This window comes from Methylobacterium sp. ME121 (assembly GCF_000974725.1).
Taxonomy (GTDB): Bacteria; Pseudomonadota; Alphaproteobacteria; order Rhizobiales; family Beijerinckiaceae; genus Methylobacterium; species Methylobacterium radiotolerans.
On record NZ_BBUX01000021.1, the window covers coordinates 1 to 56,490 of the forward strand.

Here is a 56,490-nt window from a genome sequence, read left to right on the forward strand (position 1 = left end):
CGGAGACCGAGACCATGTCGCCGATGCCGATGACCGGCTCGGAGGAGGGGCGGTGGTCGCCGAAGGAGGCGAGCAGGCTGTCCAGCGGCCGGCCGCGCAGGGCCTCGACCACGGAGGGAGTGACGTCGATGATCTCGTAGCGGGCGAGCAGGCCTCCGTCGGCCGTGGCGACCTCGGATCCGGCCTGGATCGCGCTCGCCGTCGGACCCGCCGCGGGCAGGTACGTGCAACCGCCGGCAGATCCAGCCGCCAGGGCGGCCATCAGGGCGGTGCACGCCGTCTTACGCAGCATCACAAAGATTTCTCCTCGCCGAGCCCGCGCCATCGCTGGCCCGGGCCGGGACACCCAGTTTGACCGCCAAACGCTGCGATCGCTTTAACGGCCGCGCCGGAGCGGCGGCCGTCGCGTGGCCGGTCGCGCTATCCGCGGGCAATGCGTCACCAGCGTGGCACGGCCACGCTGGTGACGCGCAAGCTTAACCTTATCATGTCCCCGCGGCGATGTCCGCGGGCGCGGTCGCGAGACTCGCACGCAGCGCCCGCCCGAGCTCGTCGGCGGCGATGTCGGCGCGCTGCGGGGCCTCGTGCGGGCGGCCGAACCGGAACAGGGCGTACTCGGTGGTCCGCCCGCCGAAACCGGGTTTGCAACTCGGCAGCGACGGTGCGTGGTCGCCGAACACGCAGAGCGTGATGGTCTGGCCCCGCTCGCGGGCGATGGCGTCCAGGCCGGCGACGAGATCCTCGACCATCTGCCCGGTATGGGCGACGTGATGGAGATACTGCGCCTGCGGGTCGTCGATCCCCGGCAGCCGCCCCGGCTTCCAGGGACCGTGGTTCTCCATGGTCACGCAGAACAGGAACAGGGGCGCGCGGCGGGCCCGCACTTCCGCGAGGAGGCGCGAGCCGAGGGCGACGTCCCCGACATAGGGCCCGACGCGCGGCGCCTCCGCGAAGGCCTCCCCCATCACGAGATCGGCGAAGCCGAAGGCCTCCATCACGCGCGCCCGCCGGAAGAAGTCGCGGTGGAACGGGTGCAGGAACAGGGTCCCGTAGCCCCGTCCCCCGGCCAACCGGGCGAGGCTCGTCGGCTCGTCGCCGCTGCGGGACGTGTAGGGGTCGAAGCGGCCGAAGCCGAGGCTCTCGGACGGTCGGCCGGTGAGCACCGCGTGCTCGCTGCGCATCGTGTAGGCGCCGTGCGCCGGCACCCGCAGGCGCCCGTACTGCGCGGCCCGGGTGCGGAACAGGTCCATCGCCGGCAGTTTCGGGCCGCCGAGCCGCTCCGGATCTACGAAGGATTCGAGCTGGATCACCACGACGACGTCGTCGCCCGGGCCCTCCGGCAGCGCCGGCGCCGCCGGCACCGGCACGCCGCCGGCCATCGCCCGGGCGGTGTAGCCCAGGAGGCTCGCCGGGAGGCCGACCCGGGTGACATCCGCCTCCAGATCGGGCTCGGGGAACCAGCGGGCGATCAGCCGGGCGAGCGGCGGGCGCGGGGCCGCCCGGACCAGCAGCCAGAGCGCGAGCGGGAGGCCGAGCAGGCACAGCACCCGCGGCAGGGTCGCGACGGGCAGCACGCTCGGCTCGATCCAGTACCACAGCGCGGTGACCGCCAGGGTGAGCAGGACCGGCACGGAGATGCGCGGGTCCCACAGGGGCGGGATGTAGTAGAGCTGCGGATGCCGCGGCACCTGGGGCAGCAGGGCGAAATCGCTGAACAGCAGCGGCTCGCCGATCACCGAGCGCTTCGCGCGGCTGACGACGATCAGGATCGCCACGGTGATCACGCAGGTCAGCCCGGCGAGCCAGGGCCGCCAGGAGAACTCGAACCAGAACAGCAGGATCAGCAGGTAGCCGAGCAACCGCAGGCCGAGATCCCGCGGCGCGAGGCTCGCCCGCGCGATCGAGTCGCCCGCGAACACCTCCAGGGCGAGGCACGCGGCGAGCGCGAGACCGGTGGCGATGAGGAACGTCGTCAAGACACGGACACTCGGCGTGGGGCGGGCCTGCTCGCCGCCGGGATCCGGTCCGGCGGGAAACAGCGCGCGGGAGCAAGGCGTTACGGGCCGTTCCTGATCCAGAACGATCGGAATCGGCCCCGGGGACGGGCGGCTGCGGGCGGACTCTAGCAGCGCGCGCTATCGCTTTGGTGTCACATCAGGGTCTCGCGGAACGGGATTCGCGCCGCGCGCGCCGCCCTAGCGCCGCCCTAGCGCGGCCCGCCGCCGGCCTCGCGGCCGACGCCGCGCCGGCTGCGCAGGGCCCGCACGACGGGATTGAGGAGGCCGTAGCGGGCGCGCATCACCAGATGGGCCGTCCGGCCGAGGGAGAGGGCGTTGCGCGGCGCCGCCGCCCGGGCCGCGCTGAGGCGGTCGAGGAGCTGCTCCGGGGTGCACGGCTTCATCGCCACCGGGTCGAGGTAGCGCGCGTAGAGGATCATGGCGCCGGCCACCAGCTCGTCGAGGCTCAGCCGGCGGCCGCGGTCGGCCCCCGGCGCGAGATCCTCCGACAGGCCCCAGCCGGAGTAGAACGGCCGGCCGTGGGTCGCCACGGTGAGGCCGCGGATCAGGGCCTCGAACCCGGCCAGCGACGTCATGGTCTCGACGTGATGCACCCGGTCGAGGAGGTCGACGATGCTGATGCCGCCCACGATCCGGTCGGCAAGAGTCAGGGCCTCCGCCTCCGGGATGATGCCGGGACGGAACCCGGCCTCCACGTCGGGATGCGGTTTGTAGAGCAGGAACGCGTCCGGGTTGCGCCGCCGCGCCGCTTCCAGCAGCGCCCGGTTCGAGCGGACCAGCGGCGAGCCGTGGCGCACCGAGGCGTCGTCCTCGACCTGGCCGGGCACGAGCACGATCCGCCGGCCCGGCGGCCAGTCGAGCGCGGCGGCGTCGAGGCCGACATTGTACTTGCTGAGCCGACGCGCCACGACCTCCTCGCGCAGGCGCCGCGCCCGGGCGACGAGGTCCGGGGTGAAGTCGGCCTCGGCGAGCAGCCGCTGCAGGCGGCTCTCCCGCCGCGGGTCGTAGTAGATGCCGAGGTCGTCCACCACGATGGAGGCGCCGGGCTGCAGGCTGGCGCCGAGCCCCACGGAGCGCAGGAACCCGTCCTCGACCCGGGCCAGCGGCAGGCCGGCCCGCGTGCAGGCCTCCTCGAGCTGGCCCGGTGCCCGCGTCGCCCAGGCCAGGATGCGGCCGCCGTGGCGCTGCCCCGCGGCGATCGCGGCCTCGGTGGTCATGGTGTGGATCGGCCGGCCGGCGGGCCCGGCGCCCAGGACGTCGAGGGCGGGCCGCTTCCAGCGCGACATCCCGACATAGATCACCCGCCGGTCGTTCTCGGCGAAGCGCGCGGCGAGCCACGCCACCCGCTCGGCGCAGGCCGCGCGGTCGATCGGCGCCCGGCTCCAGGGATCGAGGTAGTGGACGCCGCCCTCCCCGCCCAGGGGCGCGCCGTCGAGGCTGATCCGGAGGGACGCGAAGCCGGTCTCCGGCGAGTCGTAGGGGCTCAGGACCGGCCCGGGCGCGACCACGAGCCGGCGCCGCCCCGTCAGCGCCAGCAGGCGCCCCGCGAGGCTGCCCGCGCCCCAGGCCGCGCCGACGGCGCCGGGGCGTGCCGGACCGAAGGCGAGGCCCGTCGCGGCCTCGATCTCCGCCCGCAGGCGGCGGATCGTGCGGCCGGTCGCGTAGAGCGACGGGGTCGGGTCAGCGGGCATGGTCGGTGCGTCCGGCTCCGGTCGGGTCGAGGTGCGGAAGCTGCCTGTAGCGCATTTTCGTCGGCATGGGATGGTGATGCAACGCGGAGACAACCTGAGCGCGCGTCGCCGTCGCCACGTCCTGGAAAGGATTTGGACATATCGTCGCCGCGATTGCCCGCCTAATCCGGAGGCTGAGCCGCAGGCGCGGGACCGTTGCAGACGGGCCACGCTGGCGCGGAAATGCCATGCCGCGGCGTGGCTTCGGATTGCGGGGCCGCCGGGCACCGTGCCACCTCAAGAGTCTCTCGCCGGTGCGGTTCATCCGGCCCAGGGTCAAGGACAGAAGCGCCGCGGAATGCAACAGCCCGCCCCCGACGCCCTCCGCGACCGCCCCGCGACCTTCCTCTTCCTGCAGGGCATCGCGACGCCGTTCTTCTCCGATCTCGGAAAGGCGCTGCGCGCGCGGGGACACAGCGTCCGGCGCATCAATCTCTGCCCCGGCGACTGGCTGTTCTGGAGCGGCGAGGCCGACAATTACCGCGGCCGCCGCGAGGCCTGGGGCGAGTATCTCGAGGCCTATCTGGACCGCGAGAGCGTGACCGACATCGTGCTGTTCGGCGATTGCCGGCCGTTCCACAAGGCGGCCCGCATGATCGCCGAGTACCGCGGCCTGCGGGTGCACGTGTTCGAGGAGGGCTATATCCGCCCGAACTGGATCACCTGCGAGCTGGGCGGCGTGAACGGCTTCTCGTCGCTTCCCCGGACGGCCGCCGAGATCCGGGCCCTGGCGCGGCGCCTGCCGCAGCCCGGCCGGGCGATGCCCTCCACGGGCGACATGGCCCGCCGCAGCGTCTGGGACGTCGGCTACAACCTCGCCAACGTGCTGTTCCCCTACCTCTTCCCGCATTTCCGCAGCCACCGGCCGACCCATATCGCGGCCGAGTATGCCGGCTGGATCAAGAAGTTCGCGCGCCGCGCCCATACCCGCCGCGAGGCGGCCCGCTGCGACGAGATCTACCGCGCGGTCGGCTGCGACTACTTCCTGCTGCCGCTGCAGCTCGACAGCGACTACCAGATCCGGGTCCACTCGCCGTTCCTCGGCGTCGAGGGCTTCATGGACCGGGTGATCAAGTCCTTCGCGGACGGCTCGTCGGCACCGACCCGGCTGCTGGTGAAGCTGCACCCGCTCGACAGCGGCCTGATCAACTGGCGCAAGTTCGCCCGCGCCTCGGCCCGGCGCCACGGCGTCAGCGACCGGCTCGACTTTATCGACGGCGGCGACCTCCCGGCCCTGATCAAGGGCGCCCGCGGCGTGGTGATCGTCAACTCCACGGTGGGGATGCTGTCCCTCGAGATGGGCTGCCCGACCCACGCGGTCGGCACCGCGATCTACAACATGGCCGGCCTGACCCATCAGGGCGATCTCGACAGCTTCTGGAAGAATCCGACGCCGCCGGAGATGGACCTGATGGCGGATTTCCGCCGCGTGGTCCTGCACCGGACCCAGGTCAACGGCGGCTTCTTCTCCAAGGAGGCGATCGACCGCGCGGTGGCCGGCTCGGTGCCGCGGATGGAGGCGGCCCTGCCCGACGCGATGCTGGCGGCGGCGCGGGCGGTCAGCGAGGTGGCCGAGCGCGACGGCGAGCTCGCGCCGGTCTACTGACCGGACTCGCCGGACTCCGGGACCGTCGCCGTTCGGCGGCCTTTGAAGCGCGTTTCACCGCCGGTGAGCCTTTCCCGGCCTTGATCTTTCCCCGCGCGGCGGCGTAACCCGCCCCATGCCCCGTATCCTGATCACCGGCGCGTCGAGCGGCATCGGCGCCGCGCTGGCGCGCCACTACGCGCAATCCGGCACCAGCCTCATCCTGGTCGGCCGCAACGCCGAGCGGCTGGAGATCGTCGCCCGCGACTGCCGCGCCGGCGGCGCGACCGTCGAGACCGCCCGCCTCGACACCCGCGACCGGGCCGCCACCGTGGCGCTGGTGCACCGGTCGGATGCCGAGGCCCCCCTCGACCTCGTCATCGCCAACGCGGCGGTGAACGGCGGCAATCAGGAGGGGCAGGTGGAGGCCGAGGACGTGGCCTTCGAGACCGCCGACATCAACTACACCGGCACGCTCAACGTGATGCTGCCCACCCTGACGCTGATGCTCCAGCGCGGGCGCGGTCAGATCGTGCTGCTGTCGTCGCTCGCGGCCTACGCGCCGCTCCAGGACGCGCCGGCCTACAGCGGCGCCAAGGCGGCCCTGGTCGCCCACGGCCTCGCCCTGCGCCAGAAGGTCGCGCCCCGGGGCGTGAAGGTCAACGTCGTCACCCCGGGCTACGTGAAGACGCCGATGGGCGGCGAGCTCAAGGGCTGGCGGCCGCTGGAGATCAGCGCCGAGGAGGCGGCCGTGCGGATCGCCAAGGGCATCGCGGCCAACCGCGACGTGATCGCCTTCCCGTTCATCCTCACGGCGCTCGCCCGCACCGTGCTGCTCCTGCCCGAGAACGTCCGCAAGGCCGGCCTCTACGCCTTCCGGTTCCAGCGGCGGAAGCGGCGCTGATGGCGCGGCCCCGGATCGCGCTGTTCGTCCTGGAGGCGCTGCCGAACGCCCGCGCGGTGCGCCGGCTCGTCGCCGATCTGCGGGCCGACATCGCGCTGGTGGGGCTCTCCAACGCCGAGCGGCCGTCGAGCGGCGGTCTGACGGGGCAGATCCGGCGGCACCTCGCGCGCTCGGGCACCGGGATCCTGCCCTACCTCGCGGTCAATTTCGGCCTGCCGGACCTGCTGCGGCCCCTGGCGCCCCTGACCCAGGCGGCGTCCGGAAGCGGCGACGCGCCGGAGGCGACGCCGCTCAGGACCCTGTGCCGCCGCCTGGGCATCCCGACCCTGACGGTCGACGACGTCAACGGCCCGGACGTCGCGCGGGCATTGCGGGACGCGGCACCGGACCTGATCCTCACCTACCATTTCGATCAGATCCTGAAGCCCGAGATCATCGGCCTGGCGCGGCTCGGCGGCGTCAACGGGCATCCCGGCCTGCTGCCGCGCCACCGGGGCCCTGTGCCGACGATCCATGCCCTGGCCGACGGGCCCGGGCAGTTCGGCATGACCCTGCACCGGCTGGCCGCCACGATCGACACCGGCGCGATCCTCGCCCAGGAGGCCGTACCGCTGCCCGAGGGCACGACCGCGACCCGGGCCTCGGTGGCGCTCCACGCCCACGGGCGCGCGATGCTCGACCGGCTCCTCGACGAGGTCGCCCGGACCGGGGCGCTGCCGGAGGGGCGGACCGCGCCGGTTCTGCCGTACTGTCCGTTCCCCGACCGCGCGCTGCTCTCCGCGCTCCGCCGCCGCGGCCTGCGCCTCACCGATGGCCAGGATCTCCGGGACGCGCTGAGCCTGTCCGCGCGGCCCTCTTAACCCCCGGTTAAGGCTGTTCGGCGAGGACTCGGTCAGATCGTCGCCGTCGACAGGGCCCGCGCATGCCGGACACCAGCGCCCTCCACTCGGCCTCCGCCGCCCTGGCCGCCGGCCGGCAGGTGCAGAGCGGACGGATCCGCGCGATCTCCGAGAACCTCGCCAACGCCGATTCGGTCCCGACCACCCCGGGTGGGGCCCCCTACGCCCGCAAGATCGCGGTGTTCGCCCCCGTGGCGGCGGACAGCCCCCGCGACCCGGTCGGTCGGATCGCCCGCGACACCACCGGCTTCCGCACCCGCTACGACCCGACCAGTCCCGGGGCCGACCCGAGCGGCTATGTCCGCCTGCCGAACGTGAACAGCGCGGTCGAATCGGCCGACCTGCAGCGGGTGGTCCGGAACTACGAGCTGAGCCTGAGCGCCTCGGCCTCGATCAAGACGCTCGCGCAGGCCACCATCAACCTGATCAGCTGAGCCGACCGTGCCGCCGGCCGTAGCCGGCGTAGATCGCGAGGCCGATCGCCAGCCAGACCGCGAGGCGGATCCAGGTGTCGGCCGGGAGCGACGCCATCAGCGCGAGGCAGGACAGGATCCCGAACCCCGCCGTGAGCGTCACCGCCGGCACGCGGAACGGGCGCGCCCGGTCCGGATCGGTCCGGCGCAGGATCAGCACCGTCGCGCAGACGAGGCAGAACGCCAGGAGCGTGCCGATGCTGACGATCTCGCCCAGGACGTCGATGGGCACGAGCCCCGCCACGGCCGCCGTGAACAGCCCGATCACCAGCTGGCTCGCCACGGGCACCCGCGTCACCGGATGGACCCGGCAGAAGATCCCCGGGAGGAGCCCGTCGCGGGCGATGGCGAAGAAGATCCGGCTCTGCCCGTAGAGGGCTGTCAGCGCCGAGGTGGTCAGGCCGATCAGGGCGCCGGCCTTGATGATCGTCGAGAAGCCCGGCAGGCCGATCACGTCGACCGCCTTGGCCACCGGGTCGGCGACGTCGAGGTCGCGGTAGGGCACGAGGCCGGTGAGGACGGCCGCCACGGCGACGTACAGGATCGTGGTGATCAGCAGGGACCCGATCAGGCCCACCGGCGCGTCGCGCTGCGGTGCCCGGCACTCGCCCGCGGCCGTCGCCACGGTCTCGAAGCCCACGAAGGCGAAGAACACCACCGCGGCGCCGCGGAACACGCCGCTCCAGCCGTAGGCGCCGAAGGTCCCGGCATTCTCCGGCACGAACGGGTGCCAGAGGTCCGGCCGGAGATGGGCCACGCCGACGCCCACGAAGGCCAGGATGATCGCGACCTTGCAGGCGACCAGCAGCCCGTTGACCAGGGAGGCCTCCTCGGTGGCGCGCATCAGCAGGGCGCTGAGCAGCAGCACGATCCCGGCCGCCGGGAGGTTGACGAGGCCGCCGTCGCCGGGCGCCCCGGCCAGGGCCCGCGGCAGATGCAGGCCGAACTCCGCCGCGAGGGACTGCGCGTAGCCCGACCAGCCCACCGCCACGGTCGCCGCCGCCACGGCGAATTCGAGGACGAGGTCCCAGCCGATGATCCAGGCGGGAAACCGCCCGAGGCTCGCGCGGGTGTAGGTGTAGGTGGATCCCGGCTCCGGGATCATGGCGGCCAGCTCGGCGTAGCACAGGCCCACGAGGCCGCAGGCGATGCCGCCGATCACGAAGGAGAGGTTGAGCGCCGGGCCCGCGTACTGCGCCGCCGCCGTTCCGGTGAGCACGAAGATGCCGGCGCCGATCGTGGCGCCGAGGCCGATGGCGACGAGGCCCGGCGCGGTGAGGCTCCGGGCGAGGTCGCGCCCTGCCCCCGCACCCGCCCGCTCACCCGTGGTCACCGCGGACTCCGCCATCGCGTCCGTTCCCCTCGCCCGGATCGTCACCCGGCATATTCCATGCCCGGACGGCGGCCTCCGGGAAACCGTCCCGGCCGCTGCCGCACCGCTCGGCGCCCGAAACGGTACCGCCTACCGCCGCACCGCACCGCCCCCGTCGGGCGCTCCCGGATCGACCGCGCCCGGCGGGGGCGGTGCGGCGGCCGCGCCGATCATCCGGGTGTCGGTCCGGAACGCCCGGGCGACGAGGCTGCAGAAGCGGATGAAGGCGCTGCCCTGCGGGGTGATGACGTAGCCGTCACCCGCCCGCGCGACGTTGCCGGAGGCCTGCTGCTCGGTCAGGCGCCGCTCCATCTGCCGGAACTCGCCGAGATAGACCCGCTCGAACACCGCCCGCGCCCGCTCCGGGGTGAAGCGCTCCCCGGGATGGGCGGCCATCTGGCCGAGCAGGAACACGCTGATCGAGCGGTCGACCGTCACCGGCAGGATCACGAAGGCGCTCAGGTTCAGGGACAGCGACAGGACGCAGGCGCCGAGGGCGTCCCGCCGGCGCAGCCCCCAGGACCGGCCGAGCCCGGCCAGGGCCGCCGTGACCGACAGCGTCAGCAGGAAGGCGACCGCGAGCAGGATCAGGCCGCGGTAGAACAGGATCGTCACCCCGGACCAGAGATCCGTCTGGAACAGCAGCACGAAGCAGCCGAAGCCGAGGAGGACGGCGCCGGCCTGCAGCAGCGCCTGGGCGCAGAGCCAGCGCAGGGCCTGCGCGGCGCGCGGGTGGGCGGGTGCCCTAGGACCGGCTTCAGTCATGGAGATCCTCGACCCGCAGGATCCGGACGAGCGGATCGGCGTAGACCGCTTGGCTGCGCCAGACCCAGGAATCCGGGCCGCTCCAGGGCGCGTCCTGCGCGGTGACGACCAGGGCGCCGATCCCGGCCGCCTCGGCGCGCCGCCGCACCTCCGCGCCGTCCAGGCGGTCGCGGAAGATCGGCGCGACGTCGGCGAGCCGCGACGCCACGGCCTCCGGCGGGGCGCCGAACAGCCGGGCCTCCGCGTCGGCCACCCCCGTCGGCTGGAGGCCGTAGAGCCCGAAATCGAACACCCGCCGCGGCACGGGCGATTGCTGCAGCACCAAGTCCCGGGGCAGGTGCGTGCCGGCCCAGGCGTAGGCCGCGCGCAGCGCCCGGTCGATGTCGGGACGGCCGGCGAGGCGGGCGAAGGCGGGCCGGTCGGAGGCCGTATAGGCGCGCATGCCGACGAAGCCGTAGAGGGTCGTCGCGTAACCGAGGGCGAGCAGCGCGGCGAGGAGGCTGGGGAACCGGAGCCGCCGCGCCTCGCTGAGGCGGGTCAGGGCCACCACGGTCCAGACCAGGGTCGCGACCTGCGCGAGCAGGACCACGCGCGCGCCGAGGTCGTTGTTGAGGATCGCCGAGCGCAGGACGCCGCCGAGGAGCAGGCTGGCCGCCGCGCAGAGGGTGAGCAGCCGCCCGGCCTCGCGGCCGTGGGCCTCGCGGCGGGGCACGAGGCGCCAGAACAGCAGCGCACCGGCGGCGCAGACGCCCAGGGCCGCGTAGTAGTTCAGCGGCAGGAGGACCAGGCGGAGCGCGCTCAGGGCCGGCTCGTCGACGAGGCCGTCGAGCGGCCCGAATCGCCGGATCGAGAACCGGATCGGCGCGCCGCCGTCGGTCCGGTTGGCCAGCACGCTGAGGAGGTAGGGGGCGGCCAGCGCGGCGCTGAGCAGGCCGGCAGCCGCCAGCCGGGCCGCGGCGCGCCAGCGGCGCTCCAGGCCGAGCAGCGTCAGCCAGATCCCCGCGGCGCCCGCCGTGCCGAGGCAGACCCAGACGGACAGGCCCGCACAGGCCGCGAAGGCCAGTCCCGCGACGCCGACCGCCGCCGCCTCCGCGCGCCGGTCCGGTCGCGTCCGGTCCGCGACCTCCGCCAGGGCCAGGAGACCGAGCCACCCGGCCAGGGCGCCGGCGACGTGGTGCGGCACCCAGACCAGCGAGGCGGGCCAGTTGAGGACCTGCTCGTTCAGCCATTCCGGGATCGGCAGCCACGTCCCGGAGGTGGCCCGGTCCGCGACGACCAGCAGGATGTCGAGGCTTCCGGCCGGCAGCAGCAGGAGCACCGCGCGGCGCACGAGCCGGGGGGCGGCGTCCGCGACGAGGCCGGTCGCGGCGAGGAGCCGGTCGAGCAGGCCGAGGAGCGCGAGGCCGGTCCAGAAGGCCAGGCCCGCGAAGGCGGTCCGGCCGTCGACCAGCCGGCCGCCCGCCCAGTCGACCAGGGCAGTGAGGGTGTAGAAGCCGTAATAGTAGCCCGCCCGCTCGGGCCGGGCGAAGAACGGGTCCACCGGCGGCAATCCGTGCTCGACGATCGCGCGCGTGAGGGCGGCGTGCTTGACGAGGTCGATGACCGTCACGGGCCGGTAGAGGGCGGTGCCGGTGTCGACGTCGATCAGCGCGTAGGCCACGACGCCGAGCCAGAGCAGCGCGAGGGCCAGCGCCGCCCGGTCGCGGGAATCCCGCAGGTCGCGCAGGGCCGGACGCAGCGCGACGAGCCCCGCGGCGCCGGCGGCGAGCGCCGCGGCCGGGACGCCGGCCGCCTCGATCAGAAGGCTGTCGAGGGCCGGCAGGAGCCCGACTCCGAGGAGCGCCCCGCACAGGAGGCGGTCGCCGGACACGAGCGCGCGGAATCCGAGGATGCCGGTCAGCCTGCCCAGGGCGTAGCCCGGGAGGAGAACGAGGGGGACGCCGAGCAGCGTCGCGACGACGACGCCGCACGCATCCGAGAAGGTGCCGTTCATCGCCGGGCCGCGTCGCGTGAGCGGCTCCGGGTAGCACGGGGGCGTTAACCGTTCTTTCGGGCGACTCGGGGCGAGGCCGGACCGCCGCGACGCGCAGCCGCCGCGGCTCGCCCGGCTCGGGACTGGCATAACCGTCGGTTTCGTGTATGGATCGCGCGGCCTCGACCCGGGTTTCCGGGCGGGGCTTGAGCCGCTTGGCGCTGTGACCGTGCTGGACGACATCCCGGCACCGGCCGAACGCCGAGCCCGCGCGCGCCCGTTGGGGGCGCCGCATCCGACCAGCACAACCCGAGAGGCACGCGATGTCGATCACGGCAGAGCGCAAGACCGCGCTCATCAAGGAACACCGCAAGGACGCCAAGGACACCGGCTCCCCCGAGGTCCAGGTGGCGATCCTCACCGAGCGGATCACCAACCTGACCGGCCACTTCAAGACCCACGGCAAGGACAACCATTCCCGCCGCGGCCTCCTGAAGCTGGTCTCGCAGCGCCGCTCGCTGCTCGACTACGTCAAGCGCAAGGACGAGGCCCGCTACCGCGCCCTCATCGAGCGTCTCGGCATCCGCCGCTAAGGCGCACTCCGCGCGGTTCCGGGCCCGGCCCGGGGCCGCGTTTCACCATCGCGGGCTGTCGGAATGGGTCCGGCCTCCCGGCAAACGGGCCGCTTCGAGGCGCCAGCGTCGGGGCAGGATCGCGAGACACTTCGCCGAGAGTTCTCAGGCGCAGTGTCTCGCCGTCTTGCCCCCGGGCGGCGCCGGGCTTGGGCCCGCCGCAGGCAAGGAAGAGATTGAGAATGTTCGACGTTCAACGCGAAGAGCTGATGTGGGGCGACCGCAAGCTCGTCCTGGAGACCGGCAAGGTCGCCCGCCAGGCCGACGGCGCCGTCATCGCCACCTACGGTGAGACCTCGGTGCTCGCGACCGTGGTCGCCGCCAAGGAGCCGAAGCCCGGCATCGACTTCATGCCGCTCACCGTGAACTACCAGGAGCGCGCCTACGCCGCCGGCCGCATCCCGGGCGGCTACTTCAAGCGCGAGGGCCGTCCCTCCGAGAAGGAGACCCTGGTCTCCCGCCTGATCGACCGCCCGATCCGCCCGCTCTTCATCGAGGGCTGGCGCAACGACACGCAGGTCGTCGTCACCGTTCTGACCCACGATCTCGAGAACGATCCCGACATCGTCGCGATGGTCGCGGCCTCCGCGGCCCTGACCCTCTCGGGCGTGCCGTTCATGGGCCCGATCGGCGGCGCCCGCGTCGGCTACATCAACGGCGGCTACCGGCTGAACCCGCTGGTCACCGAGACCAAGGAAGAGTCCAGCCTCGACCTCGTCGTCGCCGGCACGCAGGACGCGGTGCTGATGGTCGAGTCGGAGGCCAAGGAGCTCTCCGAGGACGTGATGCTCGGCGCCGTGATGTTCGGCCACAAGCACTTCCAGCCGGTGATCGAGGCGATCATCCGCCTCGCCGAGAAGGCCGCCAAGGAGCCGCGCGACTTCAAGGCCCCCGAGAACGCCGACGTCGAGAAGGCGGTGCTGGAGGTCTGCGAAGCCGAGCTCCGCGCCGCCTACACCAAGACCGTCAAGCAGGAGCGCTACGCCGCCGTCGACGCCGTGAAGGCGAAGGTGATGGCCGCCCTCTGCCCCGAGGGTGCCGAGAAGTTCCCGGCCGAGAAGGTCAAGGCCGCCTTCAAGGAGGCCCAGTCGAAGGTGGTCCGCTGGAACATCCTCGACAGCGGCGCCCGCATCGACGGCCGCGACGTGAAGACGGTCCGCTCGATCCTCTCCGAGGTCGGCGTTCTGCCCCGCGCCCACGGCTCGGCCCTGTTCACCCGCGGCGAGACCCAGGCGCTGGTCGTGGCGACGCTGGGCACCGGCGAGGACGAGCAGTTCATCGACGCGCTGGAAGGCACCTACAAGGAGCGCTTCCTGCTTCACTACAACTTCCCTCCCTACAGCGTCGGTGAGACCGGCCGGATGGGCTCGCCGGGCCGTCGCGAGATCGGCCACGGCAAGCTCGCCTGGCGGGCGATCCGTCCGGTCCTGCCGCCGGCCCACGAGTTCCCCTACACGATCCGCGTCGTGTCGGAGATCACCGAGTCCAACGGCTCGTCCTCGATGGCCTCGGTCTGCGGCGGCTCGCTGTCGCTGATGGATGCCGGCGTGCCGCTGCGCCGTCCGGTGGCGGGCATCGCCATGGGCCTCATCCTCGAGGGTGAGCGCTTCGCGGTCCTGTCCGACATCCTCGGCGACGAGGATCACCTCGGCGACATGGACTTCAAGGTGGCCGGCACGGACGAGGGCGTGACCTCGCTCCAGATGGACATCAAGATCGCCGGCATCACCGAGGAGATCATGAAGATCGCCCTCGCCCAGGCGAAGGACGGCCGCGCCCACATCCTGGCCGAGATGGCCAAGGCCCTGACGGCGGCCCGTCCGGAGCTCGGCGAGTACGCGCCGCGCATCGAGACGATGCAGATCCCGACGGACAAGATCCGCGACGTGATCGGCACCGGCGGCAAGGTGATCCGCGAGATCGTCGAGAAGACCGGCGCCAAGATCAACATCGAGGATACCGGCGTCGTGAAGATCGCCTCGGCCGACGGCAAGGCGATCAAGGCGGCCTACAACTGGATCCGCTCGATCGTGGCGGAGCCGGAGGTCGGCGTGATCTACGACGGCACGATCGTGAAGTGCATGGAGTTCGGCGCCTTCGTGAACTTCTTCGGCGCGAAGGACGGCCTGGTCCACATCTCGGAGCTCGCCGCCCAGCGGGTCGCCAAGGTTCAGGACGTCGTCAAGGAAGGCGACAAGGTCAAGGTGAAGTTCCTCGGTCAGGACGACCGCGGCAAGATCCGCCTGTCCATGAAGGTCGTCGACCAGCAGACGGGCGAGGACATCACCGACAAGATCAAGGCGCAGCGCGACGCCGAGCGGGCCGAGCGCGGCGACGAGCCGCGCGAGCCCCGCGAGGGCGGCCGCCACCGCGGCGAGCGCCGCCGCGAGGCCGGCGAGTAAGCAGGGGAGCACCCGCGCCGGCTGCGGTCGGCGCGGGGTGACTCATACGGGCGCGGTCCTCCGGGGCCGCGCCCTTTTTCGTTCCGTCGCGGGAAGGGGCCCGCGCCGGCCGCCGGCCGGGAACGGGGCGCCCGATGCCGCGTTCCCCCGCGACTTCCCAACCGGAGACCCTCATGGCCAACGACATGATGCACGACATCTTCAGCGGGCAACCGAACCTGTCGACGACGGAGCGCGCCGTCTCGGTCGCGCTGGGCCTCGGCATCGCCGCCGCGGCCGCGCAGCCCCGGCCGAACAAGCTCCTGAGCCTGCTGGCCCTCGTGGTCGGAGTCGGCCTCGCGGTGCGCGGCGCCACCGGTCACTGCGCCGTGAAGGCCGCGTCGGAGCATTTCTGAGATCCACGGCCGGTCGCGGCCACGAAAAAGGGGCGCCCCTCGGGGCGCCCCTCGTCGTTTCCGGACCGGCCGGAGAGGTCAGTAGGTCGTGGTGCGGCGGCCGGCGATCAGGCCGTAGATGAACAGCACGACCACGGCGCCCACGATGGCGCCGATGAAGCCCGCGCCCTGGTTCGGCCCGTACCAGCCGATGGCTTGGCCCAGGAAGGTCGCCACGAAGGCGCCGACGATGCCGAGGATCGTGGTCAGGATGAAGCCGGCGGGCTCGTTCGGGCCCGGCATGAGGAACTTGGCGATGACGCCGGCGAGAAACCCGATGATGATGGTCCAGAGAATACCCATGACTGACCCCAAGGCGTGATTGTCGATGGCGGCAGAACGCTTCGAGACCCGCGACGGTTGCCCGCACCCTGGCCGCCGATGACGATTTTCCTCGGGTTCAAGCCTCGCGTGCGCGCGCGGCCCTTTACGGCCAGGCCGGTGCGGCGGCAGATACGCCGGTTCTCGAGGATGTGGAGACGGGTATGGACATTCAGCGTATCGAGCCGGGCAAGCGGATGTCGCAGGCCGTCACCTTCGGCGACATGGTCTACCTCGCCGGGCAGGTCGCGTCCGACACGGTCGGCACCGGGGTCACGATCCAGACCCAGCAGATCCTGTCGGAGATCGACCGGCTCCTGGCCGCGGCCGGCAGCGACAAGGCGCGGATCCTCTCGGCCACCGTCTATCTCGCCGATATCGCGACCTTCGCGGAGATGAACGCCGCCTGGGACGCGTGGGTCTCCCCGGAGAACCCGCCGGCCCGCGCCACGGTCGAGGCCAAGCTCGCCGCGCCCGAGTACCTGGTCGAGATCGTGGTCGTGGCCGCGAGGAGCCGGTGAACGGCGCGCGCCGGACCGTCCTGGCGGCCGCTGCAGCCGTTCTCGCGGGAGGGCTCCTGGCGGCCCTGCCCCTCGTGCGGCCGGCACCGGCCGCCGAGGAGCGGGTCGTCAACATCTACAACTGGTCGGACTATATCGACCCCACGGTGCTCGAGGCCTTCACCCGCGAGACCGGGATCAAGGTCGTCTACGACACCTACGACAACAACGAGATCTTGGAGACCAAGCTGCTCGCCGGCCGGTCGGGCTACGACATCGTCGTGCCGTCAGGGCCCTACCTGCAGCGCCTGATCCGGGCCGGCGCCTTCCTGCCCCTCGACAAGTCCAGGCTGAAGAACCTCGGCAATCTCTGGCCCGAGGTGACCAGCCGGCTGGCGGCCTACGATCCCGGCAACACCTACGCCGTCGACTACATGTGGGGCACGACCGGCATCGGCTACAACGTCGCCGCCGTCCGCGAGCGCCTGGGCGCCAACGCGACGGTGAACTCGTGGTCTGTCGTCCTCAACCCCGCCTCGGCGAACAAGCTGAAGGAGTGCGGGATCATGATGCTCGACAGCCCCGAGGACCTGATCCCCAGCATGCTCCCGGCCTTCGGCGCGAAGGCGGATTCCAAGCGCTGGGACGACATGACCCTGGTGACCGACGCCCTCTACAAGGTGCGCGGCGCCGTGCGGAAGTTCCACTCGTCGGAGTACATCCAGGCGCTGGCGAACGGCGATATCTGCCTGGCCGTCGGCTACTCGGGCGACATCATGCAGGCGAAGCGCCGCGCCGAGGAGGCCAAGAACGGGATCGACATCGCCTACGTCGTGCCGAAGGAGGGCGCGCTGATGTGGTTCGACACCTTCGCGATCCCGAAGGATGCCGCCCACCCGGCCGAGGCGCTGGCCTTCATCGACTACATGATGCGGCCCGAGGTGGCGGCGGCCAACACCAACTTCGTCTCCTACGCCAGCGGCAACCTCGCGGCGAAGAAGTTCGTGAAGCCCGAGATCCTGAGCAATCCCGGCATCTACCCGGACGAGGCGACGATGCAGCGCCTGTCCATCAACACCGCCTGGGACGACCGCACCCAGCGCTTCGTCACCCGCCTCTGGACTCGGGTCCGCACCGGGCGCTGACGCGGAGCCCGGCCGGGTCTCGTCAGCGCCCCGCCTCCGCGGGGACGCCGTGCCGGACGAGCCACGCGCGGACCGCCGCGCGGGTCTCGCGCGCTTCGTCGTTGAGCAGGCGGTCCGGCGTCGCGAAGAAGTACGGCTGGAAGGTCTTTCGCTGCGCATTGCGCAGGGTCGGGTCGATCCCGGCCTCGAGCAGCCGCAGCACCCAGGGATTGGCCGCGCCGACCTGGGCGGCCACGTGCAGCAGCGAGTTGCCGGTAGCGTCGACCCGGCTCAAATCCGCGCCGGCTCGCAGCAGCAGCACGATCTGCGCCTCGCGGCGGTTCTGGACGGCGCGGAACAGCGGCGTCCACCGAGCGCGCGGGCTCACCGGGTCGACCGGCGCGCCGTGCCGCAGCAGGATCTCCAGGTAGGTCGGCTCCTCGACCATCGCCGCCATGTGCAGCGCGGATTCCTGATCGAGCCCCGGCACGGACGGGTCCGCGCCCGCGTCGAGCAGGGCCGACACCGCGCGCGGCCGCGCGTTCCAGATCGCCCATTCGAGCAGCGTGAGGTTCCGGTCGCCGCGGAGGGAGAGATCCAGGCCGGGCGCCAGCGCGGCGATGCGTGCCACGTCACCGCGGGCGACCGCCGCGGCGATCGCGGCGAGAGGGGACGCCTCGAAGGCGCCGCTGCGGTCCCCGGTCGGGCTGTCCATGACCGTTCGCTCCTCGGCGCCGCCTGATTCGGCGCTGCGTGACGCGGGCCATGTGACCGAGAAAGACCGGGGCGCTGCAAGGGCTCGTCTGCAGGTGTCGCCGTCGGCGTGAACCGCCGGCGCCCGACGGGCCCGAGAAGCGACATCGCCGCGGCGACGGTCGAGACCGTCCGCGGCGATGCCCGTCGATCGCGGGGTCGGCGCTCTAGTGCTTGAGATCGTCCGGAACCTTGCCGCCGTTCTCGGCGAGCTTCTGCATGACCTGCTTGTGCAGCCAGATGTTCATGCTCGCCGAATCGTCCTTGTCGCCGGTGTAGTGGAGCTCGTCGGCGAGCTGCTTGCGCGAGGCGAGGCCGGAATCGAGGCCCAGCAGCTTCATCAGGTCGACGATCGAGTGGCGCCAGTCGAGCTTCTGCGGGTTCTTCTCGGCGAGGCTGGTGAGCACCGCCTCGACGTCCACCGGCTCGCTGCCGCCGGCCGTGCCGGGGGCCGACGGGGTCGAGGGCGTGCTCGTGCCGGCCGGGCCGCCGGAGCCGGCGTTGGGCGCGGGGGCGGCGTCCGCGGTGCCACCACCGAACGGATGGAGGATCTTGCTGACGATGCTGCCGAGGAGGCTCATGGATCCGCTCCGATAATCGAGGCCCGATCTCCGCGCCGGGCGGCCATTCAACTGGCTGTGAGCCTTGGCGTTCCGCGGTCCGGCGGGCCCGGGACGGTCGACGCGGCGCCGCCCGGAGCGGTCAGGACGGTGCCCAGAGGGCGGCGATGAGCGCGGTCCGCTCCTCCGCGAGCGTGCCGTTCGGGACCGGGCGGTCGGCGCGGGCGTACCAGTAGCGCGCATTGCCGTCGTCGCCCTCGATCCGGTGGAGATGGGCATGGACCCAGGCCGCGTCGGGTCCCCCGGCGTCCTGGACGAGGCGGTGCGCCCGCTCCCAGGCGGCGGAGGCCGGTCCGGAGCCGTCCCGGGCGAGCCACCAGAGCGCGGCGAGCGGGGCGGCCCAGCCCCTGGGCGGCTCGGACGCGGTGAGTGTCGCGGCGAAGGCGGCGGGCAGGCTCTCGGTCACGGCTGTCTCCTTCCCGGGCGATTCAGCGGCCGGCGGCGCGCTCCGGCTGCCAGCGCCCGCGGCGCTGGCGGGCGGACCACGCGTAGCGGGCGTCGCCGTCGAGGCGGTCGAGATGGTCGGAGAGGCGGTTGCGCTCGAGCCAGGACAGGGCCGCCTCCAGCTCCGGGAGGGTCATGGTCGCGCGGCCCTTGCCGAGCACGCGCTTGAGAACGGCGTTGTAGCGGTGGGCGAGATTGCCGCCGCGGGGGACGCGCAGGGAGGTCTCGTCCTCCACCGCCTGGGCGGCCACCGCGGCGGCGAGCCGCTGGCGCAGGGTCCGCTCGGTGACGGAGGGCGGTTCGGGCGCGGCCGCCGCGGGGACCGGTTCGGGGAGGCGCGGGCGCAGCAGGGCGTAGCGCATCCCGATCGCGTTGCTCTCCAGGGGCGTGATCCCGCCCGGCTCGTCGTCGCGCCAGCGGGTCCGCTCGGGCACGACGGCGCTCGCCGGCCGCTCGCGGGGCGGCCGGACGCTGCTGCCCTGCTCGGTCTCGAGTTCGAGGCGGAACCGCGCGAAGAGCGGGTCGTCCGGGTGGAAGATCAGCGCCTGCTGCCCGTCGTAGGGCCCGGCATGGGGATCGACCCGGGTGGCCCGGGCGAGCATCTGCTCGAGCCAGGGCCGGGAGCGGATATGGGTCAGGGCCGCGACCACCGCGACCTCCGGGGCGTCGAGGCCCTCGTAGGCCATCGCCACCGTCACCAGCACGGCCGGTTCCGGCGTGAGCCGGAACGCGGCCAGCGCCGCGTGGGCGTCGCCCTGGCCGGAGGTCGCGAGGCGGACATCGCGCTCGCCTTGCCCGGCCGGCATCCAGTCCCGCAGGGTCCCGAGATAGGCCCGCGCGCTCGCCTGATCGGGCGCCACCACGAGGAGCTTGCCGAGTCCCCGGGCCGGCTCGCCGGGCGGGAGCTCGCGCTCGGCCCGGCGCCGGGCGCGCAGGCGCTTCGTGGCGAAGAACGCCTCGCTCAGGAGGTCGCGGGCGAACCCGGTCCGCAGGGCGGTGAACAGCGCCGGCCGGGTGGTGATCCGGACCGAGCCCGCGCCGAGCCGGTGCGGTCCGACGCGCGGGCTGTCGCCCGCGATCCGGCCGCCCTCCAGCCAGCTCGCCTCGCCGTCGATGGCGCCGAACGTCACCGGCAGCACCGCCCGCTCGGCCAGCGCCTGCGCCCGCGAGTAGCCGATCACCGCGAGGCCGGGAGCGTCGAGGTCGAGCTCCGGACCGCGGCCGGGCCCGGCGGGTCGGTAGGGCAGCCCGAGGATCCGCCGCCCGTCCGCCCGCTCCAGCGTTCCGGACAGGTACAGGCGCACGGTCGCCGCCTCCATGACGGGCAGCATCGCGCGGGACCACGCCCCGGCCTCGGCATCCTCCGCGGAGGGGTCGTCGGCGCCCGGGCGGCCGGGGACCGGCAGGTGATGGACCTCGTCGACCACCAGCAGGGTGCGGTGCGCCCGCGCCTCCGCGAGGTGGAGCGCCGGGGCGGCCGCGACCGCCTGATAGGTGGTGACGTAGCCGGCCAGACCCCGCGCCGGGTCGCGCTCGTTGTCGGCCGCCCGCACGCTGAGGGCGTGCCCGAAGGCCGCGCGCCAGAGCGGATCGGCGAAGGCCTCCTCGGCCTGCAACCGCAGCGAATCCCGCGGCACCACCCAGACCACGCGCTCGACGAGCCCCGCCGCGATCAGCCGGTGCGCGGCGATGACCGGCAGCAGCGACTTGCCGCCGCCGGGGGTGACCGCGGCCAGGATCTTCCGGACATGGGCCGCCTCCCCGCTCGCCATGGCCGCGACCAGGGCCATCAGCGTGCGCTGGTGCGACCGCAGGGACGGGGCGGGACGGGTCAAGGGCCGGCGAAGCAGGGCGACATCGGCGCACCGTGGCCGATCCGGATTCCTTTGTGAATCCCCGCAGTCGCGGAACGTTCGCGTTTTCGTCCCGGCGGCGGAGCCGCGGGCGCGGCGCTTTCGGGCGAAACCGCCCCGCTCTCCACGATTGCCGCACCCGCCGGGCCGGATCGGTGCACCATAAGCGTTGACACCCGGCCCACCCCTCACCATAAGGGCGCCGCGGGCGATGCCCGCCTTGGGGGAATGTCCCGAGCGGCAAAGGGGGCGGACTGTAAATCCGCTGCGTAAGCTTCGTAGGTTCGAGTCCTACTTCCCCCACCAAGTCCTTCCCGATCCCGTCAGCCTTGTTTCGCCAGCGCGGCCTCGATGCGCGCGGCGGCGGCGGCGGAGAATCCCTTCCCTGCGAGCCCCTGTCCCGCGGCCGCCTGACCGGTGAGCGAGCGGCGCTTGCCCCCCGGCAGATGCGCCTGCCGCAGCGCGTGGGCGTCCCGGTGACTGGCATGGGTGATCGCGATGGCCAGCGCGTCGGCGGCGTCCGCGACGCGGAACTCCGCCTTCGGCAGAAGGAAGCGGACCATCGCCTGGATCTGCACCTTCTCGGCGTGGCCGGAGCCCGCCACGGTCTTCTTGATCAGGTTGGGGGCGTACTCGAACACCGGCAGGCCGGCGAGGGCCGGCACGAGCAGCGCCATCGCCCGCGCGTGGCCCAGCTTGAGCGTCGCCTGGGCGTCCTTGTTGACGAAGGTCTCCTCCACGGCGACCTCGTCGGGCCGCACGGCCTCGACGATGCGGCCGATCCCCTCGAACAGCTCCCGCAGGCGCAGGGCCAGCGGAAGCTCCCCGTCCGAGGTCACGACCCCGCAATCGCCGTAGGTGAGCTTCGTACCCTGCGCGGTGATCAGGCCCCAGCCGGTGCGGCGGAGTCCGGGATCGATGCCGAGAATGCGGACGGGGCTGGTCATGGGGCTCCACGGCTCGGTGAACGGCCCGAGGCTGCCGTACGTATCGTGAACGCTTGGTTTCACCAAGGTTCCGGCCGCGGAGGTTGCCACCTGTGGCCGTCCCGGCACGGTGCGCTGCCGCGCCGCTGTCACCCCCGGCGGCCGAGGAGGATCAGCGCCGTTCCGGCGAGGCAGACCGCGCTGCCCGCGAGGTCCCAGCGGTCGGGCCGCTGGCCCTCAGCGAGCCACAGCCACAGGACCGAGGCCGCCACGTAGACGCCGCCGTAGGCCGCGAAGGTGCGCCCCGCCGCCGGGCTGTCCACGAGGGTCAGCAGGGCCGCGAAGGCCGCCAGCGAGGCGAGACCCGGAAGCGTCCACCAGGCCGACCGTCCGAGCCGCATCCAGGCCCAGAACGCGAAGCAGCCGGCGATCTCGGCGAGGGCGGCGGCCGCGTAGGCGAGGAGGCTCATCGGGTCAGCTTGGCACGGCGCGCCGCGCGGCACGAGCCCGGCCCTGGGGGCGGACGGCGACCGGCATTAAGCTCCCGGCAACGCGGATCCGGTCGAGTGTCGCCATGAGCACGCACGCGAGCACGCACGAGACCCAGGGCGACCGGCTGCTGTTTCCGGGTGACGCCCGCCTTCGCGACGCCGTCCTGGCCTGGATCGAGGCGCTGGCGCGGGAGCGGCGGATGTCGTCCAACACCGTCGAGGCCTACGGGCGCGACCTTCGCCAGTTCCTCCACCACCTCGCGTCCCGTCAGGGGACACCGACGATCCCGATGCTGATCGGGCTCAAGGTGCGGGACATCCGCGGCTTCATGGCCGCGCGCCGGGCCGACGAGGTCTCGGGGCGCTCGCTGATGCGCATGCTGGCAGGCCTGCGCTCCTTCGCCCGCTTCCTCGAGCGCGAGGGCTTCGGCACCGTCTCGGCCCTGGGCGGCGTGCGCTCGCCCAAGGTTCCGCGGCGGCTTCCACGCCCCCTGCCCGTCTCCGCCGCGGTGGCGCTGACCGATACTGCGATCCGCGCCGGCGAGGAGCGGGAGCCCTGGGTCCTGGCCCGGGACGCCGCCGTGCTGGCGCTGCTCTACGGCGCGGGACTGCGCATCTCCGAGGCGCTGGGCCTGAGTCGCCGCGACGCCCCCCTGCCGGGCGTCGATCAGGTCACCGTGCTCGGCAAGGGCGGCAAGCAGCGCATGGTGCCGATCCTGCCCGTCGTGGCGCAGGCCGTGGCCGACTACGTCGCCGCCTGTCCCCTGCCGCTGCCGCCGGAGGGGCCGCTGTTCCTCGGTGCCCGGGGCGGCCCGCTCTCGCCGCGCATCATCCAGTACACGGTCGCGCGCGCCCGCGGCGCCCTGGGCTTGCCCGAGAGCGCCACGCCGCACGCCCTGCGGCATTCCTTCGCAACCCATCTGCTGGCGCGCCAGGGCGAGCTGCGCGCGATCCAGGAACTCCTGGGCCACGCTTCCCTGTCCACGACGCAGCTCTACACGCAGGTCGACGCCGCCCGTCTCATGAGCGCCTACGCGGCGGCCCACCCGAGGGCCGGCCATTGACCAAGATTGCTAAAAACTTGGACTTCGAGAGAGCTCATCGGCGGCTATAGGCGCGTCATCCGTTTCGCCTAGTGCATAGCCGCGCTCTTTAAGAGCTTCGTCACGATCCTCGGCCATTATGGGCAACGAACGGGATCGGCTTGGGCGGGCGTCATGGATCTTCAGGATGGGAGGGCGCCGGCACGTGTCGTGATCGCGGACTGCGATCCGGGACGCCGCCTCTCCCTGAGGGAGATCGTCCTGCGGTTCGATCCCGGCGCCGTGATCGACGAGGCGACCTCGGGTCAGGCCCTCTGCGACATTCTCCTCCGCCACCGTCCGACCCTGGCCTTCGTCGGGCTGCAGCTCGACGACCTCAGCGGACCCGAGGCGGTCGCCGTCGCGCGTCGCGCGGGTGCGGAGCCCCCCTGCCTGGTGCTGGTGGCGACCCGCGTGCTGCCGCACTGGCAGGAGATCGCCACGAGCCTCGGGGCCTACGAGGTGCTGAAGACGCCCCTCGACCCGAGCCATATCGAGCAGCTGCTCCACGCGGATGCCCGCCGTCGCGCGCCGACACGGGCCTTGCTCGCCTGCTCGACCCCGGCCGGGCGTTCGGCGATCAGCCGCGTCGTGGCGCGCAGCGGCTTCGCGATCGAGCTCGACGAGACGGATGACGGCCGCCACGCTCTCAAGCAGCTGAAGCTCGCCGCCTACGACTTCGCCTTCATCGACGTGAAGCTCGGCGGCATCGACGGGCTCGAACTGGCCTGCCAGATCCAGCCCCTGGGCCTCCCGACCCGGATCACCCTGCTGACCACGTCCGAACTGGAGCCCGTCGCCCAGGCCGGCCGCTACTTCGGCGTCGACGCCGTGCTGCGGATGCCGTTCTACGCCCGCGACATCGATCTCGCCCTGCACAACGCGCTGGGCCTGCGCCGGCCGTACCTCCTGAACGCCCTGACGGCCCCGCCCGCGCCGAGCGCGCTGCTGCGGATCGCCGACCTGCCCAATCCCCGGCGCAAGATCGCCTGATCCCGCGCCGGGGCTTCCCCCGACGGGCCGCGCAGGGGCGAGGCCCGCGGCCCTTCGAGCTGACGGCTCAGCCTGCCGAGCCATCGAACGCGTGCCGCCGTGGGCCTTCGCCCGTCAGACGTGGTCCGTCAGACGTGGATCGCGCGCTTGTTCACCGCCAGCGCGGCTTCCTTGACGGCTTCGGTCAGCGTCGGGTGCGCGTGGCAGGTGCGGGCGATATCCTCCGACGAGGCGCCGAACTCCATCGCCACCGCCACCTCGGCGATCAGGTTGCCGGCATCCGCGCCGACGATGTGCACACCGAGCACCCGGTCGGTCTGGGCGTCGGCGAGCACCTTCACGAACCCGTCCGTGGTGCCGTTCGCCTTGGCCCGGCCATTGGCCGTGAACGGGAACTTGCCGGCGTTGTAGGCGATGCCGTCCTTCTTCAGCTCCTCCTCGGTCTTGCCCACCGAGGCGACCTCCGGGAACGTGTAGACCACGTTCGGGATCACGCCGTAGTTCACGTGGCCGGACTGGCCGGCCAGCATCTCGGCGATCGCCACGCCCTCGTCCTCGGCCTTGTGGGCGAGCATCGGGCCGGCGATGACGTCGCCGATGGCGTAGATCCCGGTCACGTTGGTGGCGTAGTGGGAATCGGTGAGGACCCGGCCCTTGTCGTCCCGCTGGACGCCGACCGTGTCGAGGCCGAGGCCCTCCGTGTAGGGCGTCCGGCCGATGCAGACGAGGACCACGTCCGCCTGAAGCGTCTCGGCGGCGCCCCCCGCGGCCGGCTCGACCGTGACCGTCGCGCCGCCCTTCTTGCCGACCTCGACGCCGGTCACCTTGGTGGACAGCTTGAAGGCGATGCCCTGCTTGGTCAGGATCCGCTGGAACTGCTTGCCGACCTCGCCGTCCATGCCGGGCAGGACCCGGTCGAGATACTCGACCACGGTCACCTCGGAGCCGAGCCGGCGCCAGACGGAGCCCAGCTCCAGCCCGATCACGCCGGCGCCGATGACGAGGAGCTTCTTGGGCACTCGGTCGAGCTCGAGGGCGCCGGTGGAGGAGACCACGACCTTCTCGTCGATGGTGACGCCGGGCAGGCGCGCCACGTCCGAGCCGGTGGCGATGACGATGCTCTTGGTCTCGAGCATCCGGTTGCCGCCGTCCTCGGCGATGACCTCGACGCGGCCGGCGCCCGCGATCCGGCCGGTGCCGTGGAAGGTGTCGACCTTGTTCTTCTTGAGCAGGAACTCGACGCCCTTGGTGTTGCCGGCGACGCCCTCGGCCTTGAACGCCATCATCTTCTTCAGGTCGAGCTTCGGCGTGCCGACGTCGATGCCGAGATCGGCGAAGTGCGTGTTGGCCTCCTCGAAGGCCTCGGACGCGTGCAGCAGGGCCTTGGACGGGATGCAGCCGACGTTGAGGCAGGTGCCGCCGTGCGTCGCGCGCTTCTCGACCACCGCGGTCCGCAGGCCGAGCTGCGCCGCGCGGATCGCGCAGACGTAGCCGCCGGGACCGGTACCGATGACGACGAGATCGTAGGACATGAGGCTTCGCTTCCGCTCGGTCGTGCCGCGTGTGGGACGGGCAGGGAATGTCAGGTCGGGCTGAGGCTCAGCGGCCGCCGCCGATGTCGAGGATGGCGCCCGTGGTGTAGGAGGCCTCCTCCGAGAGCAGCCACACGATCGGTGCGGCCACCTCCTCCGCGGTGCCGGCCCGCTTCATCGGGACGCCCGGGCCGAGGCGCTCCACCCGGTCGGGCTCGCCGCCGCTGGCGTGGATCTCGGTGGCGATGATGCCGGGCGCCACCGCGTTGACCCGGATGCCCTCGGCGGCGACCTCGCGGGCGAGCCCGACCGTCAGCGAGTCGATGGCGCCCTTGGAGGCGGCGTAGTCCACGAACTGACCGGGGCCGCCGAGGCGCGCCGCCACCGAGGACAGGTTTACGATCGCGCCCCCCGCCCCGCCGCGCTTGGTCGACATGCGCCGCACCGCCTCCCGCGCGCAGAGGAAGCTGCCGACCACGTTGGTGGTCATCATGCGCTGCAGGCGGGTGACGCTCATGTCGGCGACGTCCGACTTCACGTCGACCACCCCGGCATTGTTGACGAGCGCCGCGAGGCGGCCGAGGCCGTCGGCCGCCTTGAACAGGGCGATGACGTCGGCCTCGTCGCCGACGTCGCCCTTCACGGCGAGCGCGTGTCCGCCCTGGGCCGCGATCGCGTCCACCACGTCCTGCGCCGCGGCCGCGTCCGACACGTAGCTCAGGCACACGGTGTAGCCGCGCTCCGCCAGGAGCAGCGCCACCGCGCGGCCGATGCCGCGGCTGCCGCCGGTGACGATCGCGACCCTGTTCTCAGCGCCCGACATGGCTGCCTCAGAGGTCCAGCACGAGGCGCGCCGGATCCTCCAGCGCCTCCTTGACCCGCACCAGGAAGGTCACGGCCTCCTTACCGTCGACGATGCGATGGTCGTACGACAGGGCAAGGTACATCATCGGCCGCGCCTCGATCTTTCCGGCGCGGACCACCGGGCGCTCCTCGATGCGGTGCATGCCGAGGATGCCCGATTGCGGCGCGTTGAGGATCGGCGTCGACATCAGCGAGCCGTAGATGCCGCCGTTGGTGATCGTGAAGGTGCCGCCCTGCATCTCCTCGATGGAGAGCTTGCCGTCGCGGGCCTTCTTGCCGAAGCCGGCGATCTTCTTCTCGATGCCGGCGATCGACAGGTCGTCGGCGTCGCGCACGACCGGGACGACGAGGCCCTTATCGGTGCCGACCGCGATGCCGATGTGGTAGTAGTTCTTGTAGACGAGGTCCTGCCCGTCGATCTCGGCGTTGACCGCCGGCACGTCCTTGAGGGCGCCGATCACCGCCTTGGTGAAGAAGCCCATGAAGCCGAGCTTCGTGCCGTGCTTCTTCTCGAAGATGTCCTTGTACTGGCTGCGCATCGCCATCACGGCCGACATGTCGACGTCATTGAACGTCGTCAGCATCGCCGCGGTGTCCTGCGCGTCCTTGAGGCGGCGCGCGATGGTCTGGCGCAGCTTCGTCATGCGCACGCGTTCCTCGCGCGCGGCGTCGTCCGGCGCCGAGGGCGCGCGCGGCAGGGTCGGGCGGGCTTCCTTGGCGGGCGCCGACGGGGCCGGCCCCTTGGCGATGGCGCCGAGCATGTCCCCCTTGGTGACGCGGCCGTCCTTGCCGGACCCGTTGACGGACGACGGGTCGACGCCCGACTCCCGGGCGAGCTTCGCCACAGCCGGACCGTTGTCGCCGACCGGACGCTGCTGGGCCGCGGGCGCGGCGGCGTCGCCGTGGTTGCCGTAGCCGGCGGAGGATTCCTGGGCCGGGGCCTCGGCCCTGGCGGGCGCGGCGGCCTTCGGGGCCTCGCTCCGGCTCTCGGCCTTGGTCTCGGCGGCCTCCTTCGGGGCGGCCTTCTTGCCGGCGCCTGCACCGGCCTCGACGATCGAGCCGAGCAGGGCGCCGGGCTCCACGGTCTCGCCGTCCTTGACCAGGATCTCGCCGAGCTGGCCGGCCGCCGGGGCGTTCACCTCCAGCGTGACCTTGTCGGTCTCGAGCTCGACGATCGGCTCGTCGGCCGCGACCGTGTCGCCGGGCTTCTTGAACCAGCGGCCGATGGTGGCCTCGCTCACGGATTCGCCGAGGGTCGGGACGAGGATGTCGGTTGCCATGCTCTTCTGCCCCGCGGGGGGCCTCCTCTGGATGTCGGGCCGCGACGTCAGCGCCGCAGGATCAGGGATGGAACGGGCGAGACGGTGTACCGGAAGCCTGCCTGCGCCATCAGGACGGGATCTGCTTCGCCGAGCGCCTCGGCCCCGGCCGCGTCGTCGGCCTCGACCAGGGCCAGGCCCCAGGTGCCGCCGGGCTCGAAGACGGGCCCGACCGCGATGGCGGTGCCGGCGGCCGCCTGCTCCATCCAGTAGCCGGAATGCGCCGAGAACAGCGCCTTCTCGGCCTCCGTCGCGTCGAACGGGAAGCTCGGGCGGGGCGGTTCCAGACGGAGCAGGAAGTAGGCCATGGCCGGACGATCAGACCGCCAGGGCCTCGTTGAGGAAGGCCTGGAGCTGCGCCTGGTGCTTCGACATCTGGCCGACCGCCGTGGAGGCGGAAGCCGGACGGCCGACGTAGCGGGCGCGCTTCACCGCGGAGCCGGCCTGGCCGAGCACCCACTCGAGATAGGGCTCGACGAAGGACCAGGCGCCCATGTTCTTGGGCTCCTCCTGGCACCAGATCACGTCGGCGTTGCGGAAGCGGCCCATCTCGTTGGCCAGCGCCTTCAGCGGGAACGGGTAGAGCTGCTCGACGCGCATCAGGTAGATGTCGTTGAGGCCGCGCTTCTCCCGCTCCTCCAGGAGGTCGTAGTAGACCTTGCCGGAGCAGAGCACGACGCGGCGGATCTTGTCGTCGCGCACGAGCTTGTTCTGCGCCCCCTCCTCCTCGGCGTCGTCCCACAGGACGCGGTGGAAGGTCGAGCCCTCGGCGAGCGCGTCGAGGTTCGAGACGGCGCGCTTGTGGCGCAGCAGCGACTTCGGCGTCATCAGCACCAGCGGCTTGCGGAAGTCGCGCTTCAGCTGCCGGCGCAGGATGTGGAAGTAGTTCGCCGGCGTCGTGACGTTGGCGACCTGCATGTTGTCCTCGGCGCAGGCCTGGAGGTAGCGCTCCAGGCGGGCGGACGAGTGCTCGGGCCCCTGCCCCTCGTAGCCGTGCGGCAGCAGCAGGACGAGGCCGGACATGCGCAGCCACTTGCGCTCGCCGGACGCGATGAACTGATCGATCACCACCTGGGCGCCGTTGGCGAAGTCGCCGAACTGGGCTTCCCAGAGGACCAGGGCGTTCGGCTCGGCGAGCGAGTAGCCGTACTCGAAGCCGAGCACCGCCTCCTCGGAGAGCATCGAGTTGATGATCTCGATCGAGGCCTGCCCCTCGCGGATCGAGTTGAGCGGCGTGTAGCGCTGCTCGTTCTCCTGATCGATCACCACCGCGTGGCGCTGCGAGAAGGTGCCGCGCTCGACGTCCTGGCCGGACAGCCGGACCCGGTTGCCGTCGAGGAGCGTTGCCCCGAAGGCCAGGGCCTCGGCGGTCGCCCAGTCGACGCCGATCCCGGTCTCCACCGCCTTGGCGCGGTTGTCCATGAAGCGCTGGATCGTGCGGTGCAGGTGGAAGCCCGGCGGCACCTGGGTGATCCTGCGGGCGATCTCCTGCAGGGTCTCGGCCGGAACGGCGGTGCGGCCGCGGCGCGGATCGTCCACGTCCTCGTGCACGGCCTTCACGCCGGACCAGCGGCCGTCGAGCCAGTCGGCCTTGTTGGCCTTGTAGTTGTTGGCGACGTCGAGCTCGCTGTCGAGCATCCCGCGGAACTCGGCCTTGCGGGCGTCGAGCGCCTCCTGGGTGACGGAGCCGTTCTCGACCAGCTTGCGGCCGTAATTCTCCAGCACCGACGGGTGCTTGCGGATCCGCTGGTACATCTTCGGCTGGGTGAAGGCCGGCTCGTCGCCCTCGTTGTGGCCGAAGCGGCGGTAGCACAGCATGTCGATTACGACCGGCTTGCCGAACTTCTGGCGGTACTCGACCGCGACCTTCGCCGCGAAGGTGACGGCCTCGGGGTCGTCGCCGTTGCAGTGGAAGATCGGCGCCTCGACCATCTTGGCGACGTCGGACGGGTAGGGCGAGGAGCGGGAGAAGCGCGGATCGGTCGTGAAGCCGATCTGGTTGTTGATGATGAAGTGGACCGATCCGCCGGTGCGGTGGCCCTTCAGGCCCGACAGGCCGAAGCACTCCGCGACCACGCCCTGGCCCGCGAAGGCCGCGTCGCCGTGGATCAGGAGCGGCAGCACCGTGCGGCGCTCGATGTTGGGCTTGGCCCACTGGTCCTGCTTGGCGCGGACCTTACCGAGCACGACCGGGTCGACGATCTCGAGGTGCGACGGGTTGGCGGTCAGCGACAGGTGAACGTTGTTGCCGTCGAAGGCGCGGTCCGAGGACGCGCCCAGGTGGTACTTCACGTCGCCCGAGCCCTCGACCTCGGCCGGGGAGGCCGAGCCGCCCTTGAACTCGTGGAACACCGCCCGGAACGGCTTGGCCATCACGTTGGTGAGCACGTTGAGCCGGCCGCGATGGGCCATGCCCAGCACGATCTCGCGGACGCCCAGCGCGCCGCCGCGCTTGATGATCTGCTCCAGCGCCGGGATCATCGACTCGCCGCCGTCGAGGCCGAAGCGCTTGGTCCCGGTGTACTTGAGGTCCAGGAACTTCTCGAAGCCCTCGGCCTCGATCAGCTTGTTGAGGATGGCGCGACGGCCCTCGGGGGTGAAGGAGATCTCCTTGTCCTTGCCCTCGATGCGCTCCTGGATCCACGCCTTCTCGGCGGGGTCGGAGATGTGCATGAACTCGACGCCGAGGGTCTGGCAGTAGGTCCGCTCCAGGATGTCGACGATCTCGCGGATCGTGCCGAACTGGAGGCCAAGCACGTTGTCGAGGAAGATCGGGCGGTCCCAGTCGCTCTCCTGGAAGCCGTAATGCTGCGGGTGCAACTCCTCGTGGTCGCCGCGCGGCGCGAGACCCAGCGGGTCGAGCTTGGCGTGGAGGTGGCCGCGCATGCGGTAGGAGCGGATCAGCATGATCGCCCGCACCGAGTCCTTCGTCGCCTGCTCCACCGAGACGCCGGTGGTCGCCGTGACGCTGTCCTGCGGCTTGCCGGGCTTGGTGTCCTTGCCCTCGCGGGCGACGATCTTGTCGCCGATCGCCTTCTCCAGGGCGCCCCAGTTGCCGTCCAGCGCCGAGACCAGCTCGCCGTTGAGCGGCACCGGCCAGTTCGGCCGCTCCCAGGAGGCGCCGGCGGCGTTCTTCTCGACCAGGGTCTCGTCCTCGCCGAGCCCCTTGAAGAAGGCCTGCCACTCCGGATCCACCGAGGACGGGTTGCGGGCGTAGGCCGCCTGCAATTCCTCGATGTAGGCGGCGTTGGCGCCGTAGAGGAACGAGGTTTCGAGGAGCGCTTCGTTCACGTCCTGGCGTGCCATGGTGCGTCCATCCTGATCGCGCGGGCAGGCTCCCCTGCCCTCCGGGCTCCCCGTCCGCGCGGCGGATCGCCCTCAAACCGAAACGGGGCGGGTGACCGCCCCGCTGAAATCGTCTGCACGCCCGATATGGGCGTCGCGGCCCTGCGATGGCCGCAACGCAGGCGCGCTTGCCTCAGCCCTTCAGGACCTCGACGAGCGTCGAGCCCAGCCGGGCCGGCGACGGCGACACGCGGATGCCCGCGGCCTCCATGGCGGCGATCTTGTCCTCGGCGCCGCCCTTGCCGCCCGAGATGATCGCGCCGGCATGGCCCATGCGGCGGCCCGGAGGCGCCGTGCGGCCGGCGATGAAGCCGACCATCGGCTTCTTCCGCCCGCGCTTGGCCTCGTCCTTCAGGAACTGCGCCGCCTCCTCCTCGGCCGAGCCGCCGATCTCGCCGATCATCACGATCGACTCGGTCTTCGGGTCGGCGAGGAACAGCTCCAGCACGTCGATGAACTCGGTGCCCTTCACCGGGTCGCCGCCGATGCCCACCGCCGTCGTCTGGCCGAGGCCGGCATTGGAGGTCTGGAACACCGCCTCGTAGGTCAGCGTGCCCGAGCGGGACACGATGCCGACGGAGCCCGGCCGGAAGATGTTGGCCGGCATGATGCCGATCTTCGACTCGCCGGCCGTGACGATGCCGGGGCAGTTCGGCCCGACGAGTCGCGACTTCGAGCCGGTGAGCGCCCGCTTCACCCGCACCATGTCGAGCACCGGGATGCCCTCCGTGATGCAGACGATCAGCGGCACCTCGGCGGCGATCGCCTCGCAGATCGCGTCGGCGGCGCCGGGCGGCGGCACGTAGACCACCGAGGCCTCGGCGCCCGTGGCCTCGCGGGCCTCCGCGACCGTGTCGAACACCGGCAGGCCGAGATGGCTGGAGCCGCCCTTGCCGGGGCTCGTGCCACCGACCATCTTGGTGCCGTACGCGATGGCCTGCTCGGAGTGGAAGGTCCCGTTCTTGCCGGTGAAGCCCTGGCAGATGACCTTGGTGTTGGCGTCGATCATCACCGACATGGTCAGGCTCCCTTCACGGCGGCGACGATCTTCTGGGCGGCGTCGTCGAGGTCGTCCGCCGGGATCACGTTGAGGCCCGAGTTGCGGATGATGGCCTTGCCCTGCTCCACGTTGGTGCCCTCGAGGCGCACCACCAGCGGGACCTGCAGGCCCACCGCCTTCACGGCCGCGATCACGCCGTTGGCGATCACGTCGCACTTCATGATCCCGCCGAAGATGTTGACGAGGATCCCCTTCACGTTCGGGTCGGCGGTGATGATCTTGAACGCCGCCGTGACCTTCTCCTCCGAGGCGCCGCCGCCGACATCGAGGAAGTTCGCCGGCTCCTCGCCGTAGAGCTTGATGATGTCGAGTGTCGCCATGGCGAGGCCGGCGCCGTTGACCATGCAGCCGATCGTGCCGTCGAGCGCGATGTAGGCGAGGTCGTACTTCGACGCCTCGATCTCCTTGGCGTCCTCCTCGGTCTCGTCGCGCAGGGCGACGATGTCGGCGTGCCGGTAGAGGGCGTTCGAGTCGAAGGCCATCTTGGCGTCGAGGCACTTGAGGTGCCCGTCGGCGGTCAGCACCAGCGGGTTGATCTCGAGGAGGCTCATGTCCTTGGCCACGAAGGCCGCGTAGAGCTTCTCGGTGAGCGCGGCGGCCTCCTTGGCCTGGGCGCCCGACAGGCCGAGCGCCTTGGCGACGGCGCGGCCGTGGTGGGGCATCACGCCGGTGGCCGGATCGACCGCGATCGTGTGGATCTTCTCGGGCGTGTCGTGGGCGACCGCCTCGATGTCCATGCCACCCTCGGTGGAGACCACGAAGGCGACGCCGCCCGTGGCGCGGTCGACCAGCATCGAGAGGTAGAATTCCTCGGCGATCTGGGCGCCTTCCTCGATGTAGAGGCGGTTGACCTGCTTGCCGGCCGGGCCGGTCTGGATGGTCACCAGCGTCTGGCCGAGCATCTCGCCGGCGAACTGCTTGACCTCGTCGATCGACTTGGTGACGCGCACGCCGCCCTTGGCGCCCTCGGGCGCGCCCTTGAAGGTGCCCTTGCCGCGGCCGCCCGCGTGGATCTGGCTCTTCACGACCCAGACGGGACCGCCGAGCTCCTTGGCGGCGGCCTCGGCCTCCGACGGGTTGAAGATGGCCACGCCGCGGGAGACGGGCAGGCCGAACTCCTTCAGCACGGCCTTGGCCTGATATTCGTGGATATTCATCGGAGCCTCGTAGGGAGGAGCGAATAGGTGGCAGCGGGCGGCGCGTAGAGGAATCGAGCGATCGAGAGTCGAATCTCCGAACGCTACGCGCTGCCCGGTATCCGCTTACCGGTCAGGCGAGGTTGCTGTCGACGCCCTTGCAGGCCTCGATGAGGCCCGTCACCGAGGCGACGGACTTGTCGAACATGGCCTTCTCGGCGTCGTCGAAGGTCACCTCGAGCACGCGCTCGACGCCGTTCGCGCCGATCACGATCGGCACGCCGATGAACATGCCCTTCACGCCGTACTGGCCGTCGAGGTAGGCGGCGCAGGGCAGGACCCGCTTCTTGTCGCGCAGGTAGCTCTCGGCCATGGCGATGGCGGAGGCGGCGGGCGCGTAGAAGGCCGAGCCGGTCTTGAGCAGGTTGACGATCTCGCCGCCGCCCTTGCGGGTGCGCTCGACCATGGCGTCGAGCTTCTCCTGGGTGGTCCAGCCGAGCTTGACGAGGTCGGTCAGCGGCACGCCCGCCACCGTGGAGTAGCGGGTCAGCGGGACCATGTCGTCGCCGTGGCCGCCGAGCACGAAGGCCGTCACGTCCTCCACCGAGACCTTGAACTCCTCGGCGAGGAAGTGGCGGAAGCGCGCCGAATCCAGCACGCCGGCCATGCCGACGATCTTGTTGGTCGGGACGCCGGAGAACTTCTGCAGCGCCCAGACCATGGCGTCGAGCGGGTTGGTGATGCAGATCACGAAGGCGTTCGGCGCGTGGGTCTTGATGCCCTCGCCGACGGCCTGCATCACCTTGAGGTTGATGCCGATCAGGTCGTCGCGGCTCATGCCGGGCTTGCGCGGCACGCCGGCGGTGACGATCACCACGTCGGCGTCCTTGATGGCGGCGTAGTCGCTGGCGCCCGCGTACCGCGCGTCGAAGCCCTCGACCGGGGCGGCCTCGGCGATGTCGAGGGCCTTGCCCTGCGGCACGCCGTCGACGATGTCGAACAGCACCACGTCCCCGAGATCCTTGAGGCCGGCCAGAAGGGCCAGGGTGCCGCCGATCTGGCCGGCACCGATGAGCGCGATCTTGTTGCGAGCCATGTCGGATGTGTCTCCGCTGCGTTCGACTTCGGTGATGCGTTGCGCGAGGCCGGGGCTGCTCGTCCGTCAGGGTCCGAGGCCGGATTCGCCACTCTGAAATCTGCGCGGCTGTGTGGCCGAAAAGCACCGTGGCTTCAACCCGATGCGGGCCGCGCGGGCGACCCGTCCGGGACGCCGGAGCGCCACCGGGGAGCCCGACGGTCCTTCGGAAACGTCAACGTCGCGAAGGTTTTAGGTGCAGTGCACCCTGCCGCGCGGCCGCTCCGAAGGCGCGATGACAGATCTGAAAACCTGTCATTTCGGTTCGCGCCGGGCGTGAAGAAGCGCGTCGGGCCGCGCGAACGACGAAGGCCCGGACGGGGTGTCCGGGCCTTCGGAATATCCTGTTCTGGGAGCGGCGGATCAGAGGATGCCGGAGCGCAGAACCCGCTGGATCGCGTGGATGACGGCGCCGAACCGGGCCTCGATCAGGTCGCGCGGCACCTCGGCATCGTGCTGGATCGCCAGGGGATGGGTGAAGCGGTAGCTCGCGTCGAAGATGTAGGCGATCGCCCGCTCCCGGTCCCGGGCCGAGAAGATCCCGGAGGTGATCCCCTCCTCGACCACGCGCTCGACGAGGCTGCGCAGGCGCACGCGGTGCCGCCGGGCGATCGGGCGGGCCGACACGGTGGCGTCGAGATGGACCGCGAACAGGTTCGGCTCGTCGAACAGGGCGTCCCGCTGGACCGTCGCCAGGGCGGTCAGGAGCCGCTCGATCTTGTCGTCGGCGGGGTCGGGCGCGTCGGCGATGCCGGCGAGCCGGGCCTCGACCTCGCGGAGCCAGCGGCCCGCCACCGCGTCGAGGAGCGCGTCCTTCGACGGGAAGTAGCGGTAGACGTTCGCGTGCGTCATGCCGGCCTCGGCGGCGACGGCCACGACCGTCACGCGCTTGGGACCGAGCCGCGAGAGATGCTCGGTGGCGATCCCGAGCAGCCGCACATCGGCCGCGACCGGCGCCCGCGGGCGGGCAGGACTGACCGCCTCACCCGTCTCGCGGAGTGTGCCGGATTCGGCGTCGGCGACGGTAATCTTGGCCTTGGCGCTGAGCGCCTCCTCCTTGGACCCGTCGGACTCTGGCTTGAGGAAAGGAAGCGGAAGGCGGGAAGTGGACAGGTGGTAGGGCGAGACGGACCCCCATCATACCGGCTGAAGCGTCCCGGCGCTTCGCGTTGACGTTACGGCTTCCCCCCGGGAGCCCGGTTACCTGAGCGGATTAGGACCGCTTAAACACCCCTATGTGTCAGTTTGCCTTGAGAAGGCAACAAATTTTTCTCGTTATCACCTGCGTCAGAAGCGGTTCTTCCACGCCCGCAAGGCGACGAACACGGCCTCGGGATCGCTCTGCGGCGGCAGGTCGACGGATTTCGCGAGGGCCGGCTGCCCGCTCCGCAGGAACGGGTTGGTCGCCCGCTCCGCACCCATGGTCGAGGGGATGAGGAAGCGGCCCTCGGCCTGGGCGCGCTCGGCCTCGGCGAGGCGCGCCCTCAGGTCCGGGTTGTTGGGATCGGCCGCCAGGGCGAAGCGGGCGTTGGAGAGTACGTAGTCGTGGCCGCTGAAGACCTGCGTCGCGTCGGGCAGGTCGTCGAAGCGGCGCAGCGAGCGGTAGAGCGTCTCCGGCGGGCTCTCCATCACCCGGCCGCAGCCCAGGGTGAACAGGGTGTCGCCGGCGCAGACGAGGCCGGCCTGCGCGAACCAGTAGGTCACGTGGTCGGCGCAGTGGCCGGGCGTCTCCCAGACCTGCGCCTCGAGGCGGCCGACCGTGACCGTGTCGCCCTCCCGCACGGTCACGTCCACCTGCGGGACCGCGTCGCCGGCCTTGGCGGGGGCGACCACCCGGGCGCCGGTCGCCCGCTTCACCTCCGGGATGCCCTCGACGTGGTCGCCGTGCCGGTGCGTCACGAGGATGTCGGTCAGCCGCCAGCCGGTCTCGTTCAGGGCCCGGAAAACCGGTCCGGCTTCCGGCACGTCGATCGCCGCGCAGGCGCCCGTCTGCGGATCGCGGATCAGCACGCCGATATTGTCGCTGCGGCAGAGGAAGGTGCGAATCTCGGTCTCGGCGGCCATCGGACGGAGTCTCCCAGGAGCGCGAACGGGCGCGGGGCGGCGCGAAAACTGTTGCCGTGAACAGGTGATGGTCCGGCCGGGTTCCTCCGGCGCTTGCCGCGGCGCGCGCGGCTCACCATTGAGTACGACGACCGTTCCGTCCGCGATCTCCTGTTCCCTCATGCGTCTCGACGTCAACGGCTTGCGGGCCTTCTACGCCAGCCCTCTGGGCCGCACGACGCACCGCGTGGTCGGCCGCGCGCTCCACGACTTCCTCGGCTCGGTCTCGGGGCTGCGCGTCCTCGGGATCGGCTACGCCACGCCGTATCTCGGGCCGGTCCACTGCATCGCCGAGCGCACCCTCGCCTTCATGCCGGCCTCGCAGGGCGTGGTGAACTGGCCGAGCACCGGGCGCTCCTGCGCGGCGCTCGCCGATCCCACCATGATGCCGCTGCCGGAGGCCGCCATCGACCGGGTCATCCTGGTCCACGCCCTCGAATCGGTGGAGAGCCCGACGGAGCTGCTGCAGGAGGTCTGGCGGACCCTCACGCCGGGCGGCCGCATGATCCTCGTGGTGCCCAACCGCCGGGGCGTCTGGGCCCGCCGGGAGGCGACGCCGTTCGGCCACGGGCAGCCCTACAGCCGCTCGCAGCTCGGGCGGCTCATGCGCGAGACGCTGTTCTCGCCGGTGAGCTGGGCCGAGACCCTGTACATGCCGCCGGCCCGCTCGCGCCTGATGCTGCGCACCGGACCCGCCTGGGAGTGGCTCGGCACCGGCCTGTCCCTGCCCTTCGCGGGCCTGCACGTGGTCGACGCGACGAAGCAGCTCTACCGGCCGGTCGCCGTGCAGCAGGTGCGGCGCGCCCGCCGCCTCGCGCCGGCCCGGGTGCTGGTGCCGGCCCCCTCCCCGGGTTGACCCCGATGAGCCTCGACTTCACCACCCAGCAATTCCTGCTGGCCCTGTCGGCCCTGTTCTCGATCGTGAACCCGATCGGGGGCGCCTTCATCTTCGCCCAGGTGGCGGGCGCCTTCAGCCACGCCGAGCGCGTGCTGCTGTCGCGCCGGATCGGCGTCTACGCCGCCCTGGTGATGCTCGGCGCCCTCTGGGCGGGCACGCCGATCCTGAACTTCTTCGGCGTCACCCTGGGGGCGCTGCGCATCGCCGGCGGCCTCGTGGTGATGTCGTCGGCCTGGACCCAGCTGAACCGGCCCGAGGCACGGGAGGCGCGCAAGCAGGCCGAGGCCTCGGGCTCGGCGGGCCGCGGCGCGGCTCCGGCGGAGCCGCCGGGCGATCCCGCGCCCGGTCCCCTCGCCGACATCGCCTTCTTCCCCCTGACGCTCCCGTTCACCACGGGGCCGGGGACGATCGCGGTCGCCATCACCCTGGGGGCCAACCGGCCGGCGGCCTACGCGGAGCGGTTCGGCTTCTACATCGGCGTCACGCTGGCGGCCCTCGCGGTCGCCGCCACGGTCGCGGTCCTCTACGCCTCCGCCGACCGGGTGGTGGCGTTCATCGGCCCGGCCCGCGCCCGGGTGATGGGCCGCCTCTTCGCCTTCCTGCTCCTGTGCGTCGGCACGCAGATCCTGGTGAACGGCCTCGTCGACGTGTTCGCCCCCCTCGCCGCGGCGCGCTGACGTCCGGAAGACTGCCGGAGACGGCCGACCGCGACCGTCGGCCTGTCGAGCAGATCGGGCCTGAGGACCACGGCGCGGCACGCGTTCCCGCTTTCCGGCCAGGCGAATCGCTCGAATTGCCCGGTACGTCCGCGATGTTCCGTATTAAATCGCAGATACTGGCCAATATTGGCTAATATTATTGAGTTTTACAAATATATAAGTTTGTTAAGGATCTCATTTTAGAGCATCCGCCGGGATCAAATCTGATCTGATCGGGCTTGCGTCCGGCAAGGGACCGGGCAACATCTTGCCGGTACTCGGCCGCAGTGGGGAAAGCTTCCGGCCGAGCCGCCGGCGAAGCAGATCCAGCAACGGAGTGCAGATCGTGGCGACGGACGTCATCGCGAGCCCCCATCGTCGGCGGTCCGCATCCGGGCCCCGACCGAGAGGCGGCCGAACGGCCGCGACGCCGTCGGCGGTCGATCGGCAGGCCCGCGACCGCGGCCCTGCCCGTGCTGGCCCGGGCCCGATCGGATTCCGCGCTTGAGAAGACCCGGGAGCCCCGTGCGCGATCGCGCCGTCGAGGATTCCGGCCCGCCGCCGCGGACCGTGCGTCCGGGCCCGGCCCCGTGAGCCCTCGAGATCCCGCAGGCCGATGCCGCGCGCGCCGCGGCCAACAGGCACGTATCAGCAAGGAGACACCGCATGACCGACACGACGCAGATCAAGGTTCCGGCCTGGTACAGCCCGGACGAGATCCAGGACATCCAGCGCGATCTTCTGGGCGCCGCCGCGAAGGTTCTCGTGCTCTGCCTCGGCGGCAAGGGCGGTGTCGGCAAGACGACCATCGCCCTCCAGGTGGCCGATCTCTGCGCGGAGGTCGGTCCGGTGCTGGCGATCGACACCGACCCGGCCAACCGGCACTTCCACACCGCGCTCATGCAGGAGACCATCCCCGGCAGCGACAACTTCGTTCCGCGCCGCCCCGGACTCACCGCCGTCCGGCAGCGCCTGCGCGCCGAGGACAGCACGGGCCGCGTCGACCCGACCCTGTGCCAGGACCTGATCGAGCGCGTGACCGAGGCGGCCGAGCGCTTCGTCGTGGTCGACTTCCCGGCCGGCGACACCGAGACGACCCGCCGCTGCACCGAGATCATCGTGGAGAGCTGCCGGGAGGCGAATGTCCGCCTCGCCGTGGTGGTCGCGGCCGGCGCGGTCGATCCCACAGCCCTGGAGGTCCTGCGCGAGCTCCGGCCCATGCTTATCGAGTGCGACCGGGCGATCCTGGCGAAGAACACCGCCCAGGCGACCAATTTCGACTATCTCGAATCGTCCGACCTCGTGCGAGCCCTGCGGAAGCAGTCGAACTTTCGCGTCATCGAGATCGAGCGGATCGGCGAGCGGCTGATCGAGGCCCTGCGGGTCCAGAACATGACCTGGCAGGCCTTGGCAAACAGCGCGCCGATGCGCCTGCGGGTCGAGGGCCGCCGCCTGCGGCGCAACTTCCACACGGCGTGGCGGGATGCCCTCCGGCCGTGACCAACCTCGAGCGGTTCTACCGGTCGGTCCACGGCCGCGATCTCCAGCCCTGGGAGCGTCAGCTCGCGGTGCGGATCGCGGCCGCCTTGAACACCACGACGGACGACGACTTCGTCGTCCACCTGTTGTTGGTGTACATGTCCACCAACGCCATCACGAACATGTACAACGAGCTGGTGGCGGCGCGGAACGGTCTCGCCGAACACAACCGGGACCTCATCCAGGCGCTGACGGCCGATCTGCGGCGCAACCGGCTGGTCACCGCCGTGCTGCTCGGCGCGGCAGCCCTCGGCGTGCTCGTGAGCGTCGGGATCCTCGGCACCGTCCTCAACCTGTCTTACGGGTCCGCCGCCAGCGCGGCGCGCCTCGCCGCGGCGCTGGAATCCTGCGAGTCGCGCGGCCCGGCCGGCGCCCAGCGCGGCCTCGGGATCGGTCGCTGAGCCGAGGGACCCCGCCGTCGGCTCACTCGAGCCGGACGGACACGCTGTCGCTGGCGCCGGTCGCGTCGAGGACCGAGATCCGCGCGAAGCCCGCGCCGCCCGGGGCCCACTCGGCCCGGCGCCGCGGCGTCTGGACGACCGGCTGACCGTCCACCAGCCACGTGAGCGGCGGCACGCCGCCCAGGGCCTTGAGGGCGAGGCCCGGGCCGCCCTCCGAAGCGCCGTGCCGGTCCGCCGCGAGGCCGAGATCGATCCGCGCCCCGTCCGGCGGATAGGCGATCCGCAGCGCCGGTCCCGCCGCCTCGGCCGCCTCGCGCCGCAGGTGCCGCAGCGGCGGCGGCAGGCTCCCCGTCCCGACCACCAGCGCGTCCCGCGGCTGTGGGACCGGCTCGGGCTCGGTCCCGAGGCGCGCGAAGGCGTCGAACAGGATCGGCGCCGCGACTGTGCGGCCCACGAGCCCCGGCACCGCGGCCCCGTCCGGGCGCCCGGCCCAGACGACGATCGTCGCGTGACGGTCGAAGCCGGCCGCCCAGGCGTCGCGGTACCCGTAGGAGGTGCCGGTCTTGTAGGCGATGCGGTTCGGCAGGGCATTCTCCGGCGGCGGCGTGCCGCGCAGGATGTCGGCGACGTACCAGGCCGCGACGGGCTCCGCGACGCGGTGCCGGGATTCGGCCGCGGCCCCGTCGGCGCGGCGGAGCAGGTCCGGAACCGCGCCGCCGCGCGCGAGTCCGGCGTAGAGCCGCGCGAGGTCGGTGACCGTGATGCCGAGGCCGCCGAGCGCGACCGGCAGCCCCGGGGCCGCGTCCCGCGGGAGCTGGATCCCGGCACCTGCGGCGCGCAGCCGGGCGATGAAGCGGGCGGGACCGACCGCATCCATCAGTTCGACCGCCGGCACGTTGAGCGAGAGCTGCAGGGCTCGCCGGGCCGTGACCGTGCCCTGGAAGGTCAGGTCGAAATTCTCCGGCGCGTAGCTCGCCGAGAAGCGCGCCGGGCGATCCTCCAGCAGGGTCTCGGGATGCGCGAGACCGTCCGCGAAGGCCATGGCGTAGACGAACGGCTTCAGCGCGGAGCCGGGCGAGCGCACCGCCAGGGTCATGTCGATGGCGCCGCGCCGGGCAGGGTCCAGGTAGCCGGCGCTGCCGACCTGGGCGAGCACCCGGCCGTCGCGGTTGTCGAGGACGAGGATCGCGGCCGAGAGGTCCGGGCCGGCGGCGGCGGCGCGCTCGGCCGCCAGGGTTTCCAGCCGCTCCTGCAGGCGCCCGTCGATCGCGAGGCGGATCGTGGCGGCACCGGGATCGGCCGCCACCGCCTCCTCGGCGGCGTGCGCCGCGAGCATCGGGAACGGCTTGCGCGCCGTCGGCACCGGCTCGGCCCGGGCGGCCTCGGCCTCCACCGCCGTGAGGATCCCCCGCGCGACGGCCACCGCCAGGACCCGGTCGCGGGCGGCGCGGGCGCGCTCGGGGAACCGGTCCGGACGGCGGGTCTCGGGCGATTGCGGCAGGGCGACGAGCAGGGCCGCCTGCGCGGCGGTCAGCCGGACCGGCTCGCGCCCGAAATACGCGACGCTCGCCGCGCGCACGCCCTCCAGCGGGCCGCCGTAGGGGGCCAGCGCCAGGTAGAGATCGAGCAGCCCGGCCTTGCCGAGGCGCCGCTCCAGCGTGACCGCCCGCACCATCTGGCGGAGCTTGGCCTCGAGCGACCGCTCGCGCCGCGGCTCGACGAGGCGTGCCACCTGCATCGACAGGGTGGAGGCGCCGGACACGATGCGGCCGCGCGTCAGCCACTGGCGGGCGGCGCGCAGCACGGCGGCCGGGTCGATGCCGGGATGCGCGGCGAAGCGGCGATCCTCGTAGGCGAGCAGCATCGCCCGGTAGCGCGGATCGACCGCCTCCGCGGTGACCGGCAGGCGCCAGCGCCCGTCCGCCGTCGCGAAGGGGCGCAGCAGCGTGCCGGACCGGTCCAGCACCACCGTCGAGCGCGATTCGGCCCCGGCCAGGTCGAGCGGCGGCAGCGTGCCGGCATAGCGCCAGAGCGCAACCGCGCCGGCCCCCAGCAGGCCGAGCCCGAGCGCCGCCGCTCCCAGCGCCGCGCGCAGGCCCCTCGCCCGCTTCCGAGGAGGCGCCGGCGCGCGCGGATCCGACCCGTCCTGCGGCACGCATCCTCCCGGTCTCGGCTCCGACAGCGCAGGATCCCGTGTTCCCGCGCGATCGACAAGCCCCCGGACCAATCGGCGTCCCGGGCGCCGGCCCGGCTGCGGCCGGACCCTACGCCGTCCCGACGCCCCGCAGGTCCTCGAAGGCGGGGCGATCCGGGCGATTCACCCGGACCGGGAACGGCACGACGTTGGAAGGCATCGCGGCGGTCGCTGTCTCAGGGGGCTGCGCCGCCTTGTGCGCCTTGCCGGGTTTCGCCCAGCGCTCGATCCGCTTGAAGTAGGTCCGCCTCGCCAGCCAAGCCGGAACTCGCCTGCCCTTCCGCATGATCTGTCCCTCGCCGTTGCGTACCGAGTCCCCCTCAGACCCGCGCCCCGAACGCGTCAAGCGGTTCGAATCACGGCTGTATTCACGATACGAGCGGATCCCGGGGAGCCCCGCATCCCCCGTTTGGGTGACGCGCGCGCGGGCGCGACCGTCAGGCCGCCGCGTTCTCCTTCGCCCGCTCCAGCGCGAGCTTCGTGACGGCCACCTGGTCGACCTTGCCGGTGCCGAGCATCGGGATCGCGTCCAGCACCGCCACCTCGGCGGGGATCGCGACGTCGGAGGCGCCACGACCCTTGGCGAAGCTCTGGTAGGCGGCCCGGGTCGCACCCTTCTCCTGCGTGAACAGGATCAGCCGCTCGCCCTTGCGCGCGTCCGGCACCGCCGCCACCGCGCTCGGACGGTCGGGCCAGAGTTCGGCGGCCAGCGCCTCGATGCCGGCGAGCGACACCATCTCGCCGGCGATCTTCGCGAAGCGCTTGGCCCGGCCCTTGATGGTGACGAAGCCCATCGCGTCGATCGCCACGATGTCGCCGGTGTCGTGCCAGCCGCCCGGCGGCGGCTCCAGCACGCCGGGCTTCTCGGCGCGCAGGTAGCCCAGCATGATGTTCGGCCCGCGCAGGGACAGGCGGCCGCCCTCGTCGATCCCCGGCACCGGCTCGAGGCGGGTCTCGATGCCGGGCAGGATCCGCCCGACCGTGCCGAAGCGGTTGAACATCGGCGTGTTGAGCGCCACGACCGGCCCGCACTCGGTGACGCCATAGCCCTCCAGGATGCGCAGCCCGAACTTCTCCGCCCAGGTCTTCCGGGTGGTCTCCTTCACGGCCTCGGCGCCGGCCACGACGTAGCGCAGGGAGCGCAGGTCGTAGGAATGGGCCGCGCGGGCATAGCCCGTCAGGAACGTGTCGGTCCCGAACAGCACCGTGCTGTTCGAGCCGTAGATCAGCTCCGGCACGATCCGGTAGTGGAGCGGTGACGGGTAGAGGTAGACCGGCACCCCCGAGACCAGGGGCAGGACCAGCCCGGCCGTGAGCCCGAAGGCGTGGAACACCGGCAGGACGTTGAACACCTTGTCCATCGGTCCGAAATCGATCCGGGCCGCCACCTGCGCCACGTTGGCGAGCATGCAGCGGTTGGCGAGCACCACGCCCTTCGGCGTGCCCTCGCTGCCCGAGGTGAACAGGACCGCCCCCGGATCCTCGCCGGAGCGCGCCACCAGGGGACGGCGCGGCGCCAGGAGGCCGCGGATCTTGTCCCCCATCGTGATCCCGGCCCGCACGTCCTCCAGGTAGATCAGCTCGACCGATCCGCGGATCGCCTCCACGAGCGGCCCCAGGCGCCCCTTCTCGATGAAGGCCCGCGAGGTCAGGATCTTGCCGACCTCCGCTGCCCGGCAGGCCGAGAGCACGTTGGCGGGGCCGGCGGAGAAGTTGATCATCGCCGGCACCCGGCCCGCGGAGGCCAGGGCGAACAGCGTCACCGCGGCGCCGTTGGCGTTCGGCAGCATGACGCCGATCCGGCCGCCCACGGGCGCCAGCGGCATCAGCTTGCGGCCGAGCACGTTGGCGCCCATCACGAGCCGGCTGTAGCTGAGGCGGCCGCCGACCGGGTCCTCCAGGGCGTTGCGGCCCCAGCCGTGGCGCTCGCCCGCCTCGATCAGCGCCGCCATCAGGCCGCGGTCGATGTCGGCGGTGCGGAACACGAGGTCCGACATGATCCCGTAGAGGGCGGCGCCCGCCGCCTGCCGCCGCGCCTTGCCCTTGAGCGCGGGGTCCACGGTCAGCCGCACCGGCGGCATCACCGTCACGGTCACCTTGGGCCACCAGCGGCGGCGCACCTGCCCGCGCGACAGCCGCGAGAAGACCGTGCGCTCCAGGCCGTCGAGCTTCACCGGGACGACCATCGCGCCCGACTTGTCGGCGATCAGCCCGGCGCCGTCGTAGACCTTCATCAGGCTGCCGGTGACCGTGAGCCGGCCCTCCGGGAAGATGATCAGGGTCTCGCCGCCCTTGACCGCGTTGATCAGCGTCCGGGTGGCGAGCGGCCGGGTCGGGTCGAGCGGCATCGCCTTGGTGACGCGCAGGAACGGCCGGACCCACCAGCGCTGCGCGATGCCGCTGTCGATGGCGAAGACCGGCTCCTGGTCGAGGAGCGACAGGGCGAGCGGCGCGTCGAGGAACGAGACGTGGTTGAGGGCCACGATGGCGTTCGGCCCGGCCGCCGCGAGGTTGTCGAAGCCGCGCACCTCCAGCCGGTAGAACGCCCGGAACAGGATCGACAGGGCGTCGCGGAACGGGCTGGTCGGCAGGGTCGCGAACACGACTGCGCCGACGATCAGGTTCAGCACCGCCACCACGGCGAGCAGGCTCGCGATCGTGAGGCCCGCGCCCTGCAGCGCCGCCAGTGCCAGGGTGCCGGCGACCATGAAGGCCGCCGTCATGACGTTGACCGCGCCGATGATCCGCGCGCGCATCGCCTTCTCGGCCCAGGCCTGCACGGCCGCGAAGGACGGGACGATGTAGAGGCCGCCGGAGATCGCCAGCCCGAGGAAGTCGATGCCGGTGCGCAGGCCGTGGCCGGTCTGCAGGAAGCCGAGGGGGCCGATCGGCTCGGCGGGCGGTGCCGGCAGGTGGCCGACCGTCCAGGCGAGGTCGAGGCCGAACAGGCCCATCAGCACCGCGCCGACCGGCGTCGGCAGCAGCACGATCCGGCCGCTGGCGAGCCACGAGGCGAGGCCGGACCCGACGGCGATGCCGATCGAGAACAGCGCGAGCAGCAGCGTGATCACCGTCTCGGTGCCGTTGAAGGCGCCCCGCACCAGCACCGGCAGCAGCGACAGCACCACCACGCCGACCAGCCAGAACCAGCTCACGGTGAGCGAGCCGCGCCACAGCCGCGTGTCGGCCCAGAGGTCGCGCAGCAGCGCGTAGGTCGAGCGGGCGACGTTCGGGTCGACGCGCAGGTCCGGCGCCCCCTCCCCGGTCGGCGGGATCATCCGGGCCGAGAGCCAGCACAGGACGGCGAAGCCCATCACCAGGGCGCCGAACAGGAGGCCCGAGCCGCCCATCGCCGAGGCCGCGCCGGCCGCGATCGTGCCCAGCAGGATCGCCAGGAAGGTCGCCGCCTCCACGAGGGCGTTGCCGGCGGGCAGCTCCTCGCGGCGGAGATGGTCCGGCAGGATCCCGTACTTGATCGGGCCGAACAGCGCCGCGATCGTCCCGAACAGGCCCAGAGCCACGAACAGGACCGGGATCGAGTGCAGCAGGAAGCCGAGCACCGCGGTGCCGGCCGCGAAGATCTCGGCGAACTTGAGCCGCCGCGCCATGAGGGCCTTGTCGTAGCGGTCGGCCCACTGGCCGCCGAGACCCGACAGGATGAAGAACGGCCCGATGAACACCGCGCTCGCGAGCGTCACCAGGACACCGGCATGGGCGTCCGCCTGGCCGCCGATCCCGAACAGGATCAGGAAGGCGAGCGCGTTCTTGAGGAAGTTGTCGTTGAACGCCGAGAAGAACTGGCACCAGAACAGCGGCGCGAAGCGCCGCGCAGTCATCAGGGTACGGAACATGGCGATCTCTCGGTTCCGAACCTGACTGGCCCACGAGAGACGGTCAGGTCAAATCGGACCGAGACGAACGCACAGGGATCGCGGGCGTCGCGTGGTCGAGCCGTGCGGGCCGGCACCGCCGGCCGCCGCGCCGCCCGGCCGCGGATCGGCGCCCGCGCCGTCAGGCCTTGTGGACGAGGCGGCCTCTCCGCGCGGCGGCGGCCCCGGCGTGCCGGGCGATGAACGTGTGCAGGGCGGCGCCGAGATCGTAGGACCAGTAGACGTGGGCCGCGACGGCCGAGATCACGAGGAGCGCGGCACCGACCGCGCAGGCCGGCACGAGCAGCAGGCCGGTCAGGACCATCCCGACGGCGGTCCGCTCGGCCAGGGACGCCTGCGGCCACGGATCGATCGGGAGCGAGAGCAGGGAGAAGCGTCGTCCAGTGCGCATGGCTGCGACCCTCGATGGTTCGGCATGACGCGGTACGACCAGTCAACAGCGGCCACCGTCGGACGTTGCGTCCCGGACCGCGAAATCGGCGGCCCCCGTGACGTTCCGGACCGGCCCGGCGGCGCAACCGAGCGCGCCGCACCGGGTTGCCGGTTCGGTCTCTCGAGGATGAGGTGGGTATGGCACGGGTTGCGGTCGTTACCGGGGGCACGGCCGGAATCGGTCTCGCCACCGCGCATGAATTCGCCGCGCGCGGCTGGTCGGTGGCGGTGATCGCGCGGGATCCTGGCCGTCTCGCCGCCGCCGAGCGGGCGCTGGCCGCCTACGGCCAGCCGGTGCTGGCGATCGGCGCCGACGTCGCCGAGCCGGAGGCCGTGGACGCCGCCGCCGAGCGGGTGGAGCGCGAACTCGGCCCGATCCGCGCGTGGGTCAACAACGCCATGTCGACGGTGGTGAACCCGGCCGACCGAATCACTCCGGACGAGTACCGGCGGGTCACCGAGACCACCTATCTCAGCCAGGTCTACGGGACGCTCGCCGCCCTGCGCTTCATGAAGCGCCGCGACCGCGGCGCGATCATCCAGGTCTCGTCGGGACTCGCGATCCGGGCGGCGCCGCTGCAGGCACCCTACTGCGCGGCGAAGTTCGCGGTCTCGGGCTTCACCGACGCCCTGCGCTGCGAGCTGCTGCACGACCGGGTCAATGTCAGCCTCAGCGTGATCTACCTGCCGGCGGTCAACACGCCCCAGTTCAACTGGGCGCGCAACCGCACCGGCCACCGCCAGTACGCGCCGGATCCGGTCTTCGACCCGCGGCTCTGCGCCGAGGCGATCCTGTACGCGGTCGAGCACCCGCGCCGCGAGGTCTGGGTCGGGCGGTCGTCGGCGATGATGGCGGCCGCCCAGGCGCTGGCGCCGGCGCTCGCCGACCGCAAGGCCGCCTCCATGTGGGCGGCGCAGCTCTCCGACGAGACCATCCCCGAGATGGACGGCAACCTCTACGAAGCTGTGCCCGGCCCGGTCGGGATCGACGGGCGCTTCATCGGCCGGACCAAGGCGAGCCGCGGAGAGTTCGTCACGAGCCGGACCCGCGACGTCGTGGTCGGCGGCCTCGTCGGGCTGGCCCTCGTCGGCCTCGCCGGCACCGTCCACGCCGCCCGCTCGGCGCGCCGGCGGCCGGAGCGGATCTGACGGCTGCGCCCGTGCGCGCCGCCTGCTAAGCCCGTTCCGATCGATAGGCCCGCCGCCGTCGTCGCGAGCGGGGCGAAGCCATCCCGTTGCGCCGCCCCCGCCGAGGTCGCGCTGCCCTGGGTCGCTTCGCTCCGCTCGCGACGGCGGAGAAGGCGACTGCGACTGCGGCCGCATCACACGCGCCGCCCCCGAAGAGGTCCACGACGATGCCCGGCTATCTGCCCTTCGCGGGCGCCCTGAAGCTGCCCGCCTATACCTGCGACAATTGCGGGTTCTGGCAGCGGCACTTCGAGGCGCCGGCCGCCTGCCCGATGTGCCTCGACGCCCGCCACGTCGTGCCGCAGGACGGGTGGCGCTTCCGCACCGCCCGCGAGGCCCAGGAGGCCTTCCCCTGCCACTGGCAGGAACTCGAGCCCGGCGTCTGGCGCTTCTGGAACGAGCCGGTCTCCGGCATCGGCCCGTCCGCCTACCTGATCCAGACCGAGCACGGGAACATGGGCTTCGAGGGCTGCCCGGTCTTCAGCGAGGCCGCCCTCGACCAGATCGAGCGGCTCGGCGGGATGGCCGTCCTCTCGGCCTCGCACCCGCACTCCTACGGGGCGCTGCCGCAGCTCCAGGACCGGTTCGACCCGGAGCTGTGCCTGCCGGCGGCCGACTTCACCTGGAGCGCCGCGCTCCAGGTGAGCTGGCCCTACGACGATTTTCTGGAGCCGCTGCCGGGGTTGGAGCTGCACCGCACCGCGGGTCATTTCGATGGCCACGCGATCCTGTACGACCGTGGGCGAAAAATCTGCTTCTGCGGCGACGCGCTGAAGTTCGAGCTCGACCCCGCGGATTTCCGCCGGGCCACCACGATCTCGGCCCACAAGGCCTTCGTGCGCGGGGTGCCGCTCACGCCGAGCGAGCTGCGCCGCTACCGCGACGTGTTCGAGCGCCTCGACTTCGCCCAGACCTGGACGCCGTTCGAGCCCGCCCGGAATTGCGGGCGACCCGAGGTCCTGGCCCTGCTCGACCAGCTGATGAGCGGCCGGTCGCACGCCGCGCCGGTGCCGCTCGACAGCCTGCGGGTTCAGGGCCGGTAGAGCGGGTCGTTCTCCAGGCGGATCGGCTGGCCGTGGGGCGTCGCCTCCGCGGCCCGCAGGAAGGCCTCGGTCCGCGCCGCGACGCTCTCGGGTCCCGCCACGCCGCGCTCGGCCAGGAGCGCCTCCAGCGTCGCGAGCCACGCGCCGTAATCGGCCGCCTGCTCGGGAGACTCGGCCGGCCGGATCTGCCGGCCGAGCCGGTCCGCCCATTCCGACCACGTGAACAGCCCGGATTCGCGCAGGGAGACCACCAGCGCGAAGACCTGCGCCTCCCAGGGCGCCGCGAAGGGGCTGGGCGACGGCGCGGTCACGCGGGGTCCAGGTACGGTTCGAAGGCCGCCACCGTGACGACGCCCCCCGGGTCGCCGCTCTCGCCCCACAGCTCCCGCGCCGTGAAGGCGACCGTGTAGAGCCAGGTCGGGTTCTCGCCCGCCCGGTAGGCGTTGGTGTCGGGGAAGACGAAGACCCCGTCGACGCGCACGATCCGGCCGCGCTTGCCGCGCACGTAGCGGGGCAGCCGCGTGTGGCCGGTCGGGTGGATGTTGCGGGCCAGGACGGCGTCGTCCACCGCGAAGCGCGCCGGGGCGTCGGCGGCGCGGCTGCTCGGGAAGCCGGCCCGGAAGCGCTGTTCCAGGCCCTCGCGGGCCAGGACCCGCGCGACGGGCTTGGCCGGCTCCGCGGAGCGGCCGGACTCCATCTCGGCCGGCGTCGCCAGCCCCGTGGCGACGACCTGCTTCTCCAGGGCCTTGAGCCAGATCTCGTAGTAGCTCGACGCGAGGTATTCCGCGGGCGGCAGGGATTCGCGGTTGGCCCGGCTGCCGTCGAGGTTCCAGGCGCCCGTGTAGCCCATGGCCATCGCCAGCGCGAAGACGCGGCGCTCCCACGCGGCGTGGAAGACCGGCTCGTCCGGCTCCGGCACCACCGGCCCGAAGCCGTGCGCGCCGCCGAGATCCTGGGCCCCGTTCATACCGGCATCTCCGCGGGGGCGGCCGGGATCGCCTCGGGCAGCCCCGTGCCGATCATGGAATCGCGCGTGACGAGGGCGGCCAGGGCCTCCTCTGAGAAGCCGTCGGTCCCGGCCGGCCGCATCGGCAGGACCATGTAGCGGGTCTCGGCCGTCGAGTCCCAGACGGTGATGCGGGTCGTTTCCGGCAGCGTCACCCCGAACTCGGCGAGCACGCCGCGCGGGTCGATCACCGCCCGGGCCCGGTAGGGCGGCGCCTTGTACCAGACCGGCGGCAGGCCGAGCACCGGCCACGGGTAGCAGGAGCACAGGGTGCAGACGACGAGGTTGTGGATCTCCGGCGTGTTCTCGACGACCACCATGTGCTCGCCGCCGCGGCCGCCGATCCCGAGTTCGGCGATGGCCGGCGTGGCGTCGGCCAGGAGCCGCGCCCGGAAGGCGGGATCGGTCCAGGCCCGGGCCACGACGCGGGCGCCCGCGTGCGGGCCGACCTTGGTCTCGTAGAGCTCGACCAGGGCATCGAGGGCCGCCGGGTCGACGTAGCCCTTCTCGGTGAGCAGCGATTCCAGGGCGCGCACCCGGGCCTCGACCGGCGACAGGTCGCTGCCGTGGTGGTGATCGTGATGATCATGCGAGTGCTGCGCGTGATCGTGACTCATCCCGCTCTCCTGACTGCCCGCAATCTGCATCGCCCGGCCCGCCGCCGCCAGCCCGGGAAGGCGGATCCGGCCGGCGTTGTCACCTCGGGCACTCTGCCTAAATTCCCTGTCACACTCGGGAGCGTTTGGCATAGGTTCAGAATTTTATCGCTACCGACGTTAGAGCTATTCTAGTATGCCAGCGTGGGAGGCGGAAACGTTCATGACTGAGGACGTTGCGGACCGGCCAGATGCAACTGCGGGCACCCGGGACGGGGCCGGCTACGCCGCGTCCATCGGCCAGCACCTCGCCCTGCCGATCCGGGAGTATTTCAAGGTCGTCGAGCTGGAGCCCCTGCCGGCGCAGCTCGCCGCGCTGGTATCGCGGTTCGAGGCGGCGGTCACGGCGCACGGGGAGACGGTGCCCTTCGACTTCCGCGGCGACATCATCAAGGCGCTGCCGGCCCTGCGCACCTTCGCCCTGTCGCTCGTGGGCGACGTGAGCCGCGCCGACGACTTGGTGCAGGAGACCTTCGTGAAGGCCTGGGCGAACCAGGAGCGGTTCCGGCCCGGCACCAACTTCACCGCGTGGCTGTTCACGATCCTGCGCAACCAGTTCTACACCGATCTGCGCAAGACGCGGCGGGAGGTGGAGGACGTGGACGGGACGCATGCCGGTCAGATGACCAGCCCGTCCGATCAGGAGGATGCCAGCACCCTCAAGGTCGTCTGGGAGCGTCTCGGCGACCTGCCGTCGGCGCAGCGCCAGGCGCTGCTGCTGGTGGGCGCCGAGGGCCACACCTACGAGGAGGCCGCGATCATGCTCGGCTGCCAGGTCGGCACCGTGAAGAGCCGCGTGAGCCGGGCCCGGTCGTCGCTCCTCGATACCCTCGGCGTCGTCGTGGCTGGGCAGGCTCCGGCCGCGTGATCGGCCGAGCCCCCGGCGGCACGGCCTGACGCGGCCTCGTTCCGGCGCCGCCGCACCCTGGACGTGGATCAACCGCAGGACCTGCGCCGGTCCTGTGCGCGTCCTCACGATGGCCGGAAGTCGCGGCCCGTAGGATCGATGTCAGTCATCGATTCGAGGTGGGCCCATGCAACACTCGTCAGCAGAGAACGGCCGGGTGGCGGCGTGGTGCGCGAAGCATCCGGTCTTCCTCGCCTTCGGTCTGTGCGCCTTCGGCCTCGCCGTCGCCGCCGCGGTCTGGGGGCTCGGGATCCTCTCGTCGGCCACGGCCACGGTTGTTGCCGCCCTCTATGGTGTCTTCCTCGGCGCCTTCCTCATGGAGTACTTCAGGATCAACGAAATCGTCAGAGCGGTGCGATCGATCTGGTCCGCACTGACGGGCCTCTGGTGGCTGTTGACCTTCTGGCGGGCGTGACGGGACCGCGGATCCCGCCTCACCATCGGCGGACGCCGGAGGCGAGAGCCTCGCGAGTCTCAGACCGGGGGCCGACGCAGGTGCCAGTCCGTCACCCTCTGGTAGGCCTGTCCGATCCGCAGGGCCGTCGTCTCCTCGTAGCCGCGGCAGACGATCTGCAGCGAGAGCGGCAGCCCGGACGCGGTGAAGCCGTTCGGCAGCGCCAGGGCGCAGAGGTCGAGCAGGTTGCCGAACCGGGTGAAGCGCGACGGCAGGTGCGCCTCGTCGACGGCGTCGAGCGCGACGGCCGCGCTCTCCGTGGTCGGCGTCAGGAGGGCGTCGATGCCCGCGAGGGCGGCGTCGTACTGCTGCTTCATCGCGGCCCGGCGGTGGAGCGTGCCGAGATACTCCTGGGCCGAGACGTTCGCGCCGGCCAGGATCCGCGCCCGGACGGCGTCGCCGAGCTCTGCGGAGGGATCCTCCGCCAGGGTCCCGTTGACGAAGTAGGCCTCCGCGTTGGTGATCTGGCTCATGGCCACGCAGTCGCTGAAGCGGAACGGCAGGGCGACGTCGACGATCTCGGCGCCCTGACCGGCCAGGAGGTCGAGGGCCGCGTCGTAGGCGGCCAGCATGTCGGGGGCGACCCCGTCCCGCTCCGAGGCCGGCATCCGGCCGAGGCGCAGGCCGCGGACTCCGCGGTTCAGCGCCGGCCAGGGCGCGTCCGGCGCCACCCCGCGGGTCGTCGGATCGCGGGGATCGGGGCCGGAGATCGCCTCGTAGAGCAGCGCGGTGTCCTCCACGGTGCGGGCCAGCGGCCCGGGCGTGTCGAGGGTCATCGAGAGCGGCACGATCCCCCAGGTCGAGACGCGCCCGACCGTCACCTTGAGGCCCGTCAGCCCGCAGAACGAGGCCGGCAGGCGCACCGAGCCGCCGGTGTCGGTGCCGATGCCCCAGGGCGCCATCCGGGCCGCCACCGACACGCCGGTGCCGCTGCTCGACCCGCCGGGGGTGCGCGGCGTCTCCGGATCCCAGGGATTCCACGGCGTGCCGAGATGCTGGTTCGTGCCCCAGCCGCCGTAGGCGAACTCGACCGTGTGGGTCTTGCCGAGCACGATCATGCCCTGGCCGATGAGGCGCCGGGCGATCGTCGCGGTGCGCTCGGCCCGGCGCGCCCGGTGGGCGGCCGAGCCGCCCATGGTGATCCGGCCCTCCAGGTCGATCAGGTCCTTGAGCACGACGGGGACGCCGTGGAGCGGCCCCACGGCGTGGCCCGACCGGATCGCCCGGTCGGCCCCCTCGGCGGCGAGGCGGGCGTCGGCGGCGAAGACCTCCGTGAAGGCCTGGAGCCTCGGCTCCAGCCGCTCGATCCGGCCGAGGAGGGCCTCGACGGCGTCGACCGGCGAGAGGGTCCGCGCCTGGAGCGACCGGGCGAGCTCGGCCGCGGAGGCGTGTACGGGATCGATGTCGGACATGGGTTCTACTGCACGCTGACGAGGGTGAGGTCGACGAACCAGGATTGCGGCGAGACGAATCCCTGGACCTTCTTGGACATCCCGCGGGGATTGAGGTCGTGGACGACGAACAGCCACGGCGGATCGTCCACGAGGCGCTCGTGGGCGGCCTTGGTCTGCGCGTCGATCACCTTCGCGTCGGTGGTCTCGGCGAGCGCCTTGAGGGCGGCGTCGAACTGGTCGTCCTTCCAGGTGGGGAAGTTGAAGCCGTTCGGCGGGAACCGGTCGCCCGCGAAGTAGCGCGCCATCACGGCGGCGTCCGACGAGGGCGAGGAGACGTTGAGCGCCATCGCGCCCTGGAGGCTCGGGGCGTCGGGGAGAGCCCGGCCGGCGTTCAGGAGGACCTGCCACTCGACCACGTTGAAGGTGAGATCGACGTTGCAGGCCTGCTTCAGGTTCTCCTGCAGGTACTCGTTCATCGGCATCGGCAGCATCTGCCCCGAGCCGGAGGAGGAGATCATCACCTTGAGGCTCAGCGGCTTCTTGTCGGTGTAGCCGGCCTCGGCGAGCAGCGCCTTCCCCTTGGCGGCGTCGAAGGTGTAGCGATTCTTCGGGCTGCCGAAATTCGGGTCCTTGTCGTTCAGCCAGCCGCTCGCCGGCTCGGCGGTGCCGTTGAGGAGCTCGACGATGCCGGCCCGGTCGATGCAGTAGTTCAGGCCCTGCCGGACGCGCACATCCTTCAGCGGGCTGTCCTTGGCGCCCATGTTGAAGAAGTAGGGCCAGACGTGCGGGTACGAGCCCGTGGTGATGGTGAAGCCCGCCTGCTTCAGCGACGGGATCGCGTCGGGCGCCGGCACCTCGATCCAGTCGACCTGGCCGGCCCGCAGGGCGGCGACGCGGGCATTCGCCTCCGGGATCGGCAGCAGCCGGACCTTGTCGACCTTGGCCATCCGGTTCGGATCCCAGTAGCCGTCGAACTTGGCGAGATCGACCGCCTCCCGCGGGGCCACGCGGGTGATCCTGAACGGGCCCGTGCCGGCCGCCGGCAGCGCCGCGACCTTGCTCCAGTCGCGCCCGGCCTTCTCGAAGGAGGCGGGCGAGGTGAAGAGCAGGTAGACCACCATGTAGGGGAAGTACGAGGCGACCTGGGTGGTGGTGATCTGCACGGTCGAATCGTCGACCTTCTTGTAACTTCCGACCAGCGGCGCCCGGGCCCGGGAGATGCCGGCGCCCTGCGGCTCGAACTGCGGGCTGTCGTTCTTGAAGTAGCGGTCGAGGTTCCAGATCACCGCGTCGGCGTTGAACGGCGTCCCGTCGTGGAACTTCACGCCCTGGCGCAGGTGGAAGGTCCAGACCGCCTTGTCGTTCGGATCCTGCTCCCAGCGCTCGGCCAGCGCCGGGATGATGCCGGCGAGCTTGGTGGTGCTCTTGAGGTCCCACTGCACCAGCCCCTCGAAGATCGGGTAGCCGAGGAAGCGCATCCCCTCGAAGCCGTTGTTGGGCATGCCCGTCGTGGTGGGGATGTCGCTCGCCGTCATGGCGATGCGCAGGACGCTCTCGGCGCTGGCCGACCCCGTCAGGGCCACGGTACCCGCCAGGGCGGCGGCAATCAGGCGGCGAAATGTCATCCGGATCCCAATCGTCGAAGTTGCGGCGCGCCAACCGCAATTCCCGCGCCACGCCCAGGCTTAGGCCCTGCGTTCGGCGAACAGAAGATGCCGGACGTCGCCTCTTGCGCGTGGCGCCGGCTGCGTCACGATAATACAAAATGCGAGTCGCCAGCCGGGACGGCCGGCCCCCGAAGGAGACGCCCGTGACCGACGAGACGCCGCGCGCCATGAACGGGGCCGAGAGCTTGGTCCGGACCCTGGTGGAGGGCGGCGTCGAGGTCTGCTTCACCAATCCCGGCACCTCCGAGATGCACTTCGTCGCCGCCCTCGACCGCGTCGAGGGCATGCGCTGCGTCCTGTTCCTGTTCGAGGGCGGGGCGACCGGCGCCGCCGACGGCTACGCCCGCATGGCCGACAAGCCGGCCTCGACCCTGCTCCATCTCGGGCCCGGCCTCGCCAACGGGCTGGCCAACCTCCACAACGCCAAGAAGGCGCGCACGCCCGTCGTCAACATCGTCGGCGAGCACGCGACCTACCACCGGGAGTACAACGCGCCGCTCACCTCGGACATCGAGGGGCTGGCCCACCCGATGTCCTCCTGGGTGCGGACCGGCATGAGCGCGACCGAGATCGGCTCCGACGGCGCCGCCGCCATCGCGGCCGCCCGCACCGCCCCGGGTCAGGTCGCGACCCTGATCCTGCCGGCCAACACCGCCTGGGATCCCGGCACCGGCCCCGAGCCGGTGCCGCCGATCCCCGAGCGGGCGCGGGCGAGCGACGACGCGATCGCGGCGGCCGTGCGGGCCCTGCAGAGCGGCGAGCCCGTGCTCCTGCATCTCGGCGACCGGGCCGTGCGCGGCGAGGGCCGGGTGATCGCCGACCGGATCGCCCGCAAGACCGGCGCCCGGCTGATGGCGATGACCTCGAACGCCCGGATCGACCGCGGCGCCGGCACCGTGCCGATCGAGCGCCTCCCCTACCCGATCGACCAGGGGATCGCGGCGCTCAAGGACTTCCGCCACATCGTCCTGATCGGCGCGACCCCGCCGGTCGGCTTCTTCGCCTACCCGGGCAAGCCGAGCCTGCTGGCGCCGGAGGGCAGCACCACGATCACGCTGGCCACGCCCGAGGAGGACCAGATCGACGCCCTGGAGCGGCTCGCCGAGGCCGTCGCGGCCCCGCCCGCCGAGCCGGTCGCTATCGGGCCGCGGCCGAAGCTCCCGACCTCCGGTCCCCTCGACCAGGACACGATCGGGCAGGTGCTCGGCGCGCTGATCCCCGAGGGCGCGGTGATCTGCGACGAGTCGATCACCACGGGCCGCAACTTCTTCGCCCTGACCCGGGACGCCGCGCCCCACACCTGGCTCCAGCTCAGCGGCGGCTCGATCGGCCTCGG

Annotated in this window: 51 protein-coding genes, 1 tRNA gene and 1 pseudogene (1 of these 53 only partly in view); 21 read left to right on the forward strand and 32 right to left on the reverse strand. The window is 72.1% G+C overall.

Annotated elements, in window-relative coordinates; all coding sequences use genetic code 11:
• The 3 genes and pseudogenes from ME121_RS15185 to ME121_RS15195 form a co-directional block, all read right to left on the reverse strand.
• Positions 1–292, reverse strand: a pseudogene (locus ME121_RS15185) (polysaccharide biosynthesis/export family protein); the annotation flags it as partial.
• A 193-nt stretch (positions 293–485) separates the two neighbouring features.
• Entirely contained in the window at positions 486–1,976 is a 1,491-nt protein-coding gene (locus ME121_RS15190) for an LTA synthase family protein (protein WP_059409122.1), read from the reverse strand.
• A gap of 230 nt (positions 1,977–2,206) precedes the next feature.
• Entirely contained in the window at positions 2,207–3,709 is a 1,503-nt protein-coding gene (locus tag ME121_RS15195) for a capsular polysaccharide export protein, LipB/KpsS family (RefSeq protein WP_059409123.1), read from the reverse strand.
• A 337-nt stretch (positions 3,710–4,046) separates the two neighbouring features.
• On the opposite strand from ME121_RS15195, the gene ME121_RS15200 reads away from it, so the two are divergent.
• The 4 genes from ME121_RS15200 (at position 4,047) to ME121_RS15215 (ending at position 7,570) form a co-directional block, all read left to right on the forward strand.
• Positions 4,047–5,354: a capsule polysaccharide biogenesis protein gene (locus ME121_RS15200; RefSeq protein WP_012317950.1), complete on the forward strand. Its 1,308-nt coding sequence runs from the start codon at positions 4,047–4,049 to the stop codon at positions 5,352–5,354.
• A gap of 115 nt (positions 5,355–5,469) precedes the next feature.
• Positions 5,470–6,237 (forward strand): SDR family NAD(P)-dependent oxidoreductase, encoded by a 768-nt coding sequence (locus ME121_RS15205; protein ID WP_012317949.1) that lies wholly within the window; start codon positions 5,470–5,472, stop codon positions 6,235–6,237.
• Positions 6,237–7,097, forward strand: coding sequence for a formyltransferase family protein (locus tag ME121_RS15210; protein WP_012317948.1), 861 nt, complete (start codon positions 6,237–6,239; stop codon positions 7,095–7,097). The genes ME121_RS15205 and ME121_RS15210 overlap by 1 nt, the downstream gene beginning before the upstream one ends.
• Positions 7,098–7,159: 62 nt before the next feature.
• Positions 7,160–7,570, forward strand: coding sequence for a flagellar basal body rod protein FlgC (locus tag ME121_RS15215; protein WP_012317947.1), 411 nt, complete (start codon positions 7,160–7,162; stop codon positions 7,568–7,570).
• On the opposite strand, the gene ME121_RS15220 is transcribed toward ME121_RS15215, so the two are convergent.
• The 3 genes from ME121_RS15220 to ME121_RS15230 form a co-directional block, all read right to left on the reverse strand.
• Entirely contained in the window at positions 7,563–8,957 is a 1,395-nt protein-coding gene (locus ME121_RS15220) for an amino acid permease (protein ID WP_059409124.1), read from the reverse strand. The two genes, ME121_RS15215 and ME121_RS15220, sit on opposite strands and share 8 nt — an antisense overlap.
• Before the next feature lie 114 nt (positions 8,958–9,071).
• Positions 9,072–9,746, reverse strand: coding sequence for a hypothetical protein (locus tag ME121_RS15225; protein ID WP_059409125.1), 675 nt, complete (start codon positions 9,744–9,746; stop codon positions 9,072–9,074).
• Positions 9,739–11,739: a hypothetical protein gene (locus ME121_RS15230; protein WP_059409126.1), complete on the reverse strand. Its 2,001-nt coding sequence runs from the start codon at positions 11,737–11,739 to the stop codon at positions 9,739–9,741. The genes ME121_RS15225 and ME121_RS15230 overlap by 8 nt, the downstream gene beginning before the upstream one ends.
• 302 nt (positions 11,740–12,041) lie before the next feature.
• On the opposite strand from ME121_RS15230, the gene rpsO reads away from it, so the two are divergent.
• From rpsO to ME121_RS15245, 3 genes are all read left to right on the forward strand, one after another.
• Positions 12,042–12,311, forward strand: a complete 270-nt coding sequence (gene rpsO, locus ME121_RS15235; RefSeq protein ID WP_012317943.1) for a 30S ribosomal protein S15 — start codon at positions 12,042–12,044, stop codon at positions 12,309–12,311.
• 221 nt (positions 12,312–12,532) lie between these two features.
• Complete coding sequence (pnp, locus tag ME121_RS15240; protein WP_012317942.1) at positions 12,533–14,752, forward strand: polyribonucleotide nucleotidyltransferase; 2,220 nt, start codon at positions 12,533–12,535, stop codon at positions 14,750–14,752.
• Between the two features lie 173 nt (positions 14,753–14,925).
• Entirely contained in the window at positions 14,926–15,147 is a 222-nt protein-coding gene (locus ME121_RS15245; protein ID WP_012317941.1) for a YgaP-like transmembrane domain, read from the forward strand.
• Positions 15,148–15,225: 78 nt separating this feature from the next.
• Here the strand turns inward: ME121_RS15245 and ME121_RS15250 are convergent, their stop codons facing one another.
• Complete coding sequence (locus ME121_RS15250) at positions 15,226–15,489, reverse strand: GlsB/YeaQ/YmgE family stress response membrane protein (RefSeq protein WP_012317940.1); 264 nt, start codon at positions 15,487–15,489, stop codon at positions 15,226–15,228.
• 182 nt (positions 15,490–15,671) lie between these two features.
• Here ME121_RS15250 and ME121_RS15255 point away from each other — a divergent pair, with 182 nt between their 5' ends.
• Both ME121_RS15255 and ME121_RS15260 read left to right on the forward strand, forming a co-directional pair.
• The gene (locus tag ME121_RS15255) at positions 15,672–16,028 is read left to right on the forward strand and encodes a RidA family protein (protein ID WP_024830885.1); all 357 of its coding nucleotides are present in this window, start codon (positions 15,672–15,674) and stop codon (positions 16,026–16,028) included.
• Positions 16,025–17,152 (forward strand): polyamine ABC transporter substrate-binding protein, encoded by a 1,128-nt coding sequence (locus ME121_RS15260; protein WP_012317938.1) that lies wholly within the window; start codon positions 16,025–16,027, stop codon positions 17,150–17,152. The genes ME121_RS15255 and ME121_RS15260 overlap by 4 nt, the downstream gene beginning before the upstream one ends.
• A 22-nt stretch (positions 17,153–17,174) precedes the next feature.
• Here the strand turns inward: ME121_RS15260 and ME121_RS15265 are convergent, their stop codons facing one another.
• From ME121_RS15265 to ME121_RS15280, 4 genes are all read right to left on the reverse strand, one after another.
• Positions 17,175–17,846 (reverse strand): ankyrin repeat domain-containing protein, encoded by a 672-nt coding sequence (locus tag ME121_RS15265; RefSeq protein WP_012317937.1) that lies wholly within the window; start codon positions 17,844–17,846, stop codon positions 17,175–17,177.
• A gap of 205 nt (positions 17,847–18,051) precedes the next feature.
• Positions 18,052–18,465 (reverse strand): DUF3597 domain-containing protein, encoded by a 414-nt coding sequence (locus ME121_RS15270; protein ID WP_012317936.1) that lies wholly within the window; start codon positions 18,463–18,465, stop codon positions 18,052–18,054.
• A gap of 121 nt (positions 18,466–18,586) precedes the next feature.
• On the reverse strand, positions 18,587–18,910 hold the full coding sequence (locus ME121_RS15275; protein WP_024830887.1) for a hypothetical protein: 324 nt from the start codon (positions 18,908–18,910) through the stop codon (positions 18,587–18,589).
• Positions 18,911–18,932: 22 nt separating this feature from the next.
• On the reverse strand, positions 18,933–20,783 hold the full coding sequence (locus ME121_RS15280) for a DEAD/DEAH box helicase (protein ID WP_089231569.1): 1,851 nt from the start codon (positions 20,781–20,783) through the stop codon (positions 18,933–18,935).
• 240 nt (positions 20,784–21,023) lie between these two features.
• Between ME121_RS15280 and ME121_RS15285 the strand changes: the two genes are divergently transcribed.
• A tRNA-Tyr gene (locus tag ME121_RS15285) sits at positions 21,024–21,107 on the forward strand.
• Between the two features lie 17 nt (positions 21,108–21,124).
• On the opposite strand, the gene ruvC is transcribed toward ME121_RS15285, so the two are convergent.
• Entirely contained in the window at positions 21,125–21,748 is a 624-nt protein-coding gene (ruvC, locus tag ME121_RS15290) for a crossover junction endodeoxyribonuclease RuvC (RefSeq protein WP_012317933.1), read from the reverse strand.
• Positions 21,749–21,876: 128 nt separating this feature from the next.
• Positions 21,877–22,197 (reverse strand): YnfA family protein, encoded by a 321-nt coding sequence (locus tag ME121_RS15295; RefSeq protein ID WP_012317932.1) that lies wholly within the window; start codon positions 22,195–22,197, stop codon positions 21,877–21,879.
• 104 nt (positions 22,198–22,301) lie between these two features.
• Here ME121_RS15295 and ME121_RS15300 point away from each other — a divergent pair, with 104 nt between their 5' ends.
• Entirely contained in the window at positions 22,302–23,282 is a 981-nt protein-coding gene (locus tag ME121_RS15300; RefSeq protein WP_012317931.1) for a tyrosine recombinase XerC, read from the forward strand.
• Between the two features lie 189 nt (positions 23,283–23,471).
• A complete protein-coding gene (locus ME121_RS15305) occupies positions 23,472–24,293 on the forward strand; it encodes a response regulator (RefSeq protein ID WP_244633098.1) in 822 nt (273 codons plus the stop codon).
• Positions 24,294–24,421: 128 nt separating this feature from the next.
• Here the strand turns inward: ME121_RS15305 and lpdA are convergent, their stop codons facing one another.
• The 10 genes from lpdA to gloB form a co-directional block, all read right to left on the reverse strand.
• Positions 24,422–25,825: a dihydrolipoyl dehydrogenase gene (lpdA, locus tag ME121_RS15310; protein ID WP_012317929.1), complete on the reverse strand. Its 1,404-nt coding sequence runs from the start codon at positions 25,823–25,825 to the stop codon at positions 24,422–24,424.
• 67 nt (positions 25,826–25,892) lie between these two features.
• Positions 25,893–26,648, reverse strand: a complete 756-nt coding sequence (locus ME121_RS15315) for an SDR family oxidoreductase (RefSeq protein WP_012317928.1) — start codon at positions 26,646–26,648, stop codon at positions 25,893–25,895.
• A 7-nt stretch (positions 26,649–26,655) separates the two neighbouring features.
• Complete coding sequence (odhB, locus tag ME121_RS15320; protein WP_029359560.1) at positions 26,656–27,969, reverse strand: 2-oxoglutarate dehydrogenase complex dihydrolipoyllysine-residue succinyltransferase; 1,314 nt, start codon at positions 27,967–27,969, stop codon at positions 26,656–26,658.
• Positions 27,970–28,016: 47 nt separating this feature from the next.
• Positions 28,017–28,316 (reverse strand): YciI family protein, encoded by a 300-nt coding sequence (locus ME121_RS15325; RefSeq protein ID WP_029359561.1) that lies wholly within the window; start codon positions 28,314–28,316, stop codon positions 28,017–28,019.
• Between the two features lie 10 nt (positions 28,317–28,326).
• Positions 28,327–31,314, reverse strand: coding sequence for a 2-oxoglutarate dehydrogenase E1 component (locus tag ME121_RS15330; protein ID WP_059409127.1), 2,988 nt, complete (start codon positions 31,312–31,314; stop codon positions 28,327–28,329).
• Positions 31,315–31,486: 172 nt separating this feature from the next.
• A complete protein-coding gene (gene sucD / locus ME121_RS15335) occupies positions 31,487–32,371 on the reverse strand; it encodes a succinate--CoA ligase subunit alpha (RefSeq protein WP_012317924.1) in 885 nt (294 codons plus the stop codon).
• Between the two features lie 2 nt (positions 32,372–32,373).
• Positions 32,374–33,570, reverse strand: a complete 1,197-nt coding sequence (sucC, locus tag ME121_RS15340; protein WP_012317923.1) for an ADP-forming succinate--CoA ligase subunit beta — start codon at positions 33,568–33,570, stop codon at positions 32,374–32,376.
• A gap of 112 nt (positions 33,571–33,682) precedes the next feature.
• On the reverse strand, positions 33,683–34,645 hold the full coding sequence (gene mdh, locus ME121_RS15345; protein ID WP_012317922.1) for a malate dehydrogenase: 963 nt from the start codon (positions 34,643–34,645) through the stop codon (positions 33,683–33,685).
• A gap of 402 nt (positions 34,646–35,047) precedes the next feature.
• Entirely contained in the window at positions 35,048–35,623 is a 576-nt protein-coding gene (locus tag ME121_RS15350; protein ID WP_012317921.1) for a TetR family transcriptional regulator, read from the reverse strand.
• Positions 35,624–35,971: 348 nt separating this feature from the next.
• Entirely contained in the window at positions 35,972–36,748 is a 777-nt protein-coding gene (gene gloB / locus ME121_RS15355) for a hydroxyacylglutathione hydrolase (protein ID WP_059409128.1), read from the reverse strand.
• A gap of 160 nt (positions 36,749–36,908) precedes the next feature.
• On the opposite strand from gloB, the gene ME121_RS15360 reads away from it, so the two are divergent.
• From ME121_RS15360 to ME121_RS15375, 4 genes are all read left to right on the forward strand, one after another.
• Positions 36,909–37,643 carry a class I SAM-dependent methyltransferase gene (locus ME121_RS15360; protein ID WP_012317919.1) on the forward strand — a complete coding sequence of 245 codons (735 nt, stop codon included), beginning with the start codon at positions 36,909–36,911 and terminating at the stop codon, positions 37,641–37,643.
• Positions 37,644–37,648: 5 nt separating this feature from the next.
• Positions 37,649–38,362, forward strand: a complete 714-nt coding sequence (locus tag ME121_RS15365) for a MarC family protein (RefSeq protein WP_012317918.1) — start codon at positions 37,649–37,651, stop codon at positions 38,360–38,362.
• Positions 38,363–39,049: 687 nt separating this feature from the next.
• Complete coding sequence (locus ME121_RS15370; protein WP_012317917.1) at positions 39,050–39,883, forward strand: nucleotide-binding protein; 834 nt, start codon at positions 39,050–39,052, stop codon at positions 39,881–39,883.
• On the forward strand, positions 39,880–40,323 hold the full coding sequence (locus ME121_RS15375; protein WP_012317916.1) for a hypothetical protein: 444 nt from the start codon (positions 39,880–39,882) through the stop codon (positions 40,321–40,323). The genes ME121_RS15370 and ME121_RS15375 overlap by 4 nt, the downstream gene beginning before the upstream one ends.
• A gap of 22 nt (positions 40,324–40,345) precedes the next feature.
• Here ME121_RS15375 and pbpC read toward each other — a convergent pair whose 3' ends face one another.
• From pbpC to ME121_RS15395, 4 genes are all read right to left on the reverse strand, one after another.
• Positions 40,346–42,478, reverse strand: coding sequence for a penicillin-binding protein 1C (gene pbpC, locus ME121_RS15380; protein ID WP_059409129.1), 2,133 nt, complete (start codon positions 42,476–42,478; stop codon positions 40,346–40,348).
• 109 nt (positions 42,479–42,587) lie between these two features.
• Positions 42,588–42,803, reverse strand: coding sequence for a hypothetical protein (locus ME121_RS15385; RefSeq protein ID WP_024830896.1), 216 nt, complete (start codon positions 42,801–42,803; stop codon positions 42,588–42,590).
• A gap of 151 nt (positions 42,804–42,954) precedes the next feature.
• The gene (locus ME121_RS15390) at positions 42,955–46,368 is read right to left on the reverse strand and encodes an acyl-[ACP]--phospholipid O-acyltransferase (protein WP_012317913.1); all 3,414 of its coding nucleotides are present in this window, start codon (positions 46,366–46,368) and stop codon (positions 42,955–42,957) included.
• 160 nt (positions 46,369–46,528) lie between these two features.
• Positions 46,529–46,798, reverse strand: coding sequence for a hypothetical protein (locus ME121_RS15395; protein ID WP_012317912.1), 270 nt, complete (start codon positions 46,796–46,798; stop codon positions 46,529–46,531).
• A 179-nt stretch (positions 46,799–46,977) separates the two neighbouring features.
• Between ME121_RS15395 and ME121_RS15400 the strand changes: the two genes are divergently transcribed.
• On the forward strand, positions 46,978–47,988 hold the full coding sequence (locus ME121_RS15400) for an SDR family oxidoreductase (protein ID WP_012317911.1): 1,011 nt from the start codon (positions 46,978–46,980) through the stop codon (positions 47,986–47,988).
• 206 nt (positions 47,989–48,194) lie between these two features.
• Entirely contained in the window at positions 48,195–49,070 is an 876-nt protein-coding gene (locus tag ME121_RS15405) for an MBL fold metallo-hydrolase (RefSeq protein ID WP_024830900.1), read from the forward strand.
• On the opposite strand, the gene ME121_RS15410 is transcribed toward ME121_RS15405, so the two are convergent.
• The 3 genes from ME121_RS15410 to nthA are packed head-to-tail and all read right to left on the reverse strand — an operon-like array spanning position 49,058 to position 50,693.
• Complete coding sequence (locus ME121_RS15410; RefSeq protein ID WP_012317909.1) at positions 49,058–49,381, reverse strand: nitrile hydratase accessory protein; 324 nt, start codon at positions 49,379–49,381, stop codon at positions 49,058–49,060. The genes ME121_RS15405 and ME121_RS15410 overlap by 13 nt on opposite strands.
• A complete protein-coding gene (gene nthB / locus ME121_RS15415; protein WP_024830901.1) occupies positions 49,378–50,037 on the reverse strand; it encodes a nitrile hydratase subunit beta in 660 nt (219 codons plus the stop codon). Before nthB ends, ME121_RS15410 begins: the two co-directional genes overlap by 4 nt.
• Positions 50,034–50,693 (reverse strand): nitrile hydratase subunit alpha, encoded by a 660-nt coding sequence (gene nthA / locus ME121_RS15420; protein ID WP_024830902.1) that lies wholly within the window; start codon positions 50,691–50,693, stop codon positions 50,034–50,036. The genes nthB and nthA overlap by 4 nt, the downstream gene beginning before the upstream one ends.
• 202 nt (positions 50,694–50,895) lie before the next feature.
• On the opposite strand from nthA, the gene ME121_RS15425 reads away from it, so the two are divergent.
• Together ME121_RS15425 and ME121_RS15430 are read left to right on the forward strand one after the other, a co-directional pair.
• A complete protein-coding gene (locus ME121_RS15425; protein WP_012317906.1) occupies positions 50,896–51,600 on the forward strand; it encodes a sigma-70 family RNA polymerase sigma factor in 705 nt (234 codons plus the stop codon).
• Between the two features lie 196 nt (positions 51,601–51,796).
• Positions 51,797–52,054, forward strand: a complete 258-nt coding sequence (locus ME121_RS15430) for a hypothetical protein (protein ID WP_312892339.1) — start codon at positions 51,797–51,799, stop codon at positions 52,052–52,054.
• A 59-nt stretch (positions 52,055–52,113) separates the two neighbouring features.
• Here the strand turns inward: ME121_RS15430 and ME121_RS15435 are convergent, their stop codons facing one another.
• Together ME121_RS15435 and ME121_RS15440 are read right to left on the reverse strand one after the other, a co-directional pair.
• Positions 52,114–53,505 carry an amidase gene (locus ME121_RS15435; protein ID WP_059409131.1) on the reverse strand — a complete coding sequence of 464 codons (1,392 nt, stop codon included), beginning with the start codon at positions 53,503–53,505 and terminating at the stop codon, positions 52,114–52,116.
• Positions 53,506–53,510: 5 nt separating this feature from the next.
• Entirely contained in the window at positions 53,511–55,112 is a 1,602-nt protein-coding gene (locus tag ME121_RS15440) for an ABC transporter substrate-binding protein (RefSeq protein WP_012317903.1), read from the reverse strand.
• Between the two features lie 209 nt (positions 55,113–55,321).
• Here ME121_RS15440 and ME121_RS15445 point away from each other — a divergent pair, with 209 nt between their 5' ends.
• Positions 55,322–56,490, forward strand: the 5' portion of a protein-coding gene (locus tag ME121_RS15445) for an acetolactate synthase large subunit (protein WP_059409144.1). It continues 376 nt past the right edge of the window; 1,169 of the gene's 1,545 nt are visible here — the first part of the coding sequence; it begins with the start codon at positions 55,322–55,324; the stop codon falls past the right edge of the window.

Coding starts and splice junctions, on each gene's coding strand:
- ME121_RS15195 (WP_059409123.1), bottom strand. CDS start 3,709: ATGCCCGCTGACCCGACCCCGTCGCTCTACGCGACCGGCCGCACGATC.
- ME121_RS15200 (WP_012317950.1), top strand. CDS start 4,047: ATGCAACAGCCCGCCCCCGACGCCCTCCGCGACCGCCCCGCGACCTTC.
- ME121_RS15205 (WP_012317949.1), top strand. CDS start 5,470: ATGCCCCGTATCCTGATCACCGGCGCGTCGAGCGGCATCGGCGCCGCG.
- ME121_RS15210 (WP_012317948.1), top strand. CDS start 6,237: ATGGCGCGGCCCCGGATCGCGCTGTTCGTCCTGGAGGCGCTGCCGAAC.
- ME121_RS15215 (WP_012317947.1), top strand. CDS start 7,160: ATGCCGGACACCAGCGCCCTCCACTCGGCCTCCGCCGCCCTGGCCGCC.
- ME121_RS15220 (WP_059409124.1), bottom strand. CDS start 8,957: ATGGCGGAGTCCGCGGTGACCACGGGTGAGCGGGCGGGTGCGGGGGCA.
- ME121_RS15225 (WP_059409125.1), bottom strand. CDS start 9,746: ATGACTGAAGCCGGTCCTAGGGCACCCGCCCACCCGCGCGCCGCGCAG.
- ME121_RS15230 (WP_059409126.1), bottom strand. CDS start 11,739: ATGAACGGCACCTTCTCGGATGCGTGCGGCGTCGTCGTCGCGACGCTG.
- rpsO (WP_012317943.1), top strand. CDS start 12,042: ATGTCGATCACGGCAGAGCGCAAGACCGCGCTCATCAAGGAACACCGC.
- pnp (WP_012317942.1), top strand. CDS start 12,533: ATGTTCGACGTTCAACGCGAAGAGCTGATGTGGGGCGACCGCAAGCTC.
- ME121_RS15245 (WP_012317941.1), top strand. CDS start 14,926: ATGGCCAACGACATGATGCACGACATCTTCAGCGGGCAACCGAACCTG.
- ME121_RS15250 (WP_012317940.1), bottom strand. CDS start 15,489: ATGGGTATTCTCTGGACCATCATCATCGGGTTTCTCGCCGGCGTCATC.
- ME121_RS15255 (WP_024830885.1), top strand. CDS start 15,672: ATGGACATTCAGCGTATCGAGCCGGGCAAGCGGATGTCGCAGGCCGTC.
- ME121_RS15265 (WP_012317937.1), bottom strand. CDS start 17,846: ATGGACAGCCCGACCGGGGACCGCAGCGGCGCCTTCGAGGCGTCCCCT.
- ME121_RS15270 (WP_012317936.1), bottom strand. CDS start 18,465: ATGAGCCTCCTCGGCAGCATCGTCAGCAAGATCCTCCATCCGTTCGGT.
- ruvC (WP_012317933.1), bottom strand. CDS start 21,748: ATGACCAGCCCCGTCCGCATTCTCGGCATCGATCCCGGACTCCGCCGC.
- ME121_RS15295 (WP_012317932.1), bottom strand. CDS start 22,197: ATGAGCCTCCTCGCCTACGCGGCCGCCGCCCTCGCCGAGATCGCCGGC.
- ME121_RS15300 (WP_012317931.1), top strand. CDS start 22,302: ATGAGCACGCACGCGAGCACGCACGAGACCCAGGGCGACCGGCTGCTG.
- lpdA (WP_012317929.1), bottom strand. CDS start 25,825: ATGTCCTACGATCTCGTCGTCATCGGTACCGGTCCCGGCGGCTACGTC.
- ME121_RS15315 (WP_012317928.1), bottom strand. CDS start 26,648: ATGTCGGGCGCTGAGAACAGGGTCGCGATCGTCACCGGCGGCAGCCGC.
- odhB (WP_029359560.1), bottom strand. CDS start 27,969: ATGGCAACCGACATCCTCGTCCCGACCCTCGGCGAATCCGTGAGCGAG.
- ME121_RS15325 (WP_029359561.1), bottom strand. CDS start 28,316: ATGGCCTACTTCCTGCTCCGTCTGGAACCGCCCCGCCCGAGCTTCCCG.
- ME121_RS15330 (WP_059409127.1), bottom strand. CDS start 31,314: ATGGCACGCCAGGACGTGAACGAAGCGCTCCTCGAAACCTCGTTCCTC.
- sucD (WP_012317924.1), bottom strand. CDS start 32,371: ATGTCGGTGATGATCGACGCCAACACCAAGGTCATCTGCCAGGGCTTC.
- sucC (WP_012317923.1), bottom strand. CDS start 33,570: ATGAATATCCACGAATATCAGGCCAAGGCCGTGCTGAAGGAGTTCGGC.
- mdh (WP_012317922.1), bottom strand. CDS start 34,645: ATGGCTCGCAACAAGATCGCGCTCATCGGTGCCGGCCAGATCGGCGGC.
- gloB (WP_059409128.1), bottom strand. CDS start 36,748: ATGGCCGCCGAGACCGAGATTCGCACCTTCCTCTGCCGCAGCGACAAT.
- ME121_RS15360 (WP_012317919.1), top strand. CDS start 36,909: ATGCGTCTCGACGTCAACGGCTTGCGGGCCTTCTACGCCAGCCCTCTG.
- ME121_RS15365 (WP_012317918.1), top strand. CDS start 37,649: ATGAGCCTCGACTTCACCACCCAGCAATTCCTGCTGGCCCTGTCGGCC.
- ME121_RS15370 (WP_012317917.1), top strand. CDS start 39,050: ATGACCGACACGACGCAGATCAAGGTTCCGGCCTGGTACAGCCCGGAC.
- ME121_RS15385 (WP_024830896.1), bottom strand. CDS start 42,803: ATGCGGAAGGGCAGGCGAGTTCCGGCTTGGCTGGCGAGGCGGACCTAC.
- ME121_RS15390 (WP_012317913.1), bottom strand. CDS start 46,368: ATGTTCCGTACCCTGATGACTGCGCGGCGCTTCGCGCCGCTGTTCTGG.
- ME121_RS15395 (WP_012317912.1), bottom strand. CDS start 46,798: ATGCGCACTGGACGACGCTTCTCCCTGCTCTCGCTCCCGATCGATCCG.
- ME121_RS15400 (WP_012317911.1), top strand. CDS start 46,978: ATGGCACGGGTTGCGGTCGTTACCGGGGGCACGGCCGGAATCGGTCTC.
- ME121_RS15405 (WP_024830900.1), top strand. CDS start 48,195: ATGCCCGGCTATCTGCCCTTCGCGGGCGCCCTGAAGCTGCCCGCCTAT.
- nthB (WP_024830901.1), bottom strand. CDS start 50,037: ATGAACGGGGCCCAGGATCTCGGCGGCGCGCACGGCTTCGGGCCGGTG.
- nthA (WP_024830902.1), bottom strand. CDS start 50,693: ATGAGTCACGATCACGCGCAGCACTCGCATGATCATCACGATCACCAC.
- ME121_RS15425 (WP_012317906.1), top strand. CDS start 50,896: ATGACTGAGGACGTTGCGGACCGGCCAGATGCAACTGCGGGCACCCGG.
- ME121_RS15435 (WP_059409131.1), bottom strand. CDS start 53,505: ATGTCCGACATCGATCCCGTACACGCCTCCGCGGCCGAGCTCGCCCGG.
- ME121_RS15440 (WP_012317903.1), bottom strand. CDS start 55,112: ATGACATTTCGCCGCCTGATTGCCGCCGCCCTGGCGGGTACCGTGGCC.